Raw genomic sequence first — 55135 nt, forward strand, 5'->3', positions numbered from 1 at the left:
CGTGACAGGGTATATCGTCGGAGTTCGATCCGGCGGTTTCGCCCGGCTCCACGCGGCGTCTTCAATGATCTGCCTCAACACTCTGCCGATCGGGATCTCGCAAAGTGCTACTGCACTCTCCTGGAGAACCCTCATGTTTCCCGAATACCGCGAAAAGATTACCCGCCTGAAAGCCGAAGACCCGCATTTCGCCAAGCTCTTCCATAGCCACAACGATCTCGACCAGGAGATCAAGAACATGGAAGCCGGCATCACCCCTGCCTCCCACGACACCATCGAGGCGCTGAAGAAACAGAAGCTGCAGCTCAAGGACGATCTCTACGAAATCCTCCGCAAGAAGGAAGGTTGCTGCGGCGGCTGTGGTGGTTGAGCGGCCCCGGCCAACAACCCGTCACCCATAAAAAAGGGGGCTGATCCAGGATCAGCCCCCTTTTTCATTCACGCTCGCCTCAGGCGGTTTCGCGCAGCTCGCGGCGCAGGATCTTGCCCACCGGAGTCATCGGCAGGGCGTCCTTGAGCACGATGTGCTTGGGCACCTTGTAGCCGGTGAAGTTTTCCTTGCAGTAGGCCTTGAGCTCCTCGACGGTCACGCCGCCCTCGCGGGCCACCACGAACAGCTTCACCGCCTCGCCGGACTTCTCGTCCGGCACGCCGACGGCCGCGCAGTTGGCGACTTTCGGGTGGGCCATGACCACGTCCTCGATCTCGTTGGGATAGACGTTGAAGCCGGAGACGATGATCAGGTCCTTCTTGCGGTCGACGATGCGGGTGAAGCCGTCCGGATCGATCACCGCGATGTCGCCGGTGCGCAGCCAACCCTCGGCATCCAGCACCTCGGCGGTGGCGTCCGGGCGCTGCCAGTAGCCTTTCATGACCTGCGGGCCCTTCACGCACAGTTCGCCGCGCTCACCCAGGCCGACGTCGTTGCCGTCGTCGTCGATGACTTTCAACGCGGTGCCCGGCACAGGCAGGCCGACGGTGCCCAGGCGCGCCGCATCACCGTAGGGGTTGGTGCTGACCACCGGGGAAGTTTCGGTGAGACCGTAGCCTTCCACCACGGTGCAGCCGGTCATGGCCTTCCAGCGCTCGGCGGTGGCGGTGACCAGCGCGGTGCCGCCGGAGTTGGTGACCTTCAAGTTGGAGAAGTCCAGTTCCTTGAATTCCGGGCGGTCCATCAGCGCGACGAACAGGGTGTTCAGGCCCAGCAGCGCGGAGAAGCGCCACTTCTTCAGCTCCTTGATGAAGCCGGGAATGTCGCGCGGGTTGCTGATCAGCACGTTGTGGTTGCCGTTGACCATCATGCACATGCAGTTCGCGGTGAAGGCATAGATGTGGTACAGCGGCAGCGGCGCGATCATCACCTCGTTGCCGACCTGCATCAGCGGCTTGCCGTCCGGGCCGTGCTGCTGCAGACAGGCGTGCACCTGCTGCATGTTCGCCACCAGGTTGCCGTGGGTAAGCATGGCGCCCTTGGCCACGCCGGTGGTGCCGCCGGTGTACTGCAACACCGCGATGTCTTCCAGGCCGACCTTGACCGGCTGCAGGCCATGGCCACGGCCCTGGCGCAGGGCGGCCTTGAAGGAGACGGCCTGGGGCAGGTTGTACTCCGGCACCATCTTCTTCACGTGCTTGACCACAGTGTTGACCAGCAGCCCTTTGAGCGCGGGCTGCAGGTCACCCATCTGCGCCTCGATCAGGTATTCGATACCGGTATCGGGCAGCACTTCCTGCACCAGCTTGCCGAACAGGTTCACGTAGACCAGCGCGCGGGCGCCGGAATCCTTGAACTGGTGGCGCATTTCGCGGGCGGTGTAGAGCGGGTTGGTGTTGACCACGATGAGGCCGGCGCGCAGGGCGCCGAACACGGCGATGGGGTATTGCAGGATGTTCGGCATCTGCACGGCGATGCGGTCGCCGGGCTTGAGGTCGGTGTGCTTCTGCAGGTAGGCGCCGAAGGCGGCGGACAGGCGGTCCAGCTCGGCGTAGGTCAGGGTCACGCCCATGTTGCTGAAGGCCGGACGGTCGGCGAATTTCTTGCAGGAGCGCTCGAAGACTTCCACCACCGATTTGTAGGCGGTCAGGTCAATGTCGCTGGGCACGCCGGCCGGGCGTTTGTCGTTCCAGAAATCAGGTTGCATTTATTCTTGTCCTCATACCTGAGCGAAACCGAACCGTCATTGCGGTCATTCGACGGAAGCTAGCAGTTCCTTTGGTCATCGCAAAGACTCCAGGCGGCGTCATAGACTGCGTGAATCTTGCGCCACCATCCCGGCATGGCGCGGGATAGAGCCGACGGCCGCCTAGGACGGGACTTACACGACAATGGCCGGGTGCTGTCGGCAATCCATACAGGAGATGTCCCGGCGTGGCAGAATCGCCCCGTCTGGCCCGCTCCATGGCCCCATTCCAATAAGAATCGACGAACAAGAAACAGGATGGACCCCATGCCCTACGCCGCCTACTGGCTTGCCGCCAGCGACGAGACACCCCTCTACACCCGCCACTGGGCGCCGGAAGGCCCGTCTCGCGGCGCCCTGATGCTGTCCCACGGCATGGCCGAGCACGCCGGCCGCTACGAACGCCTGGGGCTTGCGCTGAACGCAGCCGGCTATCACCTCTACGCCATCGACCAGCGCGGCCATGGCCGCACCGCCGAGAACGGCGAACCGGGCCACTACGCCGACCGCGGCGGCTGGGGCAAGGTGATCGGCGACCTGCACACGCTGAACCAGCATGTGCGCGAGGAGCACCCGGACCTGCCGATCATCCTGCTCGGCCACAGCATGGGCAGCTACATCGGCAGCGCCTACCTGATGCAGCACAGCGCCAGCGTGAAGGCGGCGGTGCTGTCCGGTTCCAACTACCAGCCGGTGGCGCTGTACAACAGCGCCCGCGTCATCGCCCGCTTCGAGCGCTGGCGCCAAGGCCCGCTGGGGCACAGCGCGCTGATCGATTTCCTGTCCTTCGGCTCGTTCAACAAGGCCTTCAAACCCAACCGCACCGCCTTCGACTGGCTCAGCCGCGACCCCGTCGAAGTCGACAAGTACGTCGCCGACCCGCTCTGCGGCTTCCGCTGCAGCAACCAGCTATGGGTGGACCTGCTCGGCGGTCTGGCGGATATAACGCCCGTCGAGCACCTGTCGCGCATCCGCAGCGACCTGCCGGTGATGGTCATCGGCGGCGAGCGCGACCCGGTCAGCCAGGGCAAGCGCCTGAACAACCTCGCCCAGGCGATGACCCGGGCCGGGGTTCGTGACGTCCAACTGAAGATTTATCCCGACGCTCGCCACGAGTTGTTCAACGAGAGCAACCGCGACGAGGTCACCCGCAACCTGATCGACTGGCTGGCGGCGCACTGCCCCGTCCCGCAGCTCGAGAGAACCGAGGAGCCCCAATGACTTCCGTGCAGAACGTCCCTTACGAAGAACTCGAAGTCGGCCAGAAGGCCAACTTCCAGCGCAGCGTCACCGAGCGCGACATCCAGTTGTTCGCCGAGGTCTCCGGCGACCGCAACCCGGTACACCTGGACGCCGAGTACGCCGCCACCACCCAGTTCAAGGAGCGCATCGCCCACGGCATGCTCACCGGCGCGCTGATCAGCGCGGCGATCGCCACCACCCTGCCCGGCCCGGGCACCATCTACCTCGGCCAGAACCTGAGCTTCACCCGCCCGGTAAAGCTCGGTGACGAACTGACAGTAGAGCTGGAAGTGCTGGAGAAACTGCCGAAGAACCGCGTGCGCATCAGCACCACCGTGCTCAACCAGGACGGCAAGGCGGTGGTCAAAGGCGAAGCTGAAGTCATGGCGCCGACCGAGAAGCTCAACATCGAACTGCCCGCCCTGCCGCCGATCACCATCGGCTGAGGCACTTTCCGGGGCCGGCCGTCCGGCCCCGGAAACTTGTATACAGTTTCCTGCTCGACTACCCTGCCCCCGTCACACCACATCCACTTGGGATAACCGAAGGCTTCGTGCCCGAAACCCCTCACCGGGAATCGGAGCCGCCATGGACCTTCGACTGCTGTTGCTGTCCCTCTGCACCTTCGCCGCGGGCCTCGCCGAGGCCATCCTCACCGGCATCCTGCCCTCGCTCGCCGCCGACCTGCACGTCTCCCTCAGCCTCGCCGGGCAGCTCACCAGCCTGTTCTCCCTGAGCTTCGCCATCGCCGCGCCGTTGCTCGGCTGGCTCACCCGTGGCACCGACTGCCGCCGGCTGCTGGTCATCACCCTGCTGGTATTCGCCGCGTTCAACGCGGGCGCTGCGCTGAGTCCCGGCTATGTTTCGCTGCTGCTGATGCGCATCGGCATGGCCGCCTGCTGCGGGCTGCTGATCATGCAGGCCAGCCTGCTGGCGGTGGAGCTGGCGCCGCCAGCCCAGCGCGGGCGCGCCATCGGCCTGATCTTCATGGGCATCAGCGGCTCGCTGGTGTTCGGCGTGCCGGCCGGCGTGCTGGTCAATGACTGGTTCGGCTGGCGCTGGATCTTCGCCGCCATTGCCCTCTACTCGCTGCCGCTGGCCGCCCTGCTGCAGATCGCCCTGCCCCGTCGCACGCTGGACAGCCCGGCCAATGGCGCGGCTTACAAACGCCAGCTGCGCAACCCGGCGCTGAACCTGGCACAACTGGTATCGATCCTGCTGCTGGGCGGGCACTTCACCCTGTTCGCCTACATCACCCCGTGGTTCCAGCAGGTCGCCGGGATCACCGACAGCCAGGGCATCGCGCTCACCCTGCTGCTGATCGGCCTGGCGGCCATCGGTGGCGGTTACCTGGGCGGCTGGCTGAGCGATCACCTCGGCCATCGCCGTGCGTTGCTGGTGGTGCCGGCGCTATTCGCTCTGGCGATGCTGGCGATCCCGCTGAGCCTCGGCCGGCCGTGGCTGCTGCTCGGCGCACTGATGGTCTGGAGCACCATCAGCTGGATGATCTCGCCGGCGGTGCAGAGCTACCTGCTGGCCAGCGACCCGGTCAGCGGCAGCGCCGGGGTGGCGCTGAACACCTCGGCAATGCACCTGGGCGTCGCCCTCGGTGCGGCACTGGGCGGTGCGGTGATCAGTCTGGCCGGCATCGCCTGGACACCCTGGGTGGGCGTCTCGCTGGTCACCGCGTCGATCTTCTGCGCGTCCTTGTCCTGCTGGCTGCAGCGCGAGCGGGCAGACGCCCCGCTCACGGTTTTACGGTGACGCTGGCGGTCATGCCGGCGCTCAGGTGTACGCCCTCGGGCACCTTGTCGAGGTGGATACGCACTGGGATGCGCTGGGCCAGGCGCACCCAGTTGAAGGTCGGTTCGACGTTGGCCAGCAACTGGCTGTCGGGAATCGCGTTGCGGTCGGTGATGCCGCTGCTGATGCTTTCCACCGTGCCGTCGATGGCGATGTCGCCGCTCATCAGCACTACCCGCGCCGGCTGGCCGATGCGGATACCGGGCAGCTTGGTTTCCTCGAAATAGGCGGTGACGTAGAAGGACTTCTGGTCCACCAGCGCCATCATCGCCTGACCGGCCTGCACGTAGTTGCCCTGGGCCAGCCGCAGGTTGGTGATCTGCCCGTCACGCGGGGCGCGCATCTCGCTGCGGGTCAGGTTCAGTTGCGCCAGGCGCACCTGGGCCTGAGCCTCGTCGTACTCGCTCTTGGCGATGGAAGCGTTGATCTGCGCGGTTTCCTTGTCCTCCGCGCTGATCGCGGCGATGCCCAGCTTGCTGCGCCGCGAAGCCTCGCTCACGCGCAGCAGGTACTGCTGGTGCCGGGTCTCGGCCAGGGCCTTGGCCTGCTCCAGGTTCGCCGCGTAGCGCTCGTGGTCGATGCGCATGATCAGGTCGCCAGCCTTGACCTGCTGGTTGTCCTGCACGGCGAGGTCGGTGACCCAGCCGGACACGTCCGGGGCGATCACCACCACGTCGGCGCGCACGCGCGCATCGCGGGTCCACGGCGACAGCATGTAGTAGCGCCACAGCCAGGTACCGGCCAGGACAGCGGCAATGACCAGGACGATGGTGACGGTTACGCGAAGGTATCCGCGCATACAACTTCTCCTCTCAAGGCGCTGCGCTGAGTGCCCAGGTGATGGCGCAGAGAATCAGCATGAACAACGCGCAGTCGAACAGCGCCTCGTGCCAGATCCAGCGCCCGAAGGGGGTGGCCTGCAGCAGCAGGCGCAATACGACCGTCAAGCCCAGGGCGAGCACCGCATAAATGAACAGCGGGCTCAGGAACACTCCGCCCCAGCCGAACTCATGCAGTCCCATTGGCGTCCTCCAGACGGCACCACTGGCGCCAGGTATGGCGCAATTGCGCCAGCGCGGCGCGGGCCAGGCGGTTGGGTTCGTTGTCGCCCTGCAGATCGTGCGCAAGGGCTTCTTCCAGAGGCGGGCAGAGGCTTTCCAGGCGCTGCTCGCGCCCGTCTCCGGGGCCTTTTTCCAGTACGCTGCCCAGCGCACCGAGGAACTGGTCGCGCCGCTTGCGCAACTGCCCCTGGGCGCCGCTGAGGCAGGAGCGCAGGTGGATCAGCTCGTTGCCCAGGTCCAGCGCCAGCAGACCATCCTGCCAACGCCGCTGCTCCTCCTTCGGCAACAGGGTGTAGTGCCGCGCAAGGCGGATCAGGCGGTCGGCCATGCGCCCGCCGAACCAGCTCTCGGCTTCAGCCAGCGGCCGCCGGGTCAGGCGTCCGAGGTCTTCGCAGGTGGCCTGGATCAGCCGCCGGTTGAGCCAGTCCGCCGGCAGCGTGAGCAGGCGGAACACCAGCACGGCGAAGCCCACGCCGATGACGATGCCCTGCGCCGAGTTGAGCAGGTTGGCGAGGTCGTACTTCATCACGTTGCTCGGCGCCACCAGGGTGATGAAGTGGATCGAGAAGGACGTCGCCGTACCCGCCAGCGCCGGCGTGGCCATGCCCAGCAGGGCGAAGAACAGCGGCACACCCAGCGCCAGGCAGAGCAGCGGGAAACCGTTCCACTGCGGCAGCAGCCATTGGCTGACTATGGCGGCCGCTGGAATCGCATAGAGGATGCCGCGCAGGAAGCCCAGGCCGATGGTGACGGCGTTGTCGCGGTTGGCGAACAGGCTGCAGATCACCGCCGCCAGCAGCATGCCGCCGGTAGCCGCCGGCCAGGCGGTGGCCATCCAGAAGGCCGACATACCCAGCAGCGCCAGCGCGCTGCGCAGGCCGTAGAACAGCGCCATGAGCCAGTCGCGGTGCCAGGACAGGGTTCCGGTGGCGACATCATCCACCCGCCCGTCCGCCACCGCGCGCATGGTCTTCTCCGAGTTCAGCGCCTTGAGCAGCAGCAGCGCGCAGCGGGTCAGGCAGTAGCGCAGGTCGTTGGAGTAGCTTTCATCCAGACCGGCGTCCTGCAACCGCTCCTGCAGAGAGCGCATGGCGTCGACCTGCGGGTCCTCCAGGGTGGCGCGCAGTTCTTCGAACCAGGGTTGCAGGCGCGCGCGGTCCTCGGCATCCAGCACGCTGCGCTGGCGAGCCACACCACGCGCGGTGCGCAGCAGGCTGAGCAGGTCGCGGGAAAGAATCCGCAGCGCACGCGAACGCATCCGCCCGCGGTAACCCTCGAACCAGGCGTGGTCGCGCTGCACATCGACTTCGACGATCTTGCCCAGCGCCTGCAGCAGGCCCTTTATCTGCCGTGCGTCGGCATCGATCTCGCTGCGCGCGGCCTGCATGCCGGTGAGCCAGGTGGCGTGGGCCTGCTTGTCCAGGTTGGCCTCGACGCGGCGCGGCCAGAGGATGGCGCTGACCGCCGAGGCGCAGAGAATCCCCAGGCAGATTTCCGTACTGCGCGCCACAGCCTGATCGAAGACGTCCAGCGGATGGCTGATCGCCGGCAGGCCGATGATCGCCACGGTGTAGCCCGACAGCACGAACGCGTAAGAGACATGGTTGCGCAGGGAAGTGGAAGCGGCGGTACAGAGGCCGAGCCAAAGCGAGATGGCCAGCAGGAACAGCCAGGGCGTCTGGGCGAACAGCGCGAGCATCACCACCGACATGACCGTGCCGATCAGGGTCCCGATCAGGCGGAAGATGCCCTTGGCGACCACCATGCCCGACAGCGGTTGGGAGACGATGAACACCGTCATCAGCGCCCACTGCGGCTGCTCCAGGTCGAAACGGAAGGCACACCAGAGCGCCAGGCCGCCGGCCAGGAGGGTCTTGATCGCGAATTTCAGCGCCAGCGTATCCGGCGCGAGGAATGCCTGTAGCGTAGGTCGCACGCGGTCTCTCGAAAGGGTCCGGATCTATCGCTTAAAGATAGTCGGCAACGGGGATGACGGAATCGTTGTCGATAATATTATTAGCAAGCTAACAATATGTCATCCCGACTTTCGTCGAGGCAAAAAAAACGGGCGACCTAAGTCGCCCGAAGTGCCTTGCGTGCTCTGTGTATCCGTAAGGATCAGCCCTTTTTGTGGCTGTCCTTCCAGATGAAAATTCCGACCCCACCGAAGAACAGAACCATGAGGCCAACGGTAAGGACGCCTGCGAGAACCACTTCGTCGATGAACATGATGCTGGCCTCCTGTTGCCTACATCGTCTGGGGATGTGTGCAGATTACCGGCGGCCGGGCGGGACCAATTGACCTGGATCAATGGTCGACAAGGCGCTTTCCGGGGAGGGCCGGAGCACTGACGCAGGTCAAGTTTCAGAGGGTGTCGGGTGCGGCGGGAAGCCGCGCAGAGCGGGGCCTTGCGGCCCTGAGAGGGGGTAAATCAGCGTTTCTTCGGCTTGCTCTTGCCCTTCTTGCGCGGCTTGCCCAGCGGCAGCGCCTGCTCGAAGGCCTTGCGCACGTCCTGCAGACGCTTTTCGTGCACGTCGTGGATGCGCTTGTCGCGCTCGGCGGTGAAGTCGATCAGCTTGTCGTCGTTGCTCATGGCAGGGCGTGTACCAGGCGGAAAGTCAGATTCAGGCGCGGAGCAACCGGACGGCGCGTCTTGGCAACCTGATGTTGCCAATAATGCTGTGTCGCGCCAGACATGACCAGCAGCGATCCGCCGGACAGCTCGATGGAGTGTTCGATTGTGTTTCGCCCCTTGCGCCGCAGATCGAAGCGCCGCGTACCGCCAAGGTTCAGCGAGGCCACCACCGGGTTGCGCCCCAGTTCCGGCTCGTCGTCACTGTGCCAGCCCATGGAGTCCTGGCCGTCGCGGTAGTAGTTGAGCAGCACGCCGTTGAAGCGCTGGCCGGCGGCCTGTTCCACCGCCGAGCGGATTTCCGCCAGCAGCGGCGTCCAGGGCAGCGGCGCGTGGGTCTGGCCGGAATAGGTATAGAAAGCCTCGGGATCGCCGTACCAGTTGACCAGGCGCGGAACCGGGTAATCGCGCCCGTGCAGGTGCACGACGGTCTGTTCCCAGGGCGTCTGTTCGAGCAGTTGTTCCAGCCACCGGGCCGCGCGCGACGGCGGGCACCAGTCGGGGATCAGGCGCAGCTCGGCATCGGGGAGAAGGATCGGGGCGTCGTCGAACAGCATGGAAAGCTCGGGTACTCAGCGATGGGGCCAGTCTACTCCCCCGCCAGGTCAGACCTCGACATCGATCCACAGCCCCTTGCGCTGGGCGGCCTGCACGTCTTCGCCCAGTTCCTCGACTTCCTCCAGCTCTTCCAACGCCTCACCCTCGGGCGTGCCGTCGGCGAGTTGGCGACGCTTGCGCCGGCGCTGGTATTCCTCGCGCAGCGCCTGCTCGTCAGGGCGACGCTCCAGCTCCACGCCGGCATTACCCGCGCTGGGTGCAGGCGGCGTCACCGGGGCGACATCCGGTCGCGGCTTGGGCACGTCCTGCTGGGCAGTGACGGGTGCCAGACTATGGGGAATGGGCGGCAGCATCGATGGTTCCTGGGGGCGAGCCCTGTGGAGAAGTGCGCTGACAAGTCCTCTGGTCAGGCTATCGGCCGGAGCGCTACAGACTTGAGTGCGCCTCGCTACACTTTCCACGATTCGCGGTGAGTGCGCGCCTCCAGCAGGTCCTGCCGATGATTCGGGCGACCGGAGGTGCCGACGGCCATCGCTGAACGCTGCGCGTTCCGGTACCATAGCCGGCTTTTTTTGGGAGGTGTCCATGGCGCAGTATCAACCCGGTCAACGCTGGATCAGCGACAGTGAAGCGGAACTCGGCCTGGGGACCATCCTGGCGCTGGACGGCCGCATGCTCACGGTGCTCTATCCCGCCACCGGTGATACCCGCCAGTACGCCGAGCGCAATGCGCCGCTGACCCGTGTGCGCTTCGCCCCAGGCGATCAGATCACCCATTTCGAAGGCTGGAAGATGACCGTCCGCGAAGTGGACGAGATCGACGGCCTGCTGATCTACCACGGCATCACCGCGCAGAACGAGCAGCACACCGTCCCGGAAACCCAGCTGTCGAACTTCATCCAGTTCCGCCTGGCCAGCGACCGCCTGTTCGCCGGGCAGATCGACCCGATGTCCTGGTTCGGCCTGCGCTACCACACTCTGGAACACCGCACCCGCCTGCTGCAGTCCTCGCTCTGGGGCCTGGGCGGCGCCCGCGCGCAACCCATCGCGCACCAGCTGCACATCGCCCGCGAAGTCGCCGACCGCATGGCGCCGCGCGTCCTGCTGGCCGACGAGGTGGGTCTGGGCAAGACCATCGAAGCGGGCCTGGTGATCCATCGCCAGCTGCTCTCCGGCCGCGCCAGCCGCGTGCTGATCCTGGTGCCGGAAAACCTGCAGCACCAGTGGCTGGTGGAAATGCGCCGGCGCTTCAACCTGGAAGTCGCGCTGTTCGACCGCGAGCGTTTCGTCGAGAGCGATGCCAGCAACCCCTTCGAAGACACCCAGCTGGCCCTGGTGGCGCTGGAGTGGCTGCGCGAGGACGAGAAAGCCCAGGACGCGCTGTTCGCCGCCGAGTGGGACATGCTGGTGGTCGACGAAGCCCACCACCTCGTGTGGCATCCGGAACAGGCCAGCCCCGAATACCAGCTGGTCGAGCAACTGTCCCAGGTCATCCCTGGCGTGCTGCTGCTCACCGCGACCCCGGAACAGCTCGGCCTGGACAGCCACTTCGCCCGTCTGCGCCTGCTCGACCCCGACCGTTTCCACGACCTGGAAGCCTTCCGCACCGAAAGCACCCAGTACCGTCCGGTCGCCGAAGCGGTGCAGGAACTGGTGGACCAGGGCAGTCTCTCCCCCGCCGCCCGCCAGGCCATCCATGGCTTCCTCGGCAACGAGGGCGACGAGCTGCTGGCCAGCGTCGAGGCCGGCAATGAAGACGCCCGCGCCCGCCTGATACGCGAGCTGCTCGACCGCCATGGCACCGGCCGCGTGCTGTTCCGCAACACCCGTGCCGCCGTGCAGGGCTTCCCGGAGCGCCAGCTGCATCCCTACGTGCTGACCAACCCGATCGAGTACATGGAGCTGCCGCTGGGCGAACACCCGGACCTCTACCCGGAAGTCAGCTTCCAGGCTCAGTCCGACGATAGCGACGAGAACAACCGCTGGTGGCGTTTCGACCCGCGTGTCGAGTGGCTGATCGACACCCTGAAGATGCTCAAGCAGTACAAGGTGCTGGTGATCTGCGCCCACGCCGAGACCGCCATGGACCTGGGCGATGCCCTGCGCCTGAAGTCCGGCGTGCCGGCCACCGTGTTCCACGAAGGCATGAGCATCCTCGAACGCGACCGCGCCGCCGCCTACTTCGCCGATGAAGAATTCGGCGCACAGGTGCTGATCTGCTCGGAAATCGGCAGCGAAGGCCGCAACTTCCAGTTCGCCCATCACCTGGTGCTGTTCGACCTGCCGGCCCACCCGGACCAGCTGGAGCAGCGCATCGGCCGCCTCGACCGGATCGGCCAGAAGCACACCATCCAGATCCACGTGCCGCACCTGGAGAACAGCCCGCAGGAACGCCTGTTCCAGTGGTACCACCAGGCGCTGAACGCCTTCCTCAACACCTGCCCCACCGGCAACGCCCTGCAGCACCGCTTCGGCCCGCGCCTGGTGGAGCTGCTGGACGGCGGCGACGACGACGCCTTCGAGGCCCTGCTGGCCGAAGGCACCGCCGCCCGCGAAGCGCTGGAAGCCGAGATGCACAACGGCCGCGACCGCCTGCTGGAGCTGAACTCCGGCGGCGCCGGTGAAGGCGAGGCGCTGGTGGAAGAGATCGAGGAACAGGACGACCAGTTCGCCCTGCCGATCTACATGGAGCGCCTGTTCGACACCTATGGCATCGACAGCGAGGATCACTCCGAGAACGCGCTGATCCTGCGCCCGAGCGAGAAGATGCTCGACGCCAGCTTCCCGCTGGGCGACGACGAAGGCGTGACCGTCACCTACGACCGCGCCCAGGCCCTGGCCCGCGAAGACATGCAGTTCCTCACCTGGGAACACCCCATGGTGCAGGGCGGCATGGACCTGGTGCTGTCCGGCTCGCTGGGCAACACCTCGGTGGCGCTGATCAAGAACAAGGCGCTCAAGCCCGGCACCGTGCTGCTGGAGCTGCTGTTCGTCAGCGAAGCCGTGGCGCCGCGCAAGCTGCAGCTGGGTCGCTTCCTGCCGCCGGTGGCGCTGCGCTGCCTGATGGACGCCAACGGCAACGACCTGTCCGCCCGCGTGTCCTTCGAGACCCTGAACGACCAGCTGGAAAGCGTGCCGCGCGCCAGCGCCAACAAGTTCGTGCAGGCGCAGCGTGATGTGCTGGCCAAGCAGTTCGCCCAGGCCGAGACCAAAATCACCCCGCGCCATGCCGAGCGCGTCGAAGCGGCCCGCCAGCAGCTGACCGCGACCCTGGACGAGGAACTGGCGCGCCTGACCGCGCTCAAGGCCGTCAACCCCAGCGTCCGCGACAGCGAGCTGGACGCCCTGCGCAAGCAGCGCGACGACAGCCTGGCGTTGCTGGACAAGGCCTCCCTGCGCCTGGAAGCGATCCGCGTACTGGTCGCTGGCTGATCCCCGCCATCGCGTCATGAAGAAGCCGCCACCGGACAACCGGTGGCGGCTTTTTTCATGCCTGGCCGGTGCGCCAGACTGCTTCGAAACACCCCGTTACGCCGCTCTATTCCCGGCACGATCGGACACACCGACTACCATTGACGCTGCGCAAGGGATTCTCGCCCATGGGGGGATAGAGTTTCCTTACCAAGCCACTCATTGAGGGAACACATCATGTACGAGCGCATTCTGGTAGCGGTGGACGGCAGCCCGGTTTCCGACCGAGCCCTGGTCGAAGCGGCCAAGCTGGCCCAGCTGAGCGGCGGCGAGCTGCGTGTCATCACCATCGTCGACAGCCCGCTGCGCCATCTGCCCGACTACGCCGTGTACTACAACCCGGAGCCGCTGCGCGAAGCCGCGCTGAAGGCCGCCGATGACATCCTCGGCAAGGCGAAGGACAAGGTCGCCGAGTTCCCGGTGAAAACCAGCTTCGAGCGGGTCTGCCAGGAACGCGCCAGCGAAGAGATCGCCGAGCGCATCGAGACCGAGGCCGAAGCCTCCAAGGCCGACATCATCGTCATGGGCACCCACGGCCGCCGTGGCGTGCGCCGCCTGATGCTGGGCAGCGTCGCCGAAGGCCTGCTGCGCGTCAGCAACCGCCCGGTGCTGCTGGTTCGCGAGAAGTAACAGCCCGCGCAAAGACAAAAGGCCCTGCGGCTTTCGCCGCAGGGCCTTTTTCATGGCCGTCGCTCAGCTCGCCGTTAGCTTACTGGGCAGCAGTCATGTCGCGTTTGCAGGAATGGAAGATATCCAGGTCCGGCTGGTACAGGCTGGTGTGCACGCCGTAGAGACCGAGCACCGTGTGGAACAGGTTGTCGTGGCTCAGCTCGGCGCCGTCGGCCTTCTTCTCCAGGCAACCACGATCCACGCCCATGCCGCCCAGCGCACCGCTGCCGAACCACATCACCATGGGCACGTGGGTCTGCGCCTTCGGGGCGATGGCATAGGGCGCGGCATGCAGGTAGACACCATTCTCGCCCAGCGACTCGCCGTGGTCCGAGACATAGACCATCGAGGTGTCGAAGCGCTCTTGGTTCTGCTTGAGCAACTCGACCACCCTGGACAGGAAGAAGTCGGTGTAGAGGATGGTGTTGTCGTAGACGTTCACCAGCTCCTCGCTGCTGCAACTGCCCAGCTGGTTGGTGCGGCAAACCGGGGTGAAGCGCTCCAGCGACTTGGGATAGCGCTCGTAGTATTCCGGGCCGTGGCTGCCGTCGGCGTGCAGGACGATGATGGCGTTGTCCTTCAGGCCGTCGATGTAGGCCTGAAGGTTCTGCAGCAGGGCTTCGTCCAGGCAGTTCTTGCCGTCGCAGAACGGGCCGGGCTGATCCTTCGGAATATCGCGGTTGGGCACGCGCAGGCAGGTGCCCTTGCAGTCGCTGTTGTTGTCCAGCCAGAGCACCGACACGCCGACGCGCTGGAGGATGTCCAGCAGGCCCTGGTTGGTCTTGCCCTTCTTGTCGCTGTAGTCCTCGCGGGGGAACTTGGAGAACATGCAGGGCACCGACACCGCGGTGGAAGTGCCGCAGGAGCTGACATTGGTGAAGTTGAGGATGTCTAGCTTCTTCAGTTCCGGGTTGGTGTCGCGGGCGTAGCCGTTGAGGGAGAAGTGGTCCGCGCGGGCGGTTTCACCGACGACGAAGATCATCAGCGACTTGCGGCCATCGGCGCTCACTTTGCGCGGCATCACCGCGTCCTCGCCGATGGGCTGCACCACCAGATTTTCCTTGATGCCCAGGCGCTGCTTGGTGAACTTGCTCACCGCGTAGATGTAGTTGGTCGGGTTGATGAAGTGGGTCAGCTTCTCTTCCTGCCGGAACACCGGGGCGTAGGTGGAATAGAACGTCCCCACGCAGACGGCGACCACCACCAGGCAGCCGAAGATCACCAGCACCTTGTTCAGCAGGCCACGGAAGAACGGGCTGTAGCGCACCGGTGTCAGCCAGATGATCGCCGCCGGAAGCACGCCGAGCACCAGCAGGTAACCGAGCATGCGGGCACTGAACAACGCGGCGGCTTCGCCGGGGTTGGTCTCAACGACGTTCTGCACCATCACGGTATCGATCACGACACCGTAGGAGTTCATGAAGTACGCCGCGGCCGCGGAGACCAGCGCCACCAGGGTCAACGCCGGCTTGAGCAGCGGGCGGAACGACACCAGTGTCAGCAGCAAGGTGAAGGCCGCCCACAGGAAGAAGCCGAACGAGGCGAAGAACGCCACGCCCCACAGGCCCTCCATGGGCACAAGGCTGTTCAGCGCCCGCCAGGTGGCGAAGTTGTAGAACAGCACCAGTGCCAGCGAGAACATCAGGACCAGCCGCGCGGAACTGACCTGGGGGAAGAGGCGGCGCTTGCCCTCGGACATCGAGCGCACTCCTTACATCGATAGTCGGATAGGAAATGGGACGGCCGACCCTGCCGGCCGGCGGCGCAACTCTAGCGGGCAGTTAGTCAAAAAAGTGTCAAGTTGGCTACAAGCCTTCGGCCAGTGGTCGAATCTGCGAGTGGCTGGGCAGCTGGTACTACCGTACGTCGCGCACCTTCCGGCATTACGCCGAAAACTCAACGAGTTCCTTGCAGCGCCACCTGGGCTTCCTAGACTTGAAGCAAAGTGATATCAATCTGCCTCCTCCCCGACATCCGGAGCATCCCGCCCATGGACTGGCACCAGGACGCCTTACCCGATGCTGTGCTGCTGGAGTGTTCTCACAACCCCGGACTGGTCCTGCTGGCCGTTCTTATCGGCTGCGTCGCCAGCTTCGTCGCGCTGAACATCACCGCGCGGATGGTCCGGGCTCCGCAACACGCACACCGCTGGCAGTGGGTCGGCGGCATCTGCCTGGGCAGCGGCATCTGGTCGATGCACTTCGTTTCCATGCTGGCCTTCCACGCTTCGGTGCCGCTGCACTTCACCGGCGGCCTGACGCTGCTTTCGCTGCTCATCGCCATCGCCATCTGCGTGATCGCCATGCGCCTGCTCGCCCACGCCGGGCTGAGCCCGCTGCAGTACCTGCTGGCCGCCTGCTGCATCGGCGCCAGCATCGCCGGCATGCACTACACCGGCATGGCCGCCATCGAGTCGCCGCCGATGCAGCACTATGATCCGCTGCTGGTCACCCTCTCGGTACTGATGGCCGTGCTGGTGGCCTTCGTTGCCCTGGTGCTGGCGCCGGTACTCAATCGCCAGCCGGCAGGCCGCCAGTGGATCTACCAGATACTCGCCAGCCTGCTGCTGGGCTGCGCCATTTCCAGCATGCACTTCACAGGCATGGCCGCGTTGACCCTGACCCTGCCCAGCTGGGTAGCGCCGGTGGCGGACCTGGGGCGCAACAACGCCATCCAGCTCGGCCTGATGGTCGGCCTGCTGGCGCTGGCCGTGGTGCTGGCCGGGCTCTGGGCGGCCTGGATCGAGGACAGCCTGGAAAGCAAGGTAAGCGAGCTGAGCCGGGTCAACGCCCTGCTCAACCAGCTGGACAGTGCCAACGCCTCGCTGCAGAAACTGGCGCGCTTCGATGGCCTCACCGGCCTGCACAACCGCAATGCGCTGAACGACGAATTCGACGCTCGCCTGCAACGTAACCGGCAGAAGGCCCAGGGTATGGCGGTGATCCTGCTGGACCTGGACCACTTCAAGCGGGTCAACGACTCCCTCGGCCATGCCGCTGGTGACGAATTGCTGTGCATCGTCTCCGAGCGCCTGCGCAGCGCATTGCGCAGCACCGATCTGCTGGCGCGCTTTGGCGGCGACGAGTTCTGCATCCTCGCCGACCTTGGCGAGGATCACGAGGCGCGCATCCTCGCCCAGCGCCTGATGCAACGCATGAAGGAGCCGATCAGCATCGCCGGGCGCAGCCTGGTGATGACCATGAGCGTCGGCATCAGCCTGTTCCCCAACGACAGCGAACAGCCCGAGGAACTGCTCAAGCACGCCGACCTCGCGCTGTACCAGTCCAAGGGCAACGGCCGCAATGCCACGCATTTCTTCAGTCCGCACCTGAAAACCAAGGCGACCCAGGAACTGCAGCTGGAAGAGGAACTGCGCAAGGCGCTGTGGGACGACGAGTTGGTGCTCTACTACCAGCCGATCCTGCGCATCGACCACGGCGACGTGGAGCAGCTCGAAGCCCTGGTGCGCTGGAAACACCCGACCCACGGCCTGCTGGCACCGGACCGCTTCATCGGCCTGGCGACCGCCAACGGGCTGATCGGCGCGCTGGACGCCTGGGTGCTGCGCCGCGCCTGCGAGGACCTGCGCCGCCTGCACGACCTGGGCTACAAGGACCTGCGGGTGGCGGTGAACTGCTGCGCCAGCAACCTGGGCCGCGAGGGGCTGGTCGATGAAGTCCAGCAGACCCTCGCCGACACCGGCCTCGCCGCCCGCTACCTGGAGATGGAAGTCACCGAGAACGCCGTGATGTCCAACATCAGCCAGGCCATCCCGCTGCTCAATCGCCTGCGCGACCTGGGCGTGAGCCTGTCCATCGACGACTTCGGCACCGGCTATTCGTCGCTGTCCTACCTGCGCCAACTACCGCTGGATGCGCTGAAGGTGGACCGTTCCTTCATCCGCGACGTGCCGCAATCACGGCGTGACAGCGAGATCGCCCAGGCCATCATCGCCATGGCGCAGAAGCTGCACCTGAAGGTGATCGCCGAGGGCGTGGAGCACGCGCAGCAACTGGCGTTCCTGCGCGACAACCATTGCGAGCTGGCCCAGGGCTACCTGTTCAGCCGGCCCCTGCCCCTCTCCGCCCTGGTGGAGTTCCTTGAGGCGTACCGCGAGGACAGCGACTCGGCGCTGCTGCGCAGCCAGGCCTGAGGCCCGTGATCCAGGCTCAGAAGTCGAACTTGCCGGCGCGCCAGCGCGGCAGCCAGCGCAGGGAGTCGGCGGTGGTGCCGGTGGGGCGGTACTCGGCGCCCAGCCAGCCGTCGTAGCCGACGTCGTCGAGCACCTGCAGCGGCACTGCGAACTCCATCTCGCCCGAGCCCGGCTCGCCGCGCTCGGGGTAGTCGGCGAACTGCACGTGGCCGATCTGGCCCATCAGCGCGTAGATGCAATCCACCAGTTCCAGGCCCATGCGCGCCATGTGGTAGAGGTCCAGCTGCGCGCGCAGGTTCTCCCGCGCCACGCGCTCGAGCATGTCCTGCAGGTGCTCGGGGGTGTTGAGCAGGAAGTCCGTCATGTCGTGGCAGTTGATGGCTTCCATCAGCACGTCGGTACCGCTGCCGGCGAAGGCATCGCAGGTGGCGCGCAGACGCTCGGCGAGGGTCTGCAGCGCGACCTCGCGCTCCAGCCCTTCGACCAGCCGGCCGGCCAGCACGTTGATGTGCTGCGGCTTGACGATGCTCGCGTACTCCAGCGCCTTGGCCAGCGCCGCTTCGAACTCCGCCGCACGCTCCGGCACGGCGGCGATGCCGGGACCGCCCTGCATCAGGTCACCGGCCGGCAGGTTGATCAGCACCAGCGGCAGGCCGGCTTCGTCCAGCGCGGCTTTCAGGTCCTGTGCGGGGACGTCGTAGGGGAACTGGATCTCCACGCCCTCGAAGCCGGCCTTGGCGGCGGCGTCGATACGCTGCAGCAGCGGGACTTCGGTGAACAGCAGGGACAGGTTGGCGCAGAGTTTCATGCGGGGATTTCCTTCGACTGACGGTATTGCTCGACCAGGGTAGCCGGGTCGCGTTCGAGATTGCCCTGGCTGCCATGCAGGCGCATCAGCTGCGCGGCAAGGCCGCTCATGGGCGTGGCCGAGCCTTCCTCGCGGGAAAGCTTCACGGCGGTATCCAGATCCTTGAGCAGTGTGCGCACGTGCCACTTCACCGGCTCGAAGCGGCTCTCGGCCATCTGCGGGGCGAGGATCTGCAGGGGTCTGGAGTCGGCGAAACCGCCGGCCAGGGCCGGGGCGATCAGGCTGGCATCGACGCCGGACTGCTCCGCCAGCGCCACCACTTCGGCGATCACCAGGGCATTGCAGGCGACGATCATCTGGTTGCACACCTTGGTCACCTGCCCGGCGCCTACATCCCCCATGCGCGTCAGGCGCTGGCCGAGGTGGGCGAGGATCGGCCGCACGCGCTCGATATCCTCGACGCGACCGCCGGCCATGATCGCCAGGGTGCCGGCCTCGGCACCCGGCGTGCCGCCGGAAACCGGCGCATCGACCCAGCGCATGCCGGTGCGCGCTTCCAGTTCGGCGGCCATCTCGCGGGTGGCGGCCGGCTCCAGGCTGGAGAAATCCACCAGCAGCTGGCCGGCGCGGGCGCTCTCGACGATGCCACCGGCGCCGAACACCACTTCGCGCACGGCGGCGGTATCGGCCAGGCAGAGCATCACCACCTCGGCGTTGGCGCACAGCTGCGCGGGTGTTTCCACGGCCGTGGCGCCTTCGGTGGCCAGCAGCTCGCGCTTGCCGGCGGAGCGGTTCCACACGGCCAGCGGGTAGCCCGCGGCGAGCAGGCGGCGCGTCATGGGTACCCCCATCAGGCCGAGACCGGCAAAAGCGAGGGATGGCAAAGGGGACGACATGGGGTGATCTCCAGTTCGACAGCAGGACGGGCACGGGGAGGCGGCATTCTAACAGGCGCGAAGTTGACCCGGCGGACGACGTGCCAGCTGCCAAACAGACGCGCCGCCACTATACTCCCGGAGTTTTTTCCGCCATTGAACCGGAGAACTCTCCCCATGCTGAAACGCTCCCTGGCGCTCGCCGCCGGTTTTGCCCTGTCCCTGTCCGCCGTTTTCGCCCACGCCGACACGCCGAAAGAACTGAAAGTCTCGGCCATTCCCGATGAAGCCCCCACCGAACTGCTGCGCAAGTTCAAGCCGCTGGGTGCCTATCTGGAAGAGCAACTGGGCATGCCGGTGAAGTTCATCCCGGTGTCCGACTATGCCGGCGTGGTCGAAGCCCTGGCTTCGGATCGCCTCGACATGGCCTGGCTGGGCGGCTTCACCTTCGTCCAGGCGCGCCTGAAGACCGGCAACGCCATCCCGCTGGTACAGCGCGAGCAGGACCAGCAGTTCACCAGCAAATTCATCACCGCCGACCCGAACGTGAAATCGATCCAGGACCTCAAGGGCAAGACCTTCGCCTTCGGTTCGGTGTCGTCCACTTCCGGCAGCCTGATGCCGCGCTACTTCATGCAGAAGGACGGCGTGGTGCCCGAGCAGTTCTTCTCCCGCGTGGCCTATTCCGGCGCCCACGACGCCACCGTCGCCTGGGTCCAGGCCGGCAAGGTCGACGCCGGTGTGCTGAACGCCTCCGTCTGGCAGAAGCTGGTGGACAGCGGCAAGGTCGACACCAACAAGGTGAAGGTCTTCGCCACCACCCCGACCTACTACGACTACAACTGGACCGTGCGCGGCAACCTCGATCCGGCCCTGGCCGAGAAGATCAGGAAGGCCTTCCTCGCCCTCGACCCGAGCAAGCCGCACGACAAGGAAATCCTCGACCTGCAGGCGGCCAGCCGCTTCATCGAAACCAAGCCGGAGAACTACACCGGCATCGAGGAATCGGCCCGCGCCGCCGGCCTGCTGAAGTGACCCTGAAACTGACCGGCGTGGAGCACATCCACGCCAATGGCCAGCGCTCGCTCGCCGGTATCGACCTGAGCGTCGCTGCCGGTGAACGGGTGGCGATCATCGGCCCGTCGGGTGCCGGCAAGACCACGCTGCTGCGCATCCTCGCCACCGCACTGAAACCCGCTTCCGGCAATTTCGACCTGCTCGGCACCCAGCCCTGGGCCCTGAGTGGGCCCGCGCGCCAGCGTCTACGCGCGCGCATTGCCCTGGTGCACCAGGCTCCGCCGCTGCCACCGCGCCAGCGGGTGGTCACCGCCGTGCTCGCCGGCCGCCTCGGCCAATGGCCGCTGTGGAAAAGCCTGGCCAGCCTGCTCTACCCCGTCGACAGCGCCGGCGCACGCAGCGAATTGCAGCGCCTGGACCTGGGCGACAAGCTCTTCGAGCGTTGCGACCAGCTCTCCGGCGGCCAGTTGCAACGCGTCGGCATCGCCCGCGCGCTGTACCAGCAGGCCGAAGTGCTGCTGGCCGATGAACCCGTCTCGGCCATGGACCCGGTGCTCGCCGGCCATACCCTCGGCGTACTCACCCGTGAAGCGCAGAACCGTGGCGTGACGCTGCTCGCCAGCCTGCACGCGGTGGACCTGGCGCTGGAGCACTTCCCGCGCATCGTCGGCGTGCGCGACGGTCGCATCGCCTTCGACAAGGCGGCGGAGAACGTCACTCCCGAGGACCTGCGCGCCCTCTACGCCAACGAGCAGCTCGGCCAGCAGGACGCTTCCTCGCCGGTGGGCAAACCGCTGGTGGTGCAGATTCCGCGATGCTGAACCCCGCGCTTTCCAAGAGCCCGCCGCGCGACCCGGCGGCGCTGCCGCGCCTGCTGCTCACCCTGCTCGCCCTGGCCTTGCTGTGGCCGGGCCTGCGCCTGTCCGAGTTGGATATCGGCGGCCTGTTCAGCGGCGACAACGCGCGGACCATGGCCAACTTCCTCGGCGGTTTCTGGCCGCCGGCCCATGACGAGGAATTCCTCGCCCTGCTCGGCCGCGCCACCCTGGAAACCCTCGCGATTGCCACCGCCGGCATGGCGCTGGCGTGGCTGATCGCCTTCCCCGCCGCCCTGCTGGCGACCCGCGCGCTGTCGATCTCCGCCCTGCCCCGCGGCGGCCTGCCGGCCTGGTGGGCGCGGGCGCTGCGCTGGCCGGTGCGCGGGCTGCTGATCGTGCTGCGCAGCGTGCCAGAAATAGTCTGGGCGCTGCTGTTCGTCCGCGCCGTGGGCCTGGGCCCCACCGCCGGTGTGCTGGCCATCGCCATCACCTACGGCGGCATGCTCGGCAAGGTCTACGCGGAAATCTTCGAATCGGTGGACCCGCGCCCGACCCGCGCCCTGCTGCTGGGCGGCGGTTCGCGGCTGCAGGCCTTCGCCTATGGCGTACTGCCCTCGGCCGCGCCGGAACTCATCTCCTACACCGTCTACCGCTGGGAGTGCGCGATCCGCGCCTCGGTGGTGATGGGCTTCGTCGGCGCCGGCGGCCTCGGCCAGCAGATCGACCTGTCGCTGCGCATGTTCGCCGGCGGCGAGGTGGCGAGCATCCTGCTGACCTTCCTGGTGCTGGTGCTGGGCGCCGACCTGCTCAGCCGCTTCCTGCGCGGGAGGCTCGAATGACCGGCCTGCTGCGCAGCCTGGGCTGGCTGCTGCTGATCCTGCTCGCCATCGGCGCGTCCTTCGCCTACCTGGAGATGGACACCGGCGGGCTGTTTGACGCGCGCGGCCTCGGCCAGATGCTCGACTACGGTCGCGATTTCCTCGCGCCGGACCTGAGCACCACGCACCTCACGGCAGTCGGTCGCGGCGCCCTGGAAACCCTGGCGATGTCCGCCATCGGTACGCTGCTCGCGGCGCTGCTGGGCATGTTGCTCGCGCTGCCGGCGGCCGGGCGTTTCGGACGCATCGCACAAAGCCTGTCGCGGCTGCTGCTCAACGCCCTGCGCGCAGTGCCGGAGCTGGTCTGGGGCGCACTGATGGTGCTGGCCGCCGGGCTCGGCCCGAACGCCGGCACGCTCGCGCTGGCGCTGCACACCGGCGGCGTGCTCGGCCGGCTGTTCGCCGAGGCGCTGGAAAATACCCCGACCGCCCCGGCGGAAGCTGTGCGCCTGGCCGGCGGCGGACGCGTCGCCGCCTTCGCCTACGGCACCCTTCCGGCGGTCTGGCCGCAACTGGTGGCGTACATGCTCTATCGCTGGGAGAACAACATCCGCATGGCCAGCGTGCTCGGCTTCGTCGGTGCAGGCGGCCTGGGGCAGATGCTGTATTTCAGCCTCAGCCTGTTCCAGCAGGCCCAGGCGGCCACAGTGATCATCGCGATGCTGCTGCTGGTGCTGTGCGTCGACAGCCTGAGTGCCTGGGCGCGGCAGCGCTGGGTCAGCCACTGAGTCCTGCGGCAGAAGACGCGCAGTAAAAAGCCCGGCTCATGGCCGGGCTTTTTACTGAATGCGTCGCTTACGAGTCGCCGTGGATCACCTTGTCGAGGTCGATCGGGTCGCCAGGGTTGGTGCCGAGTTTCTGGCGGATGTCCTCGAACATCGCGTCGTACTCCTTGTGGTTGCGCACCATCGAGCCAAAGCGCGGGTGCAGGCCGTGCTTCTGTGCGATGCGGGTGGCATCGCTGGCAAAGTTGAAGGCCTGTTCCTTGGGCATGTCCCACTCTTCGGTAAAGGAATTACCGTCGATCTCGCCCTTCATGGTGAAGTGGACGATGGTGCCCTTTTCCACATCCTTGCGGACTTCATAGTTGATGTGAGCGTCGATCTCCTGCGCCCCCAGCCCCGGCAGGGACTGGAGATGCAGATGGCCCGGTTCGAACATGGCGAATCTCCTTCTATGGAATCCCGACAGTCTAGCCGGCCTTTTCGAATTGGAAATCGCCCTGTGTCAGTGCACGGACTCTTTTCGAACTCTTTCTTGAACCAGCACCCAGGGCGCGATCACCACCGCCCAGAGTTCCGGGTCACGATCGTGGAAATCCTGCGCCAGCTTTTCGTCGACCTTGCTCAGATCACCACTGGCGAGCCAGGCGGCAACCTTGGTCCGGTCGTCCTCGGCCACGCCCATCGCGACCTCCACCAGATCGGCGCAAGCCGCGACCTTGAGCAGGTTGCCACGGGCGAAGAAGGGCGCGAGCTCCTGCCAGGAAATCTTCGCGGTTTCGCCAAGCAACTTGGCATAGAGGGTGCTAGCTTGTTCAGTCATGAATCTCACCTGGTATACGAACGGCGCCATGATAGCGCCGGGACCGCGCCAGGCAAGGTTCGGACGGCGTTTTCGCTGGTGACGGAAACCCACAAGGAAAAGTCATACAGCGCCGTTTTTCTGTACGTTTGTTTCAATCTTGCGACATGCCCACAATCGGCTGCCCGCCACCCGCTTTTCAAGCGGTCCGGCGGCACTCTACACTGTACCGGTACAGTTGCCGGTGGGTCTGTCCGGGGCAATCCCGGTCCGGTGAGCCGCTGGCGACCAGGACTACAAAAACGAAAACACAAGAAGAGTGGAGCATTATGAAAAAGGGTACTCAGCGTCTTTCCCAGCTGTTCACCGCCATGGCCCTGGCCGGCGTTGCCAGCTTCTCCATGGCCGCCGACACCATCAAGATTGCTCTGGCCGGCCCGGTGACCGGCGCAGTCGCCCAGTATGGGGAGATGCAGTTCATTGGCGCGAAGATGGCCATTGAGCAGATCAACAAGGCCGGCGGCGTCGACGGCAAGCAACTCGAAGGCGTGGTCTACGACGACGCTTGCGATCCGAAACAAGCCGTGGCCGTTGCCAACAAGATCGTCAACGATGGCGTCAAGTTCGTCGTTGGCCACCTGTGCTCCAGCTCCACTCAACCGGCTTCGGACATCTACGAAGACGAAGGCGTGATGATGATCACCGCCGCTTCCACCAGCCCGGACATCACCTCCCGTGGCTACAAGCTGATCTTCCGCACCATCGGTCTGGACAGCCTGCAGGGCCCGACCGCCGGCAAGTTCATCGCCGAGCACATCAAGCCCAAGACCGTGGCCGTGATCCACGACAAGCAGCAGTACGGCGAGGGCATCGCCACTGCCGTGAAGAAGACCCTGGAAGACGCTGGCATCAAGGTCGCCCTGTTCGAAGGCATCAACGCCGGCGACAAGGACTTCTCCGCGATGATCGCCAAGCTCAAGCAGGCCAAGGTCGACTTCGTCTACTACGGCGGCTACCACCCGGAGCTGGGCCTGATCCTGCGCCAGGCTTCCGAGAAAGGCCTGAAAGTCGGCTTCATGGGCCCGGAAGGCGTGGGTAACAAAGAGATCTCCGCCATCGCCGGCCCGGCTTCCGAAGGCCTCTACGTGACCCTGCCGAAGTCCTTCGACCAGGATCCGAAGAACCAGGCCCTGGTTGACGCCTTCAAGGCCAAGAACGAAGACCCGAGCGGTCCGTTCGTGTTCCCGGCCTACGCCGCTGTCCAGGTCATCGCCGAAGGCATCAAGAAAGCCGGCAGCGAAGACACCGACAAGGTGGCAGCCGCGCTGCGCGCCAACACCTTCGCGACTCCGACCGGTGACCTGGGCTTCGACGAGAAGGGCGACCTGAAGAACTTCAACTTCGTGGTCTACCAGTGGCACAAGGACGGCACCAAGACCGAAGCCAAATAAGCCACCCGCCGCCACACAAAGCCCACTGCCCACAGCAGTGGGCTTTGTTTATCCGAGTATTCCGGGGGTCCGTCGCGCCACAAGCGCCGCTTCACGCGACGCCCGAGGAGTTAGGTAATGCCTGAGCTCTATCACTACCTGCAACAGCTGATCAACGGCCTCACCGTCGGCAGCACCTATGCCCTGATCGCCATCGGCTACACCATGGTCTACGGCATCATCGGCATGATCAACTTCGCCCATGGCGAGGTGTACATGATTGGCTCGTACGTGGCCTTCATCGTGATCACGGGGCTGGCCATGATGGGGATCGTCAGTCTCCCTGTCGTTATCATCTGCACCTTCGCCGCGGCGATCATCGTCACCAGCGCCTACGGCTACACCATCGAACGGATCGCCTATAGGCCCCTGCGTGGAAGCAACCGGCTGATTCCGCTGATCTCCGCGATCGGCATGTCGATCTTCCTGCAGAACGAAGTTCTGCTGGCCCAGGATTCCAAGGACAAGGCAATCCCCAACCTGCTGCCGGGCAACTTCATCATCGGCCCGGACGAAATGAGCGGCGTCACCATTTCGTACATGCAGGTGCTGATCTTCATCGTCACCCTGCTGACCATGTACGGCCTGTCCATGTTCATCTCCCGCTCCCGCCTGGGCCGCGCCTGCCGTGCCTGCGCGGAGGACCTGAAGATGGCCAACCTGCTGGGCATCAACACCAACAACATCATCGCCCTGACCTTCGTCATCGGCGCCACCCTGGCCGCCGTGGCCGCGGTGCTGCTGGGCCTGCAGTATGGCGTGATCAACCCGCACATCGGCTTCCTCGCTGGCATCAAGGCGTTCACCGCCGCGGTGCTGGGTGGCATCGGCAGCATTCCGGGCGCCATGCTCGGCGGCCTGGTGCTGGGCGTTGCCGAAGCCTTCGGCGCCGACGTGTTCGGTGACCAGTACAAGGACGTGGTGGCGTTCACCCTGCTGGTGCTCGTGCTGCTCTTCCGCCCCACTGGCCTTCTCGGTCGCCCGGAGGTGGAAAAGGTATGAGCCAGAAACTCAAGACCGCCTTCTTCAGCGCCCTGCTGGTGATGGCCGTTGCCTATCCGGTGCTGGGCATCAAGCTCAGCGTGATCGGCATCGGCCTGCAACTGGAGAACGTCAGCCCTACCCGCCTGTGGACCATCGCCGCCTGCGCGGTGCTGATGTTCGTCTGGCAACTGGTGCGTGATCGCTTCGCCTTCGGCGGCAGCGTGAAACAGGCGCTGTCGCACCCGCATACCAAGCTGGCCGAACGGCTGACCCACGCTTCCGTGCAACGCAAGATCATCATGGTGCTGATCCTCGTCGCCCTCGCCTGGCCGTTCTTCGGTTCGCGCGGCGCGGTGGACATCGCCACCCTGATCCTGATCTACGTGCTGCTGGGCCTGGGCCTGAACATCGTTGTGGGCCTGGCCGGCCTGCTCGACCTCGGCTACGTCGGCTTCTACGCCGTGGGCGCCTACAGCTACGCGCTGCTGTCGCACTACTACGGCCTGGGCTTCTGGGTGTGCCTGCCGATCGCCGGCCTAATGGCCGCGTTCTTCGGCTTCGTCCTCGGCTTCCCGGTGTTGAGGTTGCGCGGTGACTACCTCGCGATCGTGACCCTGGGCTTCGGCGAGATCATCCGCATCCTGCTGCGCAACATGACCTGGCTCACCGGCGGCCCCAACGGCATCAGCAACATCGAGAAGCCGACCCTGTTCGGCCTCACTTTCGAGCGCCGCGCCCCCGAGGGGATGCAGACCTTCCACGAGTTCTTCGGCATCGCCTACAACTCGAACTACAAGGTCGTATTCCTCTACCTGGTCGCGCTGCTGCTGGTGCTGCTGGTGCTGTTCGTGATCAACCGACTGCTGCGCATGCCCCTGGGCCGAGCCTGGGAAGCCCTGCGCGAAGACGAGATCGCCTGCCGCGCGCTGGGGCTGAACCCGACGCTGATCAAGCTCTCCGCCTTCACCCTCGGCGCCTGCTTCGCCGGTTTCGCCGGCAGCTTCTTCGCCGCGCGCCAGGGCCTGGTCACGCCGGAGTCGTTCACCTTCATCGAATCGGCCATCATCCTCGCCATCGTGGTGCTGGGTGGCATGGGTTCCCAACTCGGCGTCATACTGGCCGCCGTGGTGATGATCCTGCTGCCCGAACTGATGCGTGAGTTCAGCGAGTACCGCATGCTGATGTTCGGCGCCCTCATGGTGCTGATGATGATCTGGCGTCCGCAGGGGCTCCTGCCCATGCAGCGCCCGCACCTGGAGTTGCGAAAATGAGCCGACCGATTCTTGAAGTAGCCGGCCTCACCATGCGCTTCGGCGGGCTGCTAGCCGTCAACAACGTGGCCCTGAAGGTCCAGGAAAAACAGGTGATCTCGATGATCGGCCCCAACGGCGCCGGCAAGACCACCGTGTTCAACTGCCTGACCGGCTTCTACGCGCCCACCGGCGGCGAAATCCTGCTGCGCGGCGAGCCCATCCAGGGCCTGCCGGGCCACAAGATCGCCCACAAGGGCGTGGTGCGGACCTTCCAGAACGTGCGTCTGTTCAAGGAGATGACCGCGGTGGAGAACCTGCTGGTGGCGCAACACCGGCACATCAACACCAACTTCCTCGCCGGCCTTCTCAAGACCCCGGCCTTCCGTCGCGCGGAAGCCGAGGCCCTGGACTACGCCTCGCACTGGCTGGAAATCGTCAACCTCAAGGACATCGCCAACCGCCCGGCGGGCACCCTCGCCTACGGCCAGCAGCGCCGCCTGGAGATCGCCCGCTGCATGATGACCCGTCCGCAGCTGCTGATGCTGGACGAGCCGGCGGCCGGCCTGAACCCGCGGGAAACCGAGGACCTCAAGGCGCTGATCGCCATGCTGCGCTCCGAGCACGGCGTCACCGTCCTGCTCATCGAGCACGACATGAAGCTGGTGATGAGCATTTCCGACCACATCTACGTGATCAACCAGGGCACCCCGCTTGCGGACGGCACCCCGGAGGAAATCCGCGGCAACCCGGATGTGATCAAAGCCTATCTGGGGGAGTCCTGAGTCATGCTGAAGTTCGACAAGGTTTCCACCTTCTACGGCAAGATCCAGGCGCTGCACGACGTCAGCATGGAAGTCCAGCAGGGTGAGATCGTCACCCTGATCGGCGCCAATGGCGCCGGCAAGTCGACCTTGCTGATGACCCTGTGCGGTTCGCCGCGCGCCTCCTCCGGCAGCATCACCTACATGGGCGAAGAGCTGGTCGGCAAGGAATCCTCTGTGATCATGCGCAAGAGCATCGCCGTCGTGCCCGAAGGCCGTCGCGTGTTCGCCCGCCTGACCGTGGAAGAGAACCTCGCCATGGGCGGCTTCTTCACCAGCAAGGGTGACTACCAGGAGCAGATGGACAAGGTCCTGGGGCTCTTCCCGCGCCTGAAGGAACGCTTCAACCAGCGCGGCGGCACCATGTCCGGCGGCGAACAGCAGATGCTCGCCATCGGCCGCGCGCTGATGAGCAAGCCCAAGCTGCTGCTGCTCGACGAGCCGTCGCTGGGCCTGGCGCCGATCATCATCCAGCAGATCTTCGACATCGTCGAACAGCTGCGCCAGGAAGGCGTGACCGTGTTCCTCGTCGAGCAGAACGCCAACCAGGCGCTCAAGCTCGCCGACCGCGGCTATGTGCTGGAGAACGGTCGCATCGTCATGCAGGACACCGGTGCCAACCTGCTGGTGAACCCCAAGGTGCGCGACGCGTACCTCGGCGGCTGATCCTCCCGCCGCGATCAGAAACGGCCCTTCGGGGCCGTTTTCTATTGGCGAGCGGTCCGCACCGCTCCTACAGCAACCGGGCATTCCTCTGCCTTTTCCGCCTGCGCTCCCGACGCATCCGACAGACAGCGCGCAAAAGCTCGCCAAGCATCTGCGGATACAACAAGGAGACCCGCCATGACCGCCGACCATCTCGCCGACACCCTCGCCGTGCTGCGCAAGCTCGCCCAGGGCATCGACCCGCGCCACGATGCGCCCCTGGCCGTCGACGACCCCTGCCAGGCGCCAGAAGTGATTCGCGCCCTGTTCCACGCCATCCACGCGCTGGAAGTACCCGCCCCGAAGCCCCGCGCCCTGCCCCAGCAGGCCGGCAAACCCTGGCAGACGGAAGAGGAAGCAGTCCTGATGCAGCGTTTCGAGGCCGGGGAAACCGTCGCAGCGATCGCCCGCGAACATGGCCGCACCACGGGCGGCATTCGCTCACGCCTGAAGTACCTGGGCAAGTTATAGGGTCCGGAAACGAAAACGCCGCCCAATGGGCGGCGTTTTCGTTGCAAGGTCGATCAGGTGCCGTAGCTCAGCACCTGCGCACGCTGTCGCAATTGGGAAACGACATCGTCCTCCATGCGGCCTTCGGAGATCAGCAGGTCGCGGCGGATGGTCTGCACCGCCTCCTCGCTCTGCTCATGGTCGGCCAGGTGCTGGCCTTCGATGACGCGCCGCAGAACTACCTCTCCATCGTCGTTGGTGAGGGTCAGAATACGGCCGCCATCGGGGCGTGCCGGGCCCAGGGAGGGAGCGTAGGGAGCGAAGGTCTCGGTCAGCAGGGCGCTCAGCCGGTCCATGTCGTATCTCCTTGTTGCGAAATGAAAAACACAGGGAAAAGACCGCACGATCGGCGATAAAGTTCGCCGCTGTCAGTACCGTTGGTCATGACGGCATGTTTCTCGGTCACTCCCCAGGCCGATTCGCGGGCATGAAAAAGCCCGCCAGGGGGCGGGCTTCTTCGAAGGACGATCCTCGCTTTAGAGCGGTTTGCCGCGGTTGCCGTGGGCGCTGACGAAGGCCTGGACCTTGGCCAACTCGTTCGGCAGTACGGTGCAACGTTCTTCGCGCTGGAACAGGTCGGTCAGGTGCGCCGGCAGCGCCGGAACAGCCTCGATACCGGCCTTTTCCACGGCTTCCGGGAACTTGACCGGATGCGCGGTACCCAGGGTGACCATGGGCACGGACAGGCTGCGGCGGCACTCGCGGGCAGCGCGTACGCCGATGGCGGTGTGCGGGTCCAGCAGCTCGCCGGATTCGGCGAAGACCTGGGCGATGGTCTCGCAGGTTTCCTCGTCGCTCACCGCCAGCGAATCGAACAGGCGGCGCGCTTCGGTCCAGCGGTCATCCTCGACGGCCAGCTTGCCGGTGGCCTTGAAGTTGTCCATCAGCTCGGCGACTGCCTTGCCGTTGCGACCGTGCAGATCGAACAGCAGGCGCTCGAAGTTGGACGAGACCATGATGTCCATGGACGGCGACAGCGACGCGTGCAGGGTGTCCTTGTCGTAGCGGTTGCCGGACATGAAGCGGTGCAGGATGTCGTTGCGGTTGGTCGCGACGATCAGTTGGCTGATCGGCAGGCCCATGTTGCGCGCCAGGTAGCCGGCGAAGATGTCGCCGAAGTTGCCGGTGGGCACCGAGAAGGCCACGGAACGGGCCGGTGCGCCGAGCTGCAGGGCGGCGTGGAAGTAGTAGACGATCTGGGCCATGATCCGCGCCCAGTTGATCGAGTTCACCGCCACCAGGCGGGTGCCTTTCAGGAAGCCCTGGTCGGCGAAGCTGGCCTTGACCATCTCCTGGCAGTCGTCGAAGTTGCCTTCGATGGCGATGTTGTGGATGTTCTCGCCGAGGATGGTGGTCATCTGACGGCGCTGCACCTCGGACACACGGTTGTGCGGGTGCATGATGAAGATGTCGACGTTCTCGCAGGCCTTGCAGCCTTCGATGGCGGCCGAGCCGGTGTCGCCGGAGGTGGCGCCCATGATCACCACGCGCTCGCCGCGCTTGGTCAGCACGTGGTCGAGCAGGCGGCCGAGCAGTTGCAGGGCGAAGTCCTTGAAGGCCAGGGTCGGGCCGTGGAACAGCTCCAGCACCCACTCGTTGCCATTGAGCTGGCGCAGCGGCGCCACGGCGTTGTGGGCGAAGACGCCGTAGGTCTCTTCGAGGATCCTCTTGAAGTCGGCGTCGGAGATGCTGCCGGCAACGAACGGGCGCATCACGCGGAAGGCCAGCTCGTGGTACGGCAGGCCGGCCCAGGAGGCGATCTCTTCGACGGTGAAGCGCGGCAGGTTTTCCGGCACGTAGAGGCCGCCGTCGCTGGCCAGGCCAGCCAGCAGCACGTCTTCGAAGTTCAGCGCGGGCGCCTGGCCGCGGGTACTGATGTAACGCATGGTGTGAAACCTTCGGGTTGGCGGCGGCGCGCAAGCGCCGCCGCGTTCGATTCAGTTCAGTTGTTCGACGCGGATGCGTACGACATTGCCGACGACGTCATCCAGCGCTTCCAGCGCGGTGATGGCTTCGATGATGCGGGACTCGAGCACGCGGTGGGTAACCAGGATCATCGGCACCAGACCGTCATGCTCTTCGACTTCCATCTGCATGATCGATTCGATGTTGATGCCGCGCTCGGAGAGGATGGTCGCCACCTGGGCCAGTACGCCCGGATGGTCCTTGGCCTGGATGCGCAGGTAGTAGGCGCTTTCGCAGGCGTCGATCGGCAGGATCGGGTGGTCGGAGAGCGAGTCCGGCTGGAAGGCCAGGTGCGGTACGCGGTTCTCCGGGTCGGCAGTCATGGCGCGAACCACGTCCACCAGGTCGGCGACCACCGAGGAAGCGGTGGGCTCCATGCCGGCGCCAGCGCCGTAGAACAGCGTGGAGCCAGCAGCGTCGCCATTGACCATGACAGCGTTCATCACGCCGTTCACGTTGGCGATCAGGCGGTCGGCCGGGATCAGGGTCGGGTGTACGCGCAGCTCGATACCGCTGTCGGTACGGCGGGCGACGCCCAGGTGCTTGATGCGATAGCCCAGGGCCTCGGCGTAGTTCACGTCGGCGGTGGTCAGCTGGGTGATGCCTTCGGTGTAGGCCTTGTCGAACTGCAGCGGAATGCCGAAAGCGATGGACGCCAGGATGGTCAGCTTGTGCGCGGCGTCGATGCCTTCTACGTCGAAGGTCGGATCGGCTTCGGCGTAGCCCAGCGCCTGGGCTTCCTTGAGCACGTCGGCGAAGGCGCGGCCCTTCTCACGCATCTCGGTGAGGATGAAGTTGCCGGTGCCGTTGATGATGCCGGCCAGCCAATTGATGCGGTTGGCGGCCAGGCCCTCGCGGATCGCCTTGATCACCGGGATGCCGCCGGCCACGGCGGCTTCAAAGGCGACGATGACACCCTTCTCGCGGGCCTTGGCGAAGATCTCGTTGCCATGCACGGCGATCAGCGCCTTGTTGGCGGTGACCACGTGCTTGCCGTTCTCGATGGCCTTGAGCACCAGCTCATGGGCCAGGGTGTAGCCACCGATCAGCTCGATGACCACGTCGATTTCCGGGTTGTTCGCCACGTCGAAGATGTCGGCAGTAATGGGGGTACTGCCGGTTTCACACTTCGGATTGGGGCGACGGGCGGCAATCTGCGCAACCTCGATACCACGCCCGGCACGGCGGGCAATCTCCTCGGCGTTGCGTTTGAGTACATTGAAGGTACCGCCACCGACGGTCCCCAACCCACAGATTCCCACTTTCACCGGTTTCACGCTGAAACTCCCCATGATTACAGCATCGGGGCGCCTGAGACGCCGATGCCCGCAACGAGGCGGGCATGGGAGCAGGCACCATGTCAGAACAGGCGGACTGCCTGTTCCCTAGTCAAAAGGAACCGAACATTACGAAGCGGTTCCGCATTAGTCAATCAGTGCGCAAGCCGCGCCTTACTTGGCTTCCAGAGCCAGCTTGGCGATCTGGCCGGCCGGCTGGTAGCCCGGCAGCATGGTGCCGTCGGCGAGGATGATTGCCGGGGTGCCCTGCACACCGACCATCTGACCCAGGGCGAACTGCGCGTCCACCGGGTTTTCGCACTTGGCGGCCTTCACTTCCTTCTCGTGGAACATGTCGCTCATGGCCGCCTGGCGGTCCTTGGAGCACCACACGGCCTGCAGCTGGGCATCACCCGGCGAGTTCGGGCCCTGGCGCGGGAAGGCCAGGTAGCGCACTTCGATGCCGCGCTTCTGCAGTTCCGGCACTTCGGCGTGCAGCTTCTGGCAGTACGGGCAGGTGGTGTCGGTGAAGACGGTGATGTGCGCCTTGGTCTCGCCCTTGGCCGGGAACACGACCATGTCCTTGGCGGCGATGGCGTTGATGGTCTTGGCCACGCCGGCGCTCTCGGCCTTCTCGGTCAGGTTGGTCGGCTTGCCGTCCTTCACCTGGTAGATGTTGCCCTGCACGACGAACTGGCCGTCGGCGCTGGCATAGAGGATACGGCCGCCCTTGAGCTGCACCTGGTAGATGCCTTCCAGGGGTCCCTTGGAGATGTTCTCGATGGGCAGGTCAGGCTGCAGGGACTGCAGGGTGGTGCGGATCGCCTGGTCCGGCTCGGCAGCTAGGGCGAGGGTGCTGACGAGGCCAAAAGCCGCGGCAGTCAGAAGTCGGGACAAACGCATGGAAAGCTCCTGATGTCAGTCGGCGAAGACTATCACACCGGACCGGCAAGACCGAGCCAAAGGCTGTAGCCGGAAGCTTCGTTGGGAGTAGTGGTTAAAGCTCTCGGCGCAAAGATCGAACAAGGTGTAGACATCCCTGTCGAGACAACCTGCTCAAGTTCAACCCCAGCCCGGCCATCCATGGCCGGGCGTTCGCGGGGCAACGCATGCGTTGCTAGAGCCCCCGTTCACCCCCACTCACCCACGCGGGTGGTGCTGGGCATGCAGGTCCTGCAGACGGGCACGGGCAATGTGCGTGTAGATCTGCGTAGTAGAGAGGTCGCTGTGCCCCAGCAGCATCTGCACCACGCGCAGGTCGGCGCCGTGGTTGAGCAGATGGGTGGCGAAGGCGTGGCGCAGGGTGTGAGGCGACAGGCTCTTGCCGATGCCGGCGACCTTTGCGTGAAGCTTGATGCGGTGCCAGAAGGTCTGTCGGGTCATCTGCTCGCCGCGCAGGCTGGGGAACAGCACGTCGCTCGGCCGGCCAGCCAGCAGATCGCCGCGGGCCTCGCGCACGTAGCGCTCGATCCAGCGGATCGCCTCCTCGCCCAGCGGCACCAGGCGCTCCTTGCTGCCCTTGCCGAGCACGCGCACCACACCCTGACGCAGATTCACCTGCTCCAGGGTCAACCCGACCAGCTCGCTCACGCGCAGCCCGCAGGCGTATAGAACCTCAAGCATGGTGCGGTCGCGCAGGCCGAGCGGGTCGTCGGTCTCCGGCGCCGCCAGCAGGGCTTCGACATCCGACTCCGACAGCGACTTGGGCAGCGGCTTGCCCAACTGCGGCAACTCCACCAGCAGGGTCGGGTCCTCGGTGATCAGGTTCTCGCGCAGGCAGTAACGGTAGAAGCCACGCAGACCGGACAGGAAACGCGCCGTGGAACGGGCCTTGTAGCCCTCGCCCAGGCGCCAGGCCAGGTGATCGAGGATCACATCGCGGCCAGCGGACTCCAGCACAATGCCGCGCTCGTCGAGCCAGCCATTGAACAGCGCAAGGTCGCTGCCATAGGCACTGCGGGTATTGTCGGACAGGCCCTTTTCCAGCCAGAGGGCATCGAGGAAGCGGTCGATCAGAATATGGGGAACCGGGGTCATTTCAGGCCAGAGCGAAGGAAATTACGGCGCGGGTAGTCTTTCATATCCTCCATCACCCTCACCACTCTTGCGCAGGATGTCGCCGCTCCATGGATGAACACAGCACCTACTACGCCCTCGCCGGTATCGGCGCCGCCTCCCTGGTCAGCCAATGGCTGGCGTGGCGCCTGCGCTTGCCGGCGATCCTGTTCCTGCTGCTGAGCGGCATCCTGGTCGGCCCGGTGCTGCACCTGCTGACGCCGGAAGTCCTGTTCGGCCCACTGCTGTTCCCGTTGGTGTCGCTGGCGGTCGCCCTCGTGCTGTTCGAGGGCAGCCTGACCCTGCACCTGGACGAGTGGAAGGAAATCGGCACGGTGGTGCGGCGCATGGTCACCGTCGGCGCCCTGCTCACCTGGGGCGTGATCGCCCTGGCGACCCACTATCTGCTGGACTTCACCTGGGAGATGGCACTGCTGTTCGGCACCCTGACCCTCGTCACAGGCCCGACGGTGATAGTGCCCATGCTGCGTGTGGTGCGCCCCAACGCCACCATCGCCAACATCCTGCGCTGGGAAGGCATCGTCATCGACCCCATCGGCGCCCTGCTCGCGGTGGTGGTCTACACCTTCATCGCCGCCAGCGACAGCGGCTCGGGCTGGAGCGACAGCCTGCTGACCTTCTTCAGTGTCATCGGCACCGGCATCGTCGCCGGCCTGCTGGGCGGCCAGGCACTGGGCGTGGCGCTGCGCCGCCACTGGCTGCCGGATTACCTGCACAACCTGGCGTCGCTGTCCGTGGTGCTGGGCCTGTTCGTGCTCTCCAACACGCTGATGTCCGAATCCGGACTGCTGGCGGTGACCGTCATGGGCCTGCGCCTGGCCAACATGAAGGGCGTCGACGTCCGGCAGATCCTGCACTTCAAGGAGAACCTCAGCGTTCTCCTGATCTCCGGCCTCTTCCTGCTCCTTGCCGCGCGCCTGGACCTCTCGGCGCTGCTGGGCCTCGGCCCGATCGCCCTGCTGGTGCTGGCGCTGATCCAGTTCGTCGCCCGGCCGCTGAACGTGCTGGTCTCCACCGCTGGCTCGTCACTCAACTGGCGCGAGCGCGCGCTGCTGAGCTGGATAGCCCCGCGTGGCATCGTCGCAGCAGCCGTCTCGGCGATCTTCGCGATTCGCCTGCAGGAGTCCGGACACGCCCAGGCCGGCGTACTGGTGCCGCTGACCTTCCTGGTAATCATCGGCACGGTGATCCTGCAAAGCGCCACCGCCCGCCCCCTAGCGCGCCTGCTGAAGGTGGCCGAGCCGGTGCCTACCGGCTTCCTCATCATCGGCGCCAACCCCGTGGCCCGCGCCGTCGGCACCGGGTTGCAGAATGCCGGGGTGAAGGTGCTGCTCACCGACTCCAGCTGGGAGAACACCCGCGCATCACGCATGGAGCACCTGCCGACCTACTTCGGCAACCCCGCCTCGCAGCACGCGGAGGCCCATCTCGACCTGATCGGCCTGGGCCATCTGCTGGCACTGTCGCCCAACGCCGAACTGAACGCCCTGATGTGCATGAGCTTCCGCCACGAATTCAGTCCCCGCCACCGCTTCATCCTGCCCTCCAGCCAGGACAGCCGTCGCAGCGAGAAGCACCGGGTCAGCGACCGCCACCGCGGTCATCCGCTGGGCCAGACCCTCATCACCTACCCGCAGATGGCCGGGCTGATCGCCCGCGGCGCGGAAGTCCGCTCGACGCTGCTCAGCGACAGCTTCGGCTGGAACGAATACCAGGCGCAGCATGGCCAGCGTGCCTTGCTGCTGTTCGCCCGCGACCCGAGTGGCCGGCTGCACATTGCCAGCCCCGAACAGCCGCTCGCCCCTGCCGGCGGCTGGACGGTGATTGCACTGATCGAGGAAGAGACGGAAAACACCGTGAGTAAGAACGACACCCTGCAGGCCCTGACAACCTGACGGCCGGCCATGTCAGCCTATCTTTAGGCTGGTGACAGAATGTGTCCGAAAGACAATGATTGCACCACGCCATCATAGCGCCCCACGAAGCCCATGCCATGCCTAGTCAACAGAACTCCCGCCTCGGTCAGATCCTTGTCAGCAAGGGCCTGATCACCTCCCATCAGCTGGATAAGGCCATCCAGCTCCAGCTCACCAACGGACTGCGCCTGGGCGAGACCCTGATCCAGCAGGGCTGGATCAGCGAGCGCCAGCTCGGCCGCGCGCTGAAGAAGCAGAACAACCTGCGCCTGGCGGCGACGCTGGTCGCGGCCCTGCTCAGCCCGTTCCAGCTGGCCAGCGCCGATGTACAGCGCCAGGCGCCGACGAGCATCACCCGTCACGAAGCGCCCAAGGGCCTCAAGCCCTTGAGCGATCGCGAGATGAGCGACGTCAGCGCCCAGGGTTTCGACGACACCCTGCAGAGCCTGCTGGTCAGCGCCGAGAGCGGCGATGGCGTCGGCGCCATCAAGCAGCTGTCGCGCCTGGTGATGCCGGTGGTCGACAGCCTCGATGCCGAGACCTCGCTGCATGACGTGCAGTACGACACCGCGCACGCCTCCTCGTCCCTGAACCCGGATGGTTCGATCAACGTGCGCCTGCCCAGCTCCATCGGCGAAGTACGCTTCGACAATATCCGCGTCGCCGGTGCGCCCAAGACCCAGAGCATGGGCAGCCTGAGCCTGCAGAACATCGACCTGTCCCAGGCCTCGCTGAAGATCAGCCTGCGTCACTGAAGGCGATCTGCCATGAAAGAAGGCGCCCGCGGGCGCCTTCTTGCGTTTCAGGCCTCGAAATCGGGCAGGACCGGTACCGGGCGCTTCTCGTCATCGATGGCGACGAAGCTGAACAGCCCGTGGATGGCCTTCTCGCGGCCGTCGGCGGACATGCTCTCGACGAACACTTCCACCTCGACCTTGAGGCTGGTGTTGCCGACCTTCACTACCCGGCCGATCAGCTCGACGATGGAGCCGGCGGGGATCGGGTGCTTGAAGTCGATACGATCGGTGGACACGGTCACCAGCGGCAGGCGGCAGAAGCGCGTCGCGGCGATGAACGAGACTTCGTCCATCCAGGCCAGCGCGGTGCCGCCGAACAGGGTGTTGTGATGGTTGGTGGTGGGCGGGAAGATCGCCTTGGTCACACGGGTTTCGGAAAGCTCCGTACGACGGAGGATTTCCTGTTCTCTGGGGCTCATGCCACTGCTACCTGATGCAATGAGGGTGGCTGCCGGTGCTGCGGGTGTTGTGTTTCTAATGCGCTGCCGGGGGCAGATGGGGTGTCCAATTAAAGAGCGAAAAACACACGGGCAAGAAAAAAGCAGCCCGTGGGCTGCTTTTTTCGGGAACAACCGGCGAATTAGGCCAGTTTTTCCTTGATACGAGCTGCCTTGCCGGACAGTTCGCGGAGGTAGTACAGCTTGGCCTTGCGCACGTCGCCGCGACGCTTGACGCTGATGCTGTCAACCAGCGGGCTGTAGGTCTGGAAGGTACGCTCTACGCCTACGCCGTTGGAGATCTTGCGAACGGTGAAAGCACTGTTCAGGCCGCGGTTACGCTTGCCGATGACAACGCCTTCGAAGGCCTGCAGACGCTGACGGTCGCCTTCCTTCACTTTAACCTGGACGATTACGGTGTCGCCGGGGGCGAACGCCGGAATCTCTTTGCTCATCTGTTCAGCTTCGATCTGCTGAATGATCTTGTTGGTCATTTCGTGCTCCTAAGACCTGCGCTCGGCGCGGGCCATCGATACGTTAACTATCGTTCCGCTGGCGGATGTATTCCTCCAGCAGCTTTTTCTCTTCTCCAGAAAGCGAGCGGCAATCCAGAAGATCGGCACGTCGTTCCCAGGTCCTGCCTAAGGACTGCTGCAAACGCCAGCGCCGGATGTGTTCGTGGTTGCCGCTGAGCAGCACCTCAGGAACACGTTTGTCTGCGTACACCTCAGGTCGGGTGTAATGCGGACAGTCGAGCAGGCCATCCGTGAAGGAGTCCTCCTCGGCGGAGTCCACGTGGCCCAGTGCACCGGGCAACAATCGCGTGACCGCGTCAATCAGCACCATGGCCGGAAGCTCACCCCCGGACAGGACATAATCGCCAACTGACCATTCCTCATCGACATGCTCTTCAATGAAGCGCTCGTCGATGCCTTCGTAACGCCCGGCGATCAGGATCAGTCGCTCCTCGTTCGCCAGTTCCTTCGCGGCCGCTTGCGTGAGCTTGCGACCTTGCGGCGAGAGGTAGATCACCTTCACCGGCCCGCCTGCGGCTTGCCGGGCATCGCCCAGTGCGCCTTCGAGCGGCTTGATTTTCATCACCATGCCGGGACCACCGCCGAAAGGCCTGTCGTCCACCGTCTGGTGACGGTCCTCGGTGTTGCTTCGCGGGTTGAAGCACTGAAGCTGAATCAGCTCCTGCTTGACCGCGCGACTCGTGATGCCATAGTCGCTGATGGCGCGAAACATCTCGGGAAAGATGCTGATAACCCCTATCCACATGGGCTAGAAGTCCGCGTCCCAGTCCACCCGCATCTCGCCGGCTTCCAGGTCTACCGATTTCACGCACTGATCCGTATACGGAAGCAGGCGTTCACGGTCGTCCAGGCTGCCTGCGCAGGGCTTGACTACCATCACATCGTTGGCGCCGGTCTCCAGCATGTGGTCGAGAATCCCGAACAGCTGCCCGTTCTGGTCGATCACCTTGAGACCTTCCAACTGGCTCCAGTAGAACTCGCCATCGTCCAGCACCGGCAGCTCGCTGCGCGGGACCATGATTTCGAATTCAGCGAAGGTGCGGGCGATCTCGCGATCATCCAGTCCCTTCAGCTTCGCGACCAGGACATTGCCCTGCACGCGACCTTGGACCAGTTCAGCCTGTCGAACTTCGTTGCCACGCTTGAGCGTCCAGCGGCGATAGTCCAGCAGGTTGTCCAACGGATCGGTAAAGGAATACACCTTCACCTCACCACGAATACCGTGCACCGATACGATCTTGCCGAGAACAACCATCTCCTCGGCGGGAGCAGGATTCGTGTTCATCGATCTCAGGCAGCCTTGGCGGCTTCCTTGATCAGCTGAGCAACACGCTCAGACGGTTGAGCGCCTTGGCTCAGCCAGTAGTTCAGACGCTCCTGGTTGACCGAGAACTTGAGCTCAGCGCCAGTGGCGACGGGGTTGAAGAAGCCGACGCGCTCGACGAAACGGCCGTCACGAGCGTTGCGGCTGTTGGTCACGGTCAGGTGATAAAACGGGCGCTTCTTGGAGCCGCCACGAGCCAGACGAATGGTTACCATGCGTACGTTGTTCCTATGGTTTGCTTGCAAAAAAGAAATGCAGCCCTCGGGCACATAGCCCGAAAGGCCGCATATTCTATGAGCTAAAGCCACGCGCCGCAAGCCGCAGCGCGTCCGGCCCGCCAGGCGGCGAGCCGTCTGGCCTCACATCTTGGGCATGCCGCCGGGGAACATGCCCCCCATGCCGCGCATCATCTTGGCCATGCCGCCCTTGGCGGTGACCTTCTTCATCATCTTCTGCATCTGCTTGTGCTGCTTGATGAGGCGACCAACGTCCTGCACCTGGGTACCCGAACCCATGGCGATGCGGCGCTTGCGCGAGCCGCTGATCACTTCCGGATCACGGCGCTCGGCGGGGGTCATGGAGTTGATGATCGCCTCCATCTGCTTGAACTGCTTCTCCGCCGCGTTCTGCGCGTTGCCCATCTGCGACAGGTTGACGCCGCCGAGCATCGGCAGCTTGTCCATGAGGCTGCCCAGGCCGCCCATGTTCTTCATCTGTTGCAGCTGATCGCGGAAGTCTTCCAGGTCGAAGCCCTTGCCCTTCTTGATCTTCTTCGCGAGCTTCTCGGCCTTCTCGCGGTCCATGCTCTGCTCGGCCTGCTCGATCAGGCTGAGCACGTCACCCATGCCGAGGATGCGCGAGGCCACGCGATCGGGGTGGAACGGATCGAGCGCTTCGCTCTTCTCGCCCATGCCGAGGAACTTGATCGGCTTGCCGGTGATGGCACGCACGGACAGCGCGGCACCGCCACGGGCGTCGCCGTCGACCTTGGTCAGCACCACGCCGGTCAGCGGCAGCGCGTCATTGAAGGCCTTGGCGGTGTTGGCGGCGTCCTGGCCGGTCATGGCGTCGACCACGAACAGGGTTTCCACCGGCTTGATCGCCGCGTGGACCTGCTTGATCTCGTCCATCATGTCGGCGTCGATGTGCAGACGGCCGGCGGTGTCGACGATCACCACGTCAATGAACTTCAGCTTGGCTTCACGAATCGCCGCTTCGGCAATGGCGACCGGCTTCTGGCTGGTGTCGGACGGGAAGAAGGTCACGTCCAGGTCGTTGGCCAGGGTTTCCAGCTGCTTGATCGCCGCCGGGCGGTAGACGTCGGCGGACACCAGCAGCACGGACTTCTTCTTGCGCTCCTTGAGGAAGCGCGCCAGCTTGCCGGCAGTGGTGGTCTTGCCCGCGCCCTGCAGGCCGGCCATCAGGATGACCGCCGGCGGCGCTGCGTTGAGGTCGAGGTCCTCGTTGGCCGCGCCCATCAGCTCGACCAGTTCGGCCTGGACGATCTTCACGAAGGCCTGGCCCGGGGTCAGGCTCTTGGAAACTTCGGTGCCGACCGCGCGATCCTTGATCTTGGCGACGAAGTCCTTGACCACCGGCAGGGCCACGTCGGCTTCCAGCAGGGCCATCCGCACTTCGCGGAGCGTGTCCTTGATGTTGTCCTCGGTCAGCTTGGCCTTGCCGGTGACGTGGCGCAGCGTTTGCGAGAGGCGATCTGTAAGGTTTTCGAACATGCGCGTTCCTAATCAGCCCGGTCGGGCCTGGGTTTGGCTTGTCAGCAAGCGGCCGATTATAACGAAGTGCGGCCAACGCCAACACCGCCGATGATCCCGATGTGACGGACCGCTTCGCAGGCCAGAAGCGAACTGTTCTCAGCCGCTTTCTAGGCGCAGGCGATCTGTGCCAAACTCACGACCTTTCGGGTCCCCTTTCGAAGGACTGTTCCAAGGACTTATGCAACCTCTGCTGCCCAGCCTGATCGCCGCCGTCCTTTATATCGGCACCACCGCCTACCAGGGTGCAAGCCTGGCCCGCCGCAACCCGCCGCAGAAACCGCTGCTCCTCCTGCTGGGCCTGGTCGCCCTGCTCTGCCAGGCGTACAGCCTGAGCCAGGAGCTGCTGACGCCCGCGGGCCTGGCGCTGGACTTCTTCAACGCCGCCAGCCTGATCTCCGCCGCGGTCACCGCCCTGACCCTGCTGGCGTGCCTGCGCATCCCGGTGCACAACCTGCTGATCTTCCTTTATCCGCTCGGCGCACTGACCACGCTGCTGGCCGTGCTGATGCCCCACGGCACCATCGAGCCGATCAACGAACAGCCCGGCATTCTCGCCCACATCCTGCTGTCGATCCTCGCCTATGGCCTGCTGACCATCGCCGTGGTCCAGGCGCTGCTCCTGCTGGTGCAGGACCATCAGCTCAAGCACAAGCACCCGTCGGGCCTGATCCGCAACTTCCCGCCGCTGCAGACCATGGAAAGCCTGCTGTTCGGCTTCCTCTGGGGCGGCTGGTCGCTGCTCTCGCTGTCGCTGATCTCCGGCTGGCTGTTCGTCGACAACCTGTTCGCCCAGCACCTGGCGCACAAGACCATCCTCTCCTGCTTCGCCTGGGTGGTATTCGGCGTACTGCTGTGGGGCCGCCACCAGCTCGGCTGGCGCGGCCACAAGGCGATCCGCTGGACCCTCGCGGGTTTCTGCCTGCTGATGCTGGCCTACTTCGGCAGCAAGCTGGTCAAGGAATTCATCCTGCACATCTGACGCTAACGGCGGCGCGGATGCGCCGCTGAAGGACCTGCGCGCATGGAAGAGATCCACCCCGGCTACCTGATCGGCCTGCTGGTCTTCCTGATTCTCTGCTCGGCGTTCTTCTCCAGCGTCGAGACCGGCATGCTCAGCCTCGACCGCTACCGCCTGCGCCACCTGTCCAAGAAAGGCAACCGCGGCGCACGGCGCACCAGCTGGCTGCTGCTGCGCACCGACCGGCTGCTGGGCACCATCCTGATCGGCAACAACTTCGTCAATATCATCGCTTCGTCCCTGGCGACCCTGCTGGCGCTGCGCCTGTGGGGCGAGGCCGGCGTGGCGATCACCACCGTGGCGCTGACGCTGATCCTGCTGATCTTCGGCGAAATCACCCCCAAGACCTACGCCGCCCTGCGCCCCGAGCGCGTCGCCTTCCCCGCCAGCCTGCCGCTGATCTGGATGCAGAAGCTGTTCAGCCCGCTGCTCTGGCTGATGACCGGCATCAGCAACCTCCTGCTGCGCATGGGCGGCCTCGACCCGACCCAGCGCGGCAACAAGCCGCTGAGCAATGACGAGCTGCGCAGCGTGGTCACCGACTCCAGCGAGAAGCTCACCAACAACCGCCAGGACATGCTGCTGAGCATCCTCGACCTGGAAAAGATCACGGTGAACGACCTGATGGTGCCGCGCAACGAAGTCCAGGGCATCGACCTGGACGACGAGCTGGAAACCATCATCGGCCAGCTGCGCAACACCACCCACACCCGCCTGCCGGTGTTCCGCAACGACATCAACCAGGTCGAGGGCGTGGTGCACATGCGCCAGATCGCCCGCCTGCTGACCCACAACCAGCTGACCAAGGAAAGCCTCAAGGCCGCGTGCCTGGAGCCCTACTTCGTGCCCGAGAGCACGCCGCTGTCGACCCAGCTGATCAACTTCCAGAAGCAGAAGCGGCGCATCGGCATCGTCGTCGACGAGTATGGCGAGGTGATCGGGATCATCACCCTGGAAGATATCCTCGAAGAGATCGTCGGCGAGTTCAGCAACCAGAACACCCTGCGCAACCCGGACATCCATCCCCAGTCCGACGGCACCTACGTCATCGACGGCTCGGCCAACCTGCGCGACGTCAACCGCGCCCTGGGCTGGCAACTGCCCAGCGACGGACCCAAGACCCTAAACGGCCTGGTCACCGAAGCGCTGGAGCAGATTCCCGACTGCGCGGTGTGTCTGAAGATCGGCCGCTACCGCCTGGAAATCCTCCAGTCCGGCGAAAACCGGGTGAAAAGCGTGCGCGCCTGGTTGCCCGGCGCGCCGCCCAGGGAAGCTCCCTACACCGACGAGCTTGCCTGAGCCGCCCCGCCCGCCCCTATAATCCGGACGGCTTACCCAGCCTCCCGCCTGCGCCCGTCGTTACCCGCGACGCCGCGCCGGCCAGTCAATCGCACGCCCCGCCGAGCCTCGACCCGCGTCGTTGCCTTGCGAAGCAGCCGGCCTCGCCCTGACCCGCCGCGAGCCGCGCCCACCCTGCCCCGATCCCGGGCCGCGCTCGCACTCGCGCCATGGCGATGCCTCAAGAAACGCCGGACACGACCGCCAGAGTCGTCACCGCGCCTGACTGCCAGGGATATTCCCCGTATGACCAGCGCCACCCTCGAAGCCGCACAACCGGCCGAACAGACCAACTCCACCACCCGCGTCGCGGTGGCCAGCTTCATCGGCACCGCCATCGAGTTCTACGACTTCTACGTCTACGCCACCGCCGCCGCGCTGGTGATCGGCCCGGTGTTCTTCCCGCAGACCTCCGGCACTGCCCAGGCCCTCAGCGCCTTCATCACCTTCGGCATCGCCTTCCTCGCCCGCCCACTGGGCTCGGCGCTGTTCGGCCACTTCGGCGATCGCATCGGGCGCAAATCGACCCTGGTGGCCTCGCTGCTGCTGATGGGCATCTCCACCACCCTGATCGGCCTGCTGCCGGGCTACGACAGCATTGGCGCCTGGGCACCGATCCTGCTCTGCGTGCTGCGCTTCGGCCAGGGCCTGGGGCTGGGAGGCGAATGGGGAGGCGCCGCGCTGCTGGCCACGGAGAATGCGCCCAAGGGCCGCCGCGCCTGGTTCGGCATGTTCCCGCAGATGGGCCCGTCGATCGGCTTCCTTGCCGCCAACGGCCTGTTCCTCTGCCTGGCCGTGTTCCTCAGCGAAGAGCAGTTCCGCGCCTGGGGCTGGCGCATCCCCTTCGTGCTCAGTGCCGTGCTGGTCATCGTCGGTCTTTACGTACGCCTGAAGCTGGTGGAAACCCCGGTGTTCGCCAAGGCCATGGAACGCCACGAGCGCTCCAGCCTGCCAATCGCCGAACTGCTGAGCAAACACTGGCGGCCGACCCTGCTGGGCGCCCTGGCGATGGTGGTGTGCTACGCACTCTTCTATATCTCCACGGTTTTCTCGCTGAGCTACGGCGTCAGCACCCTGGGCTACAGCCGCGAGGACTTCCTCGGCCTGCTGTGCATTGCCGTGCTGTTCATGGCGGCTGCGACACCGGTCTCGGCCTGGCTGAGCGACCGCTTCGGGCGCAAGCCGGTGCTGATCGTCGGCACCCTCGCCGCCATCGCCTCGGGCTTCGCCATGGAGCCGCTGCTGAGCCAGGGTTCGTCGGTGGAAGTGGCGGTGTTCCTGTCGCTGGAACTGTTCCTCATGGGCGTGACCTTCGCCCCCATGGGCGCACTCCTACCGGAACTCTTCCCCACCCATGTGCGCTACACCGGCGCTTCGGCGGCCTACAACCTGGGCGGCATCCTCGGTGCCTCGGTGGCGCCATACATCGCGCAGAAGCTGGTGGGCATGGGGGGATTGAGCTGGGTGGGCGGCTACGTGTCGGTCGCGGCAGCGCTCAGCCTGCTGGCCGTGCTGTGCCTGCGCGAGACCCGCGAGGCTGATCTGAACGATATTCGCTGAAGCCCGGACATATAGGCGTACAACCACGTATGGTTGTACGCCCTACGACCGCAACAACACCCGTAGGGCGAATAACCCGGAACGGGTTATCCGCCAAGGCGGCGGAATCCGTTGATCCCGGTGACATCAATGCCTGGCGCCAACACCGACCCTGCCGGCGGATCGCGGGCGTGGCCCGCTCCTAAAGGTCAGGGCTGGACAACCAGCCACTGCGCCAGATGCTCGCCCCAGACCTGATAGCCCAGCGCCGAAGGGTGATAGCCATCGATGGCGAGGAACTGCGGCTGCATCTCCAGGCTGACCCCGCAATAGCCCGCCCCCTGCGCCAGCGCCAGAGCACTGAGCTGGCGATCCAGCAGCGCCCCGCGCCAACCCAGTAATTGCCGCAATAACCAGGGCAACGCGGTGAAGTGCTGCAAAGGTGGCACCGCCGTGCACACCACCCGCGCGCCACGTCCACGGAAGTGCTCGATCAACTGCCCGAGGGAGGCCAGCCAACGCTGGCTGGAGCTGAAGTGCGTGGTGTCGTTGACCCCGAAGACCAGCGCCACGAGGTCGTAATCCTCTCCGGCCACCAGCGGCAGCAGGCGTTCGCAGGCTTCGCCGGCGGTAATGCCGTTCTCCCCCGCCGCACGCCAGGCGACGGGCCGCTGGAGACGACCGGAAAGCGCCAAAGCCAACCGGCCAGCCAACGCGAAATCCAGGCAGGACGCGCCGACGCCGGCGACGGTGGATTCGCCCAGCAACAACAGACGAAAGGGTTCACCGGCATGCTCCGCTCCGGCGAGGCCTTCGCGGACGCCTGCGGCGGGTGCCAGGCGCAAGGCCGTGCGCCGGGTGCGCACGGCCATGGGCAGGGCCAGCGGCAACAGCGGCAACGCCGCCGCCCACCACATCAGCCCCGCCCAGCGGCTCACAGCTCGACTTTGACCGCCTGAGCCGAGCGGGTGGCCTTGGCGCGAGCAGCGTCGATCGACTCATCGCGCGCCAGAGCGACACCCATGCGGCGCTGGCCGTCCACTTCCGGCTTGCCGAACAGGCGCAGCGCGGTGTCCGGCTCGCTCAGGGCGGCGCCGAGGTTGCCGAAGGACACCTGCTGCGACTTGCCTTCCACCAGAATCACTGCCGAGGCGGAATCGCCCATCTGACGGATCACCGGGATCGGCAGGCCGAGGATGGCGCGGGCGTGCAGGGCGAACTCGGAGAGGTCCTGGGAGATCAGGGTGACCAGGCCGGTGTCGTGCGGGCGCGGCGAGACTTCGCTGAACCACACTTCATCGCCCTTGACGAACAGCTCCACGCCGAACAGGCCGCGGCCGCCGAGGGCTTCGGTGACCGCCCTGGCCACGCGCTCGGACTCGGCCAGCGCCTTCGGGCTCATCGCCTGGGGCTGCCAGGACTCGTGGTAGTCGCCCTTCACCTGACGGTGGCCAATGGGCGCGCAGAAGGTGGTGCCGCCGATGTGGCGCACGGTCAGCAGGGTGATTTCATAGTCGAAGTCGATGAAGCCTTCGACAATGACGCGGCCCTTGCCGGCGCGGCCACCTTCCTGGGCGTAATCCCAGGCAGTTTTCAGGTCGGCATCGGACTTGAGCACGCTCTGCCCCTTGCCCGAGGAACTCATGATCGGCTTCACCACGCACGGATAGCCCACGGCGGCGACACCAGCGGCGTAGTCCTCGTAGGTATCGGCGAAGTGGTAGGGCGAGGTCGGCAGGCCCAGCTCTTCGGCGGCCAGGCGACGGATGCCCTCGCGGTTCATGGTCAGCTGGGCGGCACGGGCGGTGGGGATGACGGTGTAGCCTTCGTTCTCCAGCTCGACCAGGGTCGCGGTGGCAATGGCTTCGATCTCCGGCACGATGTAGTGCGGCTTCTCCTGCTCGATCACCGCGCGCAGGGCGACACCGTCGAGCATGCTGATCACGTGGCTGCGGTGCGCGACCTGCATGGCCGGCGCATTCTCGTAGCGGTCGACGGCAATCACTTCGCAGCCCAGGCGCTGCAGCTCGATCGCCACTTCCTTGCCCAGCTCGCCGGAGCCACAGAGCAGTACGCGGGTCGCGCTCGGCGACAGGGGAGTTCCAATACGGGGCATTGCGGGAAACCTCGGGAAGGGAAAGTTCGAAACGGGGTAGCTCTCAGGCGTGCCGGCGCTAGACCAGCACACCCTGCTCGCGGGCGCGCTGGTCGCAACGCTGGAGCACCTCGCGGCGCTCGGCATTGTCCATCAGGCCCCAGCGGGTGATTTCGGCGGCGCTGCGCTGGCAGCCCAGACAGATGTCGGCGTCGTCCAGCGCGCAGACGTGCACGCAGGGCGAAGCGACGGGACGTTCTTCAGTCATCTTCCTGCTCGGCCAGGTCGCGGGCGTAGCGCTGGGCGTTGTGGACGTAATGGGCGGCACTGGCTTCGAGCATCTTCTTCTGCGGCTCGGTCAGCTCGCGCACCACCTTGCCGGGGGAGCCCATGACCAGGGAGCCGTCAGGAATTTCCTTGCCCTCGGGGATCAGCGCGTTGGCGCCGATGATGCAGTACTTGCCGATCTTCGCGCCGTTGAGGATCACTGCGTTGATGCCGATGAGGCTGTAATCGCCCACGGTGCAGCCGTGCAGCATGGCGTTGTGGCCGATGGTCACGCCTTTGCCCAGGGTCAGCGGGAAGCCCATGTCGGTGTGCATGACGGTGCCGTCCTGCACGTTGCTGTGCTCGCCGATATGGATCAGCTCGTTGTCGCCGCGCAGCACGGCGTTGAACCACACGCTGGCGCCGGCGTCGAGACGCACCTTGCCGACCACCGTGGCGTTGGGGGCGATCCAGCTTTCCGGATGGGTTTCGACTCGGGACGAGCCCAGGCGGTACTTCATGGGTTTCTCCTCAGGAGGGGGCCGCTCTTTGTTATCGGGTCTCAGCTCAGCTTGATGAACTTCGACGGCGGCTGGTGCAGGTCGATGCGAGCGTCGTACAGCAGGTTCAGCAGCTCGACCAGCATGATCGCGGACAGGCCCCAGATCTTGTAGCCCTCGAACAGATAGCTCGGGACGTACCAGCTGCGGCCGAAGTAATCGATGCGATGGGTGGTTTCCCGCGGGTCGCCGCGGAAGAACTCCAGCGGCACCTTGAACACGGCGTCGATCTCGCCGTCGTTGGGGCGGTACTCCACGAAATCGGGGACGAAGCCGACGAATGGCTTGACCAGGATACCGTGCCGCGACACCAGGGTGCTCAGCGGCCCGACGACCTCCACCAGTCCCGGTGGCAGGGCGATCTCCTCCTGAGCCTCACGCAGGGCGGTGTGGATCAGGTCCACGTCCTCCGGGTCGCGACGCCCACCGGGGAAGGCAACTTCGCCGCTATGGGTCGAAAGCCCGGTCGCGCGCAGGGTGAGCACGAGCTCTTCCTGGGGAGTGATGGGGAGCAGGACCGCCGCTTCCGGGAAGCTGTGGTCCGTTTCAAGGTCGCTTGGCGTGTGCGTCTGTATGCGTTGGCGCAGCTGGTCCAGCATGCCGAACATCCTGCGGGGGCCGATTCTTCTAATTGAAGGATCATGGCACGAAAGACGCCCCCTGCCCAACCCCCGCCCCTTGCTGGGCCCCGGCGCTGCGCGCAAGATTGGCGCACTTTCCAACCGAGAATCAATAACAAGGAAGCGGCATGAAATTCTGCAGCCAGTGCGGCGCCAGCGTGAGCCTGCGCGTCCCCAGCGGCGACAATCGCCCGCGCTTTGTCTGCGACCAGTGCCAGACCGTGCATTACCAGAACCCGCGCATCGTCGCCGGTTGCCTGCCGGTCTGGGAGGGCAAGATCCTCCTCTGCCGCCGCGCCATCCAGCCGCGCCAGGGCTTCTGGACGCTGCCGGCGGGCTTCATGGAGAACGGCGAGACCCTGGAACAGGCCGCCGCCCGCGAGACCCTCGAAGAGGCCAATGCCCGCGTCCACGGCCTGCAGCTTTATACGGTCTTTGATCTACCGCATATCAGCCAGGTTTATATCTTCTTCCGCGCGGAACTGGCCGACCTGGACTACTCCGCCGGTGAGGAAAGCCTGGAGGTACAACTCTTCGAAGAATCCGACATTCCGTGGGACGAGCTGGCTTTCCCCACCGTGGGCCGTACCTTAGAATATTTCCTGACGGATCGGATCGTTCAGAACTTCCCGATACGCAATGAAGGGATTCTCCCGATGTTTGCACAGAAAAAGAACTAATAAGCTCATATACCGCCTCTAAGGCTTTAGGAACTACCGGGGAACACCACTCGATGCGCTGGTTGATTGCCGTACTTTGTCTGACCTTCGCAGCGTTCTCGCATGCCAACGCGATGCCCACGCTCGACGGTCGTATCGACAAGATTCTCGTGCTCAAGTCCGAGCGCAAACTGAACCTCATCAGCAACGGCAAGGTTCTCAAGACCTATCGCGTGTCCCTGGGCAAGCGCCCGCAGGGCCCGAAGCTGGCCGAGGGCGACAACCGCACACCGGAAGGCTTCTACTGGGTCGACTGGCGCAAGACCAGCGACAAGTACAACCTCTCCATGCACATCTCCTACCCCAATGCCCGCGACGTAGCCAAGGCGCGGGAGAAGAGCCTGTCGCCCGGCGGCATGATCATGATCCACGGCACGCCGATGGATGACGACTACCCCGAGTGGTACTTCTCGACCCTGGACTGGACCAATGGCTGCATCGCCATGACCAACGCCGACATGCGCGAGGTCTGGAGCCTGGTCAAGGACGGCACGCTGATCGAGATCCGCCCCTGACGCGACCACACTGATACCAGTGCTCGTCTGAAACGCCGCCACGGCCCTGCCCTGGCGGCGTTTTTCGTTGTGCGCCGATTATCACCAGCGATCTCTACAAGTCTTTTCTCCAGGGATCCTTCAGACTTTTCGCTGTTTGCGACGCAGATTGCAGTTCGTCGGCCAGCCTCCGGCGATGAGTCAAGTGGCGTTGACGTGGTATTCAAGTGGTATTAGCGTAAATTCCACTACCTCGCCAACGAGCCGACCATGACCCGCCAGCCCGCCCAGATCAGCGCCGAGCAGCGCCTGCAGGCCCTGCGCCCGGACGACACCCTGTCCATCCCGCTCTACCTGCAACTGGCCCGCAGCCTGGAGAGCGCCATCCACGCCGGCCACTGGCGCGCCGAGGAAGCCCTGCCTTCCGAGCGCCACCTCAGCGAATACCTCGGCCTGTCGAGGGTCACCGCGCGCAAGGCATTGGAAGTCCTGCTGGAACAGGGGCTGGTGCATCGCATCCAGGGCTCCGGCACCTTCATCACACCGCGCCTGGAGCAGCCGCTGTCGCGCCTCTCCAGCTTCAGCGAAATGCTTCGCCTCAAGGGCTTCACCCCCAGTTCCACCTGGCTGGAACGCGAGATCAGCCTGCCGACCCATGAAGAAGTGATCCGCCTGGGCCTGTCACCCACCGAGAAGGTCGTGCGTATGAAACGCCTGCGCAAGGCCGACGGCGTGGTCATGGCCATCGAACAGAGCAGCCTGCCGGCGCGCCTGCTCGGCGATCCGGCAGCGGTTGGCGACTCCCTCTACGCCCACCTGGACGCCATCGGCCGCCCGGTGGTCCGCGCCCTGCAACACGTGCAGGCGGTCAATGCCTCGGTCGAGGAGGCCGCGCTGGTGGGCATCCGGCCCGGCACCGCGATGCTGCTGATGACCCGTATCGGTTACCTCGAAGACAACACTGCCATCGAGCTGACCGACACCTACTGCCGCAACGACTACTACGACTTCGTCGCCGAACTGCGGCGCTGATCCGGGACGACTCCCATGCTCGAAGGCAACATCCTCACCCCCCAGGGCTGGATCGTGGGCCACCTGCACCTGCAGGAAGGCCGCATCCAGCGCATCGAAGGCTCTCTTGGCGATCCGTCGCACAACGACCTGCCCTACCTGCTGCCCGGATTCATCGACCTGCACGTCCACGGCGGCGGCGGTCACGACATCATGGAAGGCGCCGCGGCCTTTGCCGCCATTGCCCGCACGCACCTGCGCTTCGGCACCACCTCGCTGCTCGCCACCACCATGACGGCGCCGCGCGACGAGATCGCCGGCGTGCTTGGTGCTCTGGGCGACTACTGCCAGGCTCCGCGCGGCAAGGCCGCACGCGTGCTGGGCGTGCATCTGGAAGGCCCGTTCATCAACTCCGGCAAGCTCGGTGCGCAGCCCAACTTCGCCCATGCCGCGGTGCTGGACGAAGTGGACGAGTTCCTCCGCCTGGCGCCGATCCGGGTCGTCACCATCGCCCCGGAAATCGCCGGCCACCTGCCGCTGATCAGCGCGCTGGTCGAGCGCGGCGTGCGCCTGCAGATCGGCCATACGCTGGGCAGCTACGAGGACGGCGTGGCCGCCATGGAAGCCGGTGCCACCAGCTTTACTCACCTCTACAACGCCATGACCGGCCTGCACCACCGCGAGCCCGGCATGGTCGGCGCCGCGTTGGCCCATGCGCGATTCGCCGAGCTGATCCCCGACCTGCTGCACGTGCACCCCGGCGCGATCAAGGTCGCCCTGCGCTCGATTCCGTGCCTGTACTGCGTGACCGATTCCACCGCCGCCGCCGGCATGCCCGACGGCGAATACAAGCTGGGCAGCCACACCGTCACCAAGTGCCTGGGCGGCGTCCGCCTGCCCGATGGCACCCTGGCCGGCAGCACGCTGACCATGGACCAGGCGCTGCGCAACCTGGTGAAGATCGGCCTGCCCATCGCCGAAGCCTCCCAACGCCTCTCGCAGTTCCCCGCCGACTACCTGGGCATCGCCGAGCGCGGTCGCCTCACCCCCGGAGCCTGGGCCGACATCGTGCGCCTGGACCGTTCCCTGACCCTCGAGACCGTCTGGGTCGAAGGAGACCAGCTTGACCTCGCTGATGCTTGAAGAAGCGCTGTCCGCCACCGACGTGGTCGCGCGCCAGCTCACCGTGCTGGACAGCAGCCTGCCGGAGCTCGGCGAGCGCCTGCGCGCCGCCGCGCCGAAGCTGGCGATGACCGTCGCCCGTGGCAGCTCCGACCACGCCGCCAGCTACTTCGCCTACCTGACCATGCAGCACGCCGGCCTGCCGGTGGCTTCGCTGCCGATGTCGGTGGTGACCCTGCGCCAGGCGCCGCTGCAGGTGGACGGTCAGGTCGCCTTCGCCTTCTCCCAGTCCGGCCAGAGCCCGGACCTGGTCGACACCCTGAGCCGCCTGCGCGAGCGCGGCGCCCTCAGCGTCGCCCTGGTGAACGCCGAAAACTCGCCGCTGCAAGCTGCCGCCGAATTCACCGTGCCGCTGTGTGCCGGCCCCGAACGCAGTGTCGCTGCCACCAAGAGCTTCATCGCCACCCTCAGCGCCGCCACCCGCCTGCTGGCCCATTGGCAATGCGACCAGGCCCTGCTCGAAGCGGGAACCGGGCTTGCCGCCGACCTCCGGCGCGCCGCAGCCCTCGACTGGACGTCAGCCGTCACAATCCTGCGCGACTGCGAGCGGCTCATGGTGATCGGCCGTGGCACCGGTTTCGCCGTGGCCCAGGAGGCGGCGCTGAAATTCAAGGAAACCTCGGCGATCCAGGCCGAGGCCTTCAGCAGCGCCGAAGTCCGCCACGGCCCGATGGCCCTGGTGGACGAGCACTACCCGCTGCTCATCCTCGCCCCGCGCGGCCCCGAGCAGGCCGGCCTGCTGGCTCTGGCCGACGACATGCGCCAGCGCGGCGCCCGCGTCCTGCTGGCCGCCCCGGACGATGTCGCCGGGCGTGACCTGCCGCTCGCCATCGCCGCCCACCCGGCGCTGGACCCGATTCTGGCGATCCAGAGTTTCTACGTCATGGCCGCCGGCTTGTCCGAAGCACGCGGCATGAACCCGGACCAGCCGCGGCACCTGAGCAAGGTCACCCGCACCCACTGAGCGCAGCCACCATGAACAACAACAATCTGGCCCTCAAAGCCCCCTTGAGCGGGCCTGTGATGCCGCTCAGCCGGGTCCCCGATCCGGTGTTCTCCAGCGGCGCAATGGGCGACGGCATCGCCATCGACCCGCTGAACGACTGCCTGCATGCCCCCTGCGCCGGCGTCGTCATGCATGTCGCGCGCACCCGCCATGCCGTGACCCTGAAGGCCGACAATGGCGCCGAACTGCTGCTGCACCTGGGCCTGGACACCGTCCAGCTGCAGGGCGAGGGCTTCGAAGCGCTGGTGCAGGAAGGCGCACGGGTCAGCGAAGGCCAGCCGCTGCTGCGCTTCGACCTGGACAAGGTGGCGCGCGGCAGCAAGAGCCTGATCACGGTGCTGATCGTCACCAACGGCGAAGGCTTCCAGCTGCGCCCACTGACCACTACTTCGGTGGACGTCGGCTCGCCGCTGCTGCAACTCAGCCGGACCGGTATGGCGCCTGCATCCAGCGGACAACACGTTGGCGGCGGTGAAAGCCGTGGTCGCGTCCGTGTGGCGCTGCACGGTGGTCTCCACGCCCGCCCCGCCGCCCTGCTGCGCAAGACTGCACAGGAATTCTCCAGCCGCGCCGAACTGTGTTTCGGCGAGCGTAGCGCCAGCGTCGACAGTCTGGTCGGCATCATGGGTCTGGGCGTCGCCGAGCAGGATGAAGTGGAAGTGATCTGCCGCGGCCAGGACAGCGAAGCGGCGCTCCACGCCCTCTTGAAAACCCTGGGCAACGCCGATGGCGAACCCCACTTGCTACCTCTCGCTGCGGTCCCGGTATCAGCGCCGCGAGGCGCCGACGAGCCCGGCGTACTGGGTGGCGTCTGCGCATCCCCCGGCTTGGCCAGCGGCCCGCTGGTGCGCCTGGGCGCCATCCAGCTTCCGCAGGACGCCGGAGATTCCCGGCCAGACGAACAGCACCGCGAACTGGATCAGGCGCTGGAACGGGTTCGCGATGACGTTCGCGCCACGCTGCAACGGGCCGGGAAACAAGGTCACGCGGACGAGGAAGCGATCTTCTCCGCCCACCTCGCCCTGCTGGAAGACCCCGGTCTGCTGGATGCCGCCGACCTGCTGATCGACCAGCGCGTCAGCGCCGCCCACGCCTGGCACCGCGCCGTGCAGACGCAATGCGGCATTCTCCAGGCGCTCGGCAACCCGCTGCTGGCCGAGCGCGCCAACGACTTGCGCGACCTGGAGAAACGCGTTCTGCGCGTCCTCCTCGGCAACGAGGGCGAACCGCCGGTCCCGGCCGGCAGCCTGGTGGCCGCCCATGAAATCACCCCGTCCGACCTCGGCCCGCTGGTGCGTGCCGGTGCTGCCGGCCTGTGCATGGCCGAGGGCGGCGCCACCTCCCACGTCGCCATCCTCGCTCGCGCCAAGGGCCTGCCCTGCCTGGTAGCCCTCGGCCCGCAACTGCTGGAGCTGGAAGAAGGCCGAACGCTGGTGCTGGATGCCGATCATGGCCGACTGGAATACAGCCCCAGCGCCGAACGGATCACCCAGGTCGCCGCCCTGCGTGAACAACGCCAGCACGCCCGCGAACGCCAGCGCGCGCAGGCCCAGCAACCGGCCCTGACCCGCGACGGCAAGTCCATCGAGGTCGGCGCCAACGTCGCCAACCCGGAAGAAGCGGCCGAAGCCTTCACCGCCGGAGCCGACGGCGTCGGCCTGCTGCGTACCGAGTTCCTCTTCCTCGACCGCCAGCGGGCGCCGAACGAGCAGGAGCAGCAGCGCGCCTACCAG

General features: G+C 65.6%; 57 protein-coding genes (1 of these 57 running past the window's edge). 28 read left to right on the forward strand and 29 right to left on the reverse strand.

Annotated elements, in window-relative coordinates; translation table 11 throughout:
* Positions 1-133 precede the first annotated feature (133 nt).
* Positions 134-370 carry an HP1242/YdcH family protein gene (locus ABKS89_RS23335; RefSeq protein ID WP_017522197.1) on the forward strand — a complete coding sequence of 79 codons (237 nt, stop codon included), beginning with the start codon at positions 134-136 and terminating at the stop codon, positions 368-370.
* Positions 371-449: 79 nt separating this feature from the next.
* Here ABKS89_RS23335 and fadD2 read toward each other — a convergent pair whose 3' ends face one another.
* A complete protein-coding gene (gene fadD2, locus ABKS89_RS23340; RefSeq protein WP_138215374.1) occupies positions 450-2138 on the reverse strand; it encodes a long-chain-fatty-acid--CoA ligase FadD2 in 1689 nt (562 codons plus the stop codon).
* 306 nt (positions 2139-2444) lie between these two features.
* On the opposite strand from fadD2, the gene ABKS89_RS23345 reads away from it, so the two are divergent.
* The 3 genes from ABKS89_RS23345 (at position 2445) to ABKS89_RS23355 (ending at position 5183) form a co-directional block, all read left to right on the forward strand.
* Positions 2445-3398 (forward strand): alpha/beta hydrolase, encoded by a 954-nt coding sequence (locus tag ABKS89_RS23345; RefSeq protein ID WP_138215375.1) that lies wholly within the window; start codon positions 2445-2447, stop codon positions 3396-3398.
* On the forward strand, positions 3395-3865 hold the full coding sequence (locus ABKS89_RS23350) for a MaoC family dehydratase (RefSeq protein WP_138215376.1): 471 nt from the start codon (positions 3395-3397) through the stop codon (positions 3863-3865). The genes ABKS89_RS23345 and ABKS89_RS23350 overlap by 4 nt, the downstream gene beginning before the upstream one ends.
* A 142-nt stretch (positions 3866-4007) precedes the next feature.
* Entirely contained in the window at positions 4008-5183 is a 1176-nt protein-coding gene (locus ABKS89_RS23355; protein WP_348587238.1) for an MFS transporter, read from the forward strand.
* On the opposite strand, the gene ABKS89_RS23360 is transcribed toward ABKS89_RS23355, so the two are convergent.
* The 7 genes from ABKS89_RS23360 to ABKS89_RS23390 all read right to left on the reverse strand — a co-directional run bounded on the left by ABKS89_RS23360 (position 5167) and on the right by ABKS89_RS23390 (position 9827).
* Complete coding sequence (locus tag ABKS89_RS23360; protein ID WP_081515867.1) at positions 5167-6021, reverse strand: efflux RND transporter periplasmic adaptor subunit; 855 nt, start codon at positions 6019-6021, stop codon at positions 5167-5169. The genes ABKS89_RS23355 and ABKS89_RS23360 overlap by 17 nt on opposite strands.
* Before the next feature lie 13 nt (positions 6022-6034).
* Entirely contained in the window at positions 6035-6244 is a 210-nt protein-coding gene (locus tag ABKS89_RS23365; protein ID WP_348587240.1) for a DUF1656 domain-containing protein, read from the reverse strand.
* On the reverse strand, positions 6231-8219 hold the full coding sequence (locus tag ABKS89_RS23370; RefSeq protein ID WP_138215378.1) for an FUSC family protein: 1989 nt from the start codon (positions 8217-8219) through the stop codon (positions 6231-6233). Before ABKS89_RS23370 ends, ABKS89_RS23365 begins: the two co-directional genes overlap by 14 nt.
* Positions 8220-8401: 182 nt before the next feature.
* The gene (gene ccoM, locus ABKS89_RS23375) at positions 8402-8512 is read right to left on the reverse strand and encodes a cytochrome c oxidase subunit CcoM (RefSeq protein WP_277873429.1); all 111 of its coding nucleotides are present in this window, start codon (positions 8510-8512) and stop codon (positions 8402-8404) included.
* A 203-nt stretch (positions 8513-8715) separates the two neighbouring features.
* Entirely contained in the window at positions 8716-8877 is a 162-nt protein-coding gene (locus ABKS89_RS23380; RefSeq protein ID WP_088419735.1) for a hypothetical protein, read from the reverse strand.
* Entirely contained in the window at positions 8874-9473 is a 600-nt protein-coding gene (locus tag ABKS89_RS23385) for an alpha-ketoglutarate-dependent dioxygenase AlkB family protein (RefSeq protein WP_138215379.1), read from the reverse strand. The genes ABKS89_RS23380 and ABKS89_RS23385 overlap by 4 nt, the downstream gene beginning before the upstream one ends.
* Before the next feature lie 48 nt (positions 9474-9521).
* Complete coding sequence (locus tag ABKS89_RS23390; RefSeq protein ID WP_081515872.1) at positions 9522-9827, reverse strand: aspartate-semialdehyde dehydrogenase; 306 nt, start codon at positions 9825-9827, stop codon at positions 9522-9524.
* Between the two features lie 226 nt (positions 9828-10053).
* Between ABKS89_RS23390 and rapA the strand changes: the two genes are divergently transcribed.
* The gene (gene rapA / locus ABKS89_RS23395) at positions 10054-12906 is read left to right on the forward strand and encodes an RNA polymerase-associated protein RapA (RefSeq protein WP_348587241.1); all 2853 of its coding nucleotides are present in this window, start codon (positions 10054-10056) and stop codon (positions 12904-12906) included.
* Between the two features lie 216 nt (positions 12907-13122).
* Positions 13123-13575, forward strand: coding sequence for a universal stress protein UspN (gene uspN, locus ABKS89_RS23400; RefSeq protein WP_138215381.1), 453 nt, complete (start codon positions 13123-13125; stop codon positions 13573-13575).
* Between the two features lie 79 nt (positions 13576-13654).
* On the opposite strand, the gene ABKS89_RS23405 is transcribed toward uspN, so the two are convergent.
* Positions 13655-15313, reverse strand: a complete 1659-nt coding sequence (locus ABKS89_RS23405) for a phosphoethanolamine transferase (protein WP_348587242.1) — start codon at positions 15311-15313, stop codon at positions 13655-13657.
* A gap of 291 nt (positions 15314-15604) precedes the next feature.
* Between ABKS89_RS23405 and ABKS89_RS23410 the strand changes: the two genes are divergently transcribed.
* Positions 15605-17767 carry a putative bifunctional diguanylate cyclase/phosphodiesterase gene (locus ABKS89_RS23410; RefSeq protein WP_348587244.1) on the forward strand — a complete coding sequence of 721 codons (2163 nt, stop codon included), beginning with the start codon at positions 15605-15607 and terminating at the stop codon, positions 17765-17767.
* Positions 17768-17783: 16 nt separating this feature from the next.
* On the opposite strand, the gene ABKS89_RS23415 is transcribed toward ABKS89_RS23410, so the two are convergent.
* Both ABKS89_RS23415 and ABKS89_RS23420 read right to left on the reverse strand, forming a co-directional pair.
* Positions 17784-18575, reverse strand: coding sequence for a hydroxypyruvate isomerase family protein (locus ABKS89_RS23415; protein ID WP_348587245.1), 792 nt, complete (start codon positions 18573-18575; stop codon positions 17784-17786).
* Positions 18572-19471 carry an NAD(P)-dependent oxidoreductase gene (locus tag ABKS89_RS23420; RefSeq protein ID WP_138215385.1) on the reverse strand — a complete coding sequence of 300 codons (900 nt, stop codon included), beginning with the start codon at positions 19469-19471 and terminating at the stop codon, positions 18572-18574. Before ABKS89_RS23420 ends, ABKS89_RS23415 begins: the two co-directional genes overlap by 4 nt.
* Before the next feature lie 156 nt (positions 19472-19627).
* Between ABKS89_RS23420 and ABKS89_RS23425 the strand changes: the two genes are divergently transcribed.
* Genes ABKS89_RS23425 through phnE form a run of 4 tightly spaced genes read left to right on the forward strand, consistent with a single transcriptional unit; the run spans position 19628 to position 22891 of the window.
* The gene (locus ABKS89_RS23425; protein ID WP_348587247.1) at positions 19628-20485 is read left to right on the forward strand and encodes a putative selenate ABC transporter substrate-binding protein; all 858 of its coding nucleotides are present in this window, start codon (positions 19628-19630) and stop codon (positions 20483-20485) included.
* Positions 20482-21288 (forward strand): phosphonate ABC transporter ATP-binding protein, encoded by an 807-nt coding sequence (locus ABKS89_RS23430; protein ID WP_348587249.1) that lies wholly within the window; start codon positions 20482-20484, stop codon positions 21286-21288. The genes ABKS89_RS23425 and ABKS89_RS23430 overlap by 4 nt, the downstream gene beginning before the upstream one ends.
* A complete protein-coding gene (locus ABKS89_RS23435; protein WP_348587251.1) occupies positions 21282-22124 on the forward strand; it encodes a PhnE/PtxC family ABC transporter permease in 843 nt (280 codons plus the stop codon). The genes ABKS89_RS23430 and ABKS89_RS23435 overlap by 7 nt, the downstream gene beginning before the upstream one ends.
* Positions 22121-22891, forward strand: a complete 771-nt coding sequence (gene phnE / locus ABKS89_RS23440) for a phosphonate ABC transporter, permease protein PhnE (protein WP_138215388.1) — start codon at positions 22121-22123, stop codon at positions 22889-22891. Before ABKS89_RS23435 ends, phnE begins: the two co-directional genes overlap by 4 nt.
* 67 nt (positions 22892-22958) lie before the next feature.
* Here the strand turns inward: phnE and ABKS89_RS23445 are convergent, their stop codons facing one another.
* Together ABKS89_RS23445 and ABKS89_RS23450 are read right to left on the reverse strand one after the other, a co-directional pair.
* Positions 22959-23324 carry a DUF5064 family protein gene (locus tag ABKS89_RS23445; protein WP_138215389.1) on the reverse strand — a complete coding sequence of 122 codons (366 nt, stop codon included), beginning with the start codon at positions 23322-23324 and terminating at the stop codon, positions 22959-22961.
* A gap of 66 nt (positions 23325-23390) precedes the next feature.
* Entirely contained in the window at positions 23391-23708 is a 318-nt protein-coding gene (locus tag ABKS89_RS23450; RefSeq protein ID WP_081515892.1) for a DUF2288 domain-containing protein, read from the reverse strand.
* Positions 23709-24016: 308 nt separating this feature from the next.
* Here ABKS89_RS23450 and ABKS89_RS23455 point away from each other — a divergent pair, with 308 nt between their 5' ends.
* The 6 genes from ABKS89_RS23455 (at position 24017) to ABKS89_RS23480 (ending at position 29411) form a co-directional block, all read left to right on the forward strand.
* Positions 24017-25138, forward strand: a complete 1122-nt coding sequence (locus ABKS89_RS23455) for a branched-chain amino acid ABC transporter substrate-binding protein (RefSeq protein ID WP_081515893.1) — start codon at positions 24017-24019, stop codon at positions 25136-25138.
* A gap of 117 nt (positions 25139-25255) precedes the next feature.
* Positions 25256-26179, forward strand: coding sequence for a high-affinity branched-chain amino acid ABC transporter permease LivH (gene livH / locus ABKS89_RS23460; protein ID WP_138215390.1), 924 nt, complete (start codon positions 25256-25258; stop codon positions 26177-26179).
* Positions 26176-27432 carry a high-affinity branched-chain amino acid ABC transporter permease LivM gene (locus ABKS89_RS23465; protein WP_348587252.1) on the forward strand — a complete coding sequence of 419 codons (1257 nt, stop codon included), beginning with the start codon at positions 26176-26178 and terminating at the stop codon, positions 27430-27432. Before livH ends, ABKS89_RS23465 begins: the two co-directional genes overlap by 4 nt.
* Positions 27429-28196 carry a high-affinity branched-chain amino acid ABC transporter ATP-binding protein LivG gene (gene livG / locus ABKS89_RS23470; protein ID WP_081515899.1) on the forward strand — a complete coding sequence of 256 codons (768 nt, stop codon included), beginning with the start codon at positions 27429-27431 and terminating at the stop codon, positions 28194-28196. Before ABKS89_RS23465 ends, livG begins: the two co-directional genes overlap by 4 nt.
* A 3-nt stretch (positions 28197-28199) precedes the next feature.
* Positions 28200-28901, forward strand: coding sequence for an ABC transporter ATP-binding protein (locus ABKS89_RS23475; protein ID WP_045210454.1), 702 nt, complete (start codon positions 28200-28202; stop codon positions 28899-28901).
* 177 nt (positions 28902-29078) lie between these two features.
* Positions 29079-29411, forward strand: coding sequence for a hypothetical protein (locus tag ABKS89_RS23480; RefSeq protein WP_138215392.1), 333 nt, complete (start codon positions 29079-29081; stop codon positions 29409-29411).
* A gap of 53 nt (positions 29412-29464) precedes the next feature.
* Here ABKS89_RS23480 and ABKS89_RS23485 read toward each other — a convergent pair whose 3' ends face one another.
* From ABKS89_RS23485 to xerD, 5 genes are all read right to left on the reverse strand, one after another.
* Positions 29465-29746 carry a DUF3509 domain-containing protein gene (locus ABKS89_RS23485; RefSeq protein WP_138215393.1) on the reverse strand — a complete coding sequence of 94 codons (282 nt, stop codon included), beginning with the start codon at positions 29744-29746 and terminating at the stop codon, positions 29465-29467.
* A gap of 180 nt (positions 29747-29926) precedes the next feature.
* The gene (gene thrC / locus ABKS89_RS23490) at positions 29927-31336 is read right to left on the reverse strand and encodes a threonine synthase (protein ID WP_348587253.1); all 1410 of its coding nucleotides are present in this window, start codon (positions 31334-31336) and stop codon (positions 29927-29929) included.
* 51 nt (positions 31337-31387) lie between these two features.
* Positions 31388-32692 carry a homoserine dehydrogenase gene (locus ABKS89_RS23495; protein ID WP_138215395.1) on the reverse strand — a complete coding sequence of 435 codons (1305 nt, stop codon included), beginning with the start codon at positions 32690-32692 and terminating at the stop codon, positions 31388-31390.
* Between the two features lie 174 nt (positions 32693-32866).
* The gene (locus tag ABKS89_RS23500; protein ID WP_138215396.1) at positions 32867-33595 is read right to left on the reverse strand and encodes a thioredoxin fold domain-containing protein; all 729 of its coding nucleotides are present in this window, start codon (positions 33593-33595) and stop codon (positions 32867-32869) included.
* Positions 33596-33832: 237 nt separating this feature from the next.
* Positions 33833-34729, reverse strand: coding sequence for a site-specific tyrosine recombinase XerD (gene xerD / locus ABKS89_RS23505; protein WP_348587255.1), 897 nt, complete (start codon positions 34727-34729; stop codon positions 33833-33835).
* Between the two features lie 89 nt (positions 34730-34818).
* On the opposite strand from xerD, the gene ABKS89_RS23510 reads away from it, so the two are divergent.
* Positions 34819-36663: a cation:proton antiporter gene (locus ABKS89_RS23510; RefSeq protein WP_138215398.1), complete on the forward strand. Its 1845-nt coding sequence runs from the start codon at positions 34819-34821 to the stop codon at positions 36661-36663.
* Positions 36664-36761: 98 nt separating this feature from the next.
* Positions 36762-37439, forward strand: a complete 678-nt coding sequence (locus tag ABKS89_RS23515; RefSeq protein ID WP_045210461.1) for a cyclic di-GMP-binding domain-containing protein, MshE-related — start codon at positions 36762-36764, stop codon at positions 37437-37439.
* Between the two features lie 47 nt (positions 37440-37486).
* Here ABKS89_RS23515 and ABKS89_RS23520 read toward each other — a convergent pair whose 3' ends face one another.
* The 6 genes from ABKS89_RS23520 to ffh all read right to left on the reverse strand — a co-directional run bounded on the left by ABKS89_RS23520 (position 37487) and on the right by ffh (position 41511).
* Positions 37487-37900, reverse strand: coding sequence for an acyl-CoA thioesterase (locus tag ABKS89_RS23520; protein ID WP_348587257.1), 414 nt, complete (start codon positions 37898-37900; stop codon positions 37487-37489).
* A 161-nt stretch (positions 37901-38061) separates the two neighbouring features.
* Positions 38062-38412, reverse strand: coding sequence for a 50S ribosomal protein L19 (gene rplS, locus ABKS89_RS23525; RefSeq protein WP_017522234.1), 351 nt, complete (start codon positions 38410-38412; stop codon positions 38062-38064).
* 43 nt (positions 38413-38455) lie between these two features.
* Entirely contained in the window at positions 38456-39199 is a 744-nt protein-coding gene (gene trmD / locus ABKS89_RS23530; protein WP_348587259.1) for a tRNA (guanosine(37)-N1)-methyltransferase TrmD, read from the reverse strand.
* Positions 39200-39202: 3 nt separating this feature from the next.
* Positions 39203-39739 carry a ribosome maturation factor RimM gene (gene rimM, locus ABKS89_RS23535; RefSeq protein ID WP_348587260.1) on the reverse strand — a complete coding sequence of 179 codons (537 nt, stop codon included), beginning with the start codon at positions 39737-39739 and terminating at the stop codon, positions 39203-39205.
* A 5-nt stretch (positions 39740-39744) separates the two neighbouring features.
* Complete coding sequence (rpsP, locus tag ABKS89_RS23540; protein ID WP_081515913.1) at positions 39745-39993, reverse strand: 30S ribosomal protein S16; 249 nt, start codon at positions 39991-39993, stop codon at positions 39745-39747.
* Between the two features lie 144 nt (positions 39994-40137).
* The gene (gene ffh, locus ABKS89_RS23545; RefSeq protein WP_348587262.1) at positions 40138-41511 is read right to left on the reverse strand and encodes a signal recognition particle protein; all 1374 of its coding nucleotides are present in this window, start codon (positions 41509-41511) and stop codon (positions 40138-40140) included.
* A 220-nt stretch (positions 41512-41731) separates the two neighbouring features.
* Here ffh and ABKS89_RS23550 point away from each other — a divergent pair, with 220 nt between their 5' ends.
* From ABKS89_RS23550 to ABKS89_RS23560, 3 genes are all read left to right on the forward strand, one after another.
* Positions 41732-42532, forward strand: coding sequence for a cytochrome C assembly family protein (locus tag ABKS89_RS23550; RefSeq protein ID WP_081515915.1), 801 nt, complete (start codon positions 41732-41734; stop codon positions 42530-42532).
* A 42-nt stretch (positions 42533-42574) separates the two neighbouring features.
* Positions 42575-43870 carry an HlyC/CorC family transporter gene (locus tag ABKS89_RS23555; RefSeq protein ID WP_138215402.1) on the forward strand — a complete coding sequence of 432 codons (1296 nt, stop codon included), beginning with the start codon at positions 42575-42577 and terminating at the stop codon, positions 43868-43870.
* 285 nt (positions 43871-44155) lie between these two features.
* Entirely contained in the window at positions 44156-45469 is a 1314-nt protein-coding gene (locus ABKS89_RS23560) for an MFS transporter (RefSeq protein WP_348587264.1), read from the forward strand.
* A gap of 188 nt (positions 45470-45657) precedes the next feature.
* On the opposite strand, the gene ABKS89_RS23565 is transcribed toward ABKS89_RS23560, so the two are convergent.
* From ABKS89_RS23565 to ABKS89_RS23585, 5 genes are read right to left on the reverse strand one after another with little or no spacing between them, the layout of a single operon-like run.
* Positions 45658-46386 carry an SGNH/GDSL hydrolase family protein gene (locus ABKS89_RS23565; protein ID WP_348587265.1) on the reverse strand — a complete coding sequence of 243 codons (729 nt, stop codon included), beginning with the start codon at positions 46384-46386 and terminating at the stop codon, positions 45658-45660.
* Complete coding sequence (gene purT / locus ABKS89_RS23570) at positions 46383-47564, reverse strand: formate-dependent phosphoribosylglycinamide formyltransferase (protein ID WP_138215404.1); 1182 nt, start codon at positions 47562-47564, stop codon at positions 46383-46385. The genes ABKS89_RS23565 and purT overlap by 4 nt, the downstream gene beginning before the upstream one ends.
* 58 nt (positions 47565-47622) lie before the next feature.
* Positions 47623-47811, reverse strand: a complete 189-nt coding sequence (locus ABKS89_RS23575) for a DUF1289 domain-containing protein (RefSeq protein ID WP_138215405.1) — start codon at positions 47809-47811, stop codon at positions 47623-47625.
* Positions 47804-48331, reverse strand: a complete 528-nt coding sequence (locus ABKS89_RS23580; protein WP_192291518.1) for a gamma carbonic anhydrase family protein — start codon at positions 48329-48331, stop codon at positions 47804-47806. The genes ABKS89_RS23575 and ABKS89_RS23580 overlap by 8 nt, the downstream gene beginning before the upstream one ends.
* Before the next feature lie 41 nt (positions 48332-48372).
* Entirely contained in the window at positions 48373-48969 is a 597-nt protein-coding gene (locus tag ABKS89_RS23585) for a CoA pyrophosphatase (RefSeq protein ID WP_017522246.1), read from the reverse strand.
* 149 nt (positions 48970-49118) lie between these two features.
* Here ABKS89_RS23585 and ABKS89_RS23590 point away from each other — a divergent pair, with 149 nt between their 5' ends.
* The 6 genes from ABKS89_RS23590 to ptsP form a co-directional block, all read left to right on the forward strand.
* A complete protein-coding gene (locus ABKS89_RS23590) occupies positions 49119-49670 on the forward strand; it encodes an NUDIX hydrolase (RefSeq protein WP_348587266.1) in 552 nt (183 codons plus the stop codon).
* 53 nt (positions 49671-49723) lie between these two features.
* Positions 49724-50224: a L,D-transpeptidase family protein gene (locus tag ABKS89_RS23595; protein WP_138215408.1), complete on the forward strand. Its 501-nt coding sequence runs from the start codon at positions 49724-49726 to the stop codon at positions 50222-50224.
* A 249-nt stretch (positions 50225-50473) separates the two neighbouring features.
* Entirely contained in the window at positions 50474-51235 is a 762-nt protein-coding gene (locus ABKS89_RS23600) for a GntR family transcriptional regulator (protein ID WP_348587267.1), read from the forward strand.
* 15 nt (positions 51236-51250) lie between these two features.
* On the forward strand, positions 51251-52357 hold the full coding sequence (gene nagA / locus ABKS89_RS23605) for an N-acetylglucosamine-6-phosphate deacetylase (protein ID WP_348587268.1): 1107 nt from the start codon (positions 51251-51253) through the stop codon (positions 52355-52357).
* Positions 52338-53360, forward strand: a complete 1023-nt coding sequence (locus tag ABKS89_RS23610) for an SIS domain-containing protein (RefSeq protein ID WP_348587271.1) — start codon at positions 52338-52340, stop codon at positions 53358-53360. The genes nagA and ABKS89_RS23610 overlap by 20 nt, the downstream gene beginning before the upstream one ends.
* An 11-nt stretch (positions 53361-53371) precedes the next feature.
* Positions 53372-55135, forward strand: partial view of a phosphoenolpyruvate--protein phosphotransferase gene (ptsP, locus tag ABKS89_RS23615; protein WP_348587273.1) — the 5' portion only. It continues 750 nt past the right edge of the window; 1764 of the gene's 2514 nt are visible here — the first part of the coding sequence; it begins with the start codon at positions 53372-53374; its stop codon lies off the right edge, out of view.

It is taken from the genome of Pseudomonas sp. LABIM340, from assembly GCF_040017195.2.
In the GTDB taxonomy this organism is placed as follows: domain Bacteria; phylum Pseudomonadota; class Gammaproteobacteria; order Pseudomonadales; family Pseudomonadaceae; genus Pseudomonas.

Excerpts from the sequence above, each read along its gene's own strand:
- rplS (WP_017522234.1), bottom strand. The coding sequence starts at position 38,412 with ATGACCAACAAGATCATTCAGCAGATCGAAGCTGAACAGATGAGCAAA.
- thrC (WP_348587253.1), bottom strand. The coding sequence starts at position 31,336 with ATGCGTTACATCAGTACCCGCGGCCAGGCGCCCGCGCTGAACTTCGAA.
- trmD (WP_348587259.1), bottom strand. The coding sequence starts at position 39,199 with ATGTGGATAGGGGTTATCAGCATCTTTCCCGAGATGTTTCGCGCCATC.
- ABKS89_RS23355 (WP_348587238.1), top strand. The coding sequence starts at position 4,008 with ATGGACCTTCGACTGCTGTTGCTGTCCCTCTGCACCTTCGCCGCGGGC.
- ABKS89_RS23500 (WP_138215396.1), bottom strand. The coding sequence starts at position 33,595 with ATGCGTTTGTCCCGACTTCTGACTGCCGCGGCTTTTGGCCTCGTCAGC.
- ABKS89_RS23465 (WP_348587252.1), top strand. The coding sequence starts at position 26,176 with ATGAGCCAGAAACTCAAGACCGCCTTCTTCAGCGCCCTGCTGGTGATG.
- ABKS89_RS23590 (WP_348587266.1), top strand. The coding sequence starts at position 49,119 with ATGAAATTCTGCAGCCAGTGCGGCGCCAGCGTGAGCCTGCGCGTCCCC.
- ABKS89_RS23385 (WP_138215379.1), bottom strand. The coding sequence starts at position 9,473 with ATGCTGTTCGACGACGCCCCGATCCTTCTCCCCGATGCCGAGCTGCGC.
- ABKS89_RS23345 (WP_138215375.1), top strand. The coding sequence starts at position 2,445 with ATGCCCTACGCCGCCTACTGGCTTGCCGCCAGCGACGAGACACCCCTC.
- nagA (WP_348587268.1), top strand. The coding sequence starts at position 51,251 with ATGCTCGAAGGCAACATCCTCACCCCCCAGGGCTGGATCGTGGGCCAC.
- ABKS89_RS23360 (WP_081515867.1), bottom strand. The coding sequence starts at position 6,021 with ATGCGCGGATACCTTCGCGTAACCGTCACCATCGTCCTGGTCATTGCC.
- ABKS89_RS23550 (WP_081515915.1), top strand. The coding sequence starts at position 41,732 with ATGCAACCTCTGCTGCCCAGCCTGATCGCCGCCGTCCTTTATATCGGC.
- purT (WP_138215404.1), bottom strand. The coding sequence starts at position 47,564 with ATGCCCCGTATTGGAACTCCCCTGTCGCCGAGCGCGACCCGCGTACTG.
- ABKS89_RS23580 (WP_192291518.1), bottom strand. The coding sequence starts at position 48,331 with ATGAAGTACCGCCTGGGCTCGTCCCGAGTCGAAACCCATCCGGAAAGC.
- ABKS89_RS23515 (WP_045210461.1), top strand. The coding sequence starts at position 36,762 with ATGCCTAGTCAACAGAACTCCCGCCTCGGTCAGATCCTTGTCAGCAAG.
- ABKS89_RS23600 (WP_348587267.1), top strand. The coding sequence starts at position 50,474 with ATGACCCGCCAGCCCGCCCAGATCAGCGCCGAGCAGCGCCTGCAGGCC.
- ABKS89_RS23475 (WP_045210454.1), top strand. The coding sequence starts at position 28,200 with ATGCTGAAGTTCGACAAGGTTTCCACCTTCTACGGCAAGATCCAGGCG.
- xerD (WP_348587255.1), bottom strand. The coding sequence starts at position 34,729 with ATGACCCCGGTTCCCCATATTCTGATCGACCGCTTCCTCGATGCCCTC.
- livG (WP_081515899.1), top strand. The coding sequence starts at position 27,429 with ATGAGCCGACCGATTCTTGAAGTAGCCGGCCTCACCATGCGCTTCGGC.
- ABKS89_RS23520 (WP_348587257.1), bottom strand. The coding sequence starts at position 37,900 with ATGAGCCCCAGAGAACAGGAAATCCTCCGTCGTACGGAGCTTTCCGAA.
- ABKS89_RS23415 (WP_348587245.1), bottom strand. The coding sequence starts at position 18,575 with ATGAAACTCTGCGCCAACCTGTCCCTGCTGTTCACCGAAGTCCCGCTG.
- rpsP (WP_081515913.1), bottom strand. The coding sequence starts at position 39,993 with ATGGTAACCATTCGTCTGGCTCGTGGCGGCTCCAAGAAGCGCCCGTTT.
- ABKS89_RS23585 (WP_017522246.1), bottom strand. The coding sequence starts at position 48,969 with ATGCTGGACCAGCTGCGCCAACGCATACAGACGCACACGCCAAGCGAC.
- ABKS89_RS23595 (WP_138215408.1), top strand. The coding sequence starts at position 49,724 with ATGCGCTGGTTGATTGCCGTACTTTGTCTGACCTTCGCAGCGTTCTCG.
- ABKS89_RS23510 (WP_138215398.1), top strand. The coding sequence starts at position 34,819 with ATGGATGAACACAGCACCTACTACGCCCTCGCCGGTATCGGCGCCGCC.
- ABKS89_RS23560 (WP_348587264.1), top strand. The coding sequence starts at position 44,156 with ATGACCAGCGCCACCCTCGAAGCCGCACAACCGGCCGAACAGACCAAC.
- ABKS89_RS23420 (WP_138215385.1), bottom strand. The coding sequence starts at position 19,471 with ATGTCGTCCCCTTTGCCATCCCTCGCTTTTGCCGGTCTCGGCCTGATG.
- ABKS89_RS23480 (WP_138215392.1), top strand. The coding sequence starts at position 29,079 with ATGACCGCCGACCATCTCGCCGACACCCTCGCCGTGCTGCGCAAGCTC.
- livH (WP_138215390.1), top strand. The coding sequence starts at position 25,256 with ATGCCTGAGCTCTATCACTACCTGCAACAGCTGATCAACGGCCTCACC.
- ffh (WP_348587262.1), bottom strand. The coding sequence starts at position 41,511 with ATGTTCGAAAACCTTACAGATCGCCTCTCGCAAACGCTGCGCCACGTC.
- uspN (WP_138215381.1), top strand. The coding sequence starts at position 13,123 with ATGTACGAGCGCATTCTGGTAGCGGTGGACGGCAGCCCGGTTTCCGAC.
- ABKS89_RS23555 (WP_138215402.1), top strand. The coding sequence starts at position 42,575 with ATGGAAGAGATCCACCCCGGCTACCTGATCGGCCTGCTGGTCTTCCTG.
- ABKS89_RS23405 (WP_348587242.1), bottom strand. The coding sequence starts at position 15,313 with ATGTCCGAGGGCAAGCGCCGCCTCTTCCCCCAGGTCAGTTCCGCGCGG.
- ABKS89_RS23410 (WP_348587244.1), top strand. The coding sequence starts at position 15,605 with ATGGACTGGCACCAGGACGCCTTACCCGATGCTGTGCTGCTGGAGTGT.
- ABKS89_RS23450 (WP_081515892.1), bottom strand. The coding sequence starts at position 23,708 with ATGACTGAACAAGCTAGCACCCTCTATGCCAAGTTGCTTGGCGAAACC.
- ABKS89_RS23390 (WP_081515872.1), bottom strand. The coding sequence starts at position 9,827 with ATGCTGCCGCCCATTCCCCATAGTCTGGCACCCGTCACTGCCCAGCAG.
- rimM (WP_348587260.1), bottom strand. The coding sequence starts at position 39,739 with ATGAACACGAATCCTGCTCCCGCCGAGGAGATGGTTGTTCTCGGCAAG.
- ABKS89_RS23425 (WP_348587247.1), top strand. The coding sequence starts at position 19,628 with ATGCTGAAACGCTCCCTGGCGCTCGCCGCCGGTTTTGCCCTGTCCCTG.
- ABKS89_RS23445 (WP_138215389.1), bottom strand. The coding sequence starts at position 23,324 with ATGTTCGAACCGGGCCATCTGCATCTCCAGTCCCTGCCGGGGCTGGGG.
- ABKS89_RS23335 (WP_017522197.1), top strand. The coding sequence starts at position 134 with ATGTTTCCCGAATACCGCGAAAAGATTACCCGCCTGAAAGCCGAAGAC.
- ABKS89_RS23485 (WP_138215393.1), bottom strand. The coding sequence starts at position 29,746 with ATGGACCGGCTGAGCGCCCTGCTGACCGAGACCTTCGCTCCCTACGCT.
- ABKS89_RS23365 (WP_348587240.1), bottom strand. The coding sequence starts at position 6,244 with ATGGGACTGCATGAGTTCGGCTGGGGCGGAGTGTTCCTGAGCCCGCTG.
- ccoM (WP_277873429.1), bottom strand. The coding sequence starts at position 8,512 with ATGTTCATCGACGAAGTGGTTCTCGCAGGCGTCCTTACCGTTGGCCTC.
- ABKS89_RS23350 (WP_138215376.1), top strand. The coding sequence starts at position 3,395 with ATGACTTCCGTGCAGAACGTCCCTTACGAAGAACTCGAAGTCGGCCAG.
- phnE (WP_138215388.1), top strand. The coding sequence starts at position 22,121 with ATGACCGGCCTGCTGCGCAGCCTGGGCTGGCTGCTGCTGATCCTGCTC.
- fadD2 (WP_138215374.1), bottom strand. The coding sequence starts at position 2,138 with ATGCAACCTGATTTCTGGAACGACAAACGCCCGGCCGGCGTGCCCAGC.
- ABKS89_RS23380 (WP_088419735.1), bottom strand. The coding sequence starts at position 8,877 with ATGAGCAACGACGACAAGCTGATCGACTTCACCGCCGAGCGCGACAAG.
- ABKS89_RS23575 (WP_138215405.1), bottom strand. The coding sequence starts at position 47,811 with ATGACTGAAGAACGTCCCGTCGCTTCGCCCTGCGTGCACGTCTGCGCG.
- ABKS89_RS23435 (WP_348587251.1), top strand. The coding sequence starts at position 21,282 with ATGCTGAACCCCGCGCTTTCCAAGAGCCCGCCGCGCGACCCGGCGGCG.
- ABKS89_RS23455 (WP_081515893.1), top strand. The coding sequence starts at position 24,017 with ATGAAAAAGGGTACTCAGCGTCTTTCCCAGCTGTTCACCGCCATGGCC.